Genomic DNA, 57,131 nt, shown 5'->3' with positions numbered 1-57,131 from the left:
CAGTTGCGAAGCGCCGGCGAGGCTGCGCGCGGCGCGGTTGGGCGCATAGTTGAGCGTGCGGATCGCCGCCTCGACGGCAAGCCGGGTCTCCTCGCGCACGCCGGCGCCGCCATTGATCACGCGGCTGACCGTCATCGGCGAGCACTCGGCAAGGCGGGCGACGTCGCTCACGGTGGGGCGACCGGACTGTCGGCGACGCGATCGGGCTTCGGACATAAGGCAGGGGCTCCCGTTCCGCGTTCCTGACCGCACCGCGAGTGCTTGGCAACGCTGTTTGTAAATAAGCGGCGGCGCGGCGCAATTGAGGCTTGCGCGAAATCCGCGCGGCGATACAAAGGTAGCGCTATCATAAACGGCGCCGGCTTGTGCTTCACCGGCAAGTCGGCAGCATTCGGGCCAGGCCGCAAGACGGCAGGCCGACGATGGGGGAGAGGACAGGATGGCTGCAGCGCAGCAGGATAGGGTCAACATGGCGCTGGTCGCCGCGATCGTGGCGGTGGCGACGATCGGCGGGCTGCTGTTCGGATACGACAGCGGCGCGGTGAACGGGACGCAGGCCGGGCTCAAGGCAGCCTTCGCGCTCGACGACAATGGCCTCGGCTTCACCGTGGGTTCGCTGCTGATGGGATGCGCCGCGGGCGCCTTCCTTGCCGGGCGCATGGCCGACCGCTTCGGCCGCAAGCGGATCATGGTGCTCGCCGCCGTGCTGTTCCTGGTCGGCGCGCTGGTGCAGGGCACGACCGGCAACCACGCGCTGTTCGTGGTGTTCCGCTTCCTCGGCGGCATGGCGGTGGGCGCGGCGAGCGTCCTTTCGCCCGCCTACATCTCCGAAGTCGCGCCCGCCGAGGTGCGCGGGCGGCTGACGAGCGTGCAGCAGGTGATGATCATCACCGGCCTGACGCTCGCCTTCGTGGTCAACTACGTGCTGGCGCAGGAAGCCGGGGATTCGCTCGGCCTGCTCGCCGGAACGCCGGCCTGGCGCTGGATGTACCTTGCGCAGGCGGTGCCGGCGGTGGTGTTCCTCGTCGCGCTGCAGTTCATTCCCGAAAGCCCGCGCTACCTCGTCTCGAGCGGGCGCGAGGAGCAGGCGCGCGCCGTGCTTGCCCGCCTGTTCGGCGAGGCGGCCGCCGCGCGCAAGGTCGACGAGATCCGCGCCTCGTTCGCGAGCGACCACCGGCCGCGCCTTGCCGACGTGCTGGCGCCGGGCACCGTGCTGCGCCCGGTGGTCTGGGCGGGCCTGATCATCGCGGTGTTCCAGCAGTTCGTCGGGATCAACGTGATCTTCTACTACGGCGAGACGCTGTGGAAGCTGGCCGGCGTGTCGGAAAAGGCGGCGCTAGAGCGCAACATCATTTCCGGGCTCGTCTCGATCGCGGCGATCTTCGTGACGATGGCGCTGGTCGACCGGATCGGCCGCAAGCCGCTGCTGCTGATCGGCTCGGCGGGCATGGCGCTCTCGCTCGGCGCGATGAGCTGGGCCTTCTCGCAAGGGACGCTCGATGCGGCGGGCGCGCTGCAGATGGACCAGCAGCTCGGCCTGATCGCGGTGATCGCGGCGAACATCTACGTGGTGTTCTTCAACATGAGCTGGGGCCCGATCATGTGGATCATGCTGGGCGAGATGTTCCCCAACCAGCTGCGCGGCTCGGCGCTGGCGGTCTGTGGCCTCGCCCAGTGGGGCGCGAACTACGCCGTTGTGCAGAGCTTCCCGGCGATGGCGAGCGGCCTCGGCTTGGCCGAGACCTACGTCCTCTACACTGTGAGCGCCTTCGTCAGCTTCTGGCTGGTGCGCTCGTTCCTGCCCGAGACCAGGGGCAAGGAGCTCGAGCAGATGGAAGGCTGGGGCGGGCATTGAGCACGCGCGGGAGAGCACTCGACATGAAGACCCTCAAGCATGCGCTGCTCGCCACCCTGGCGGTCCTCGCGACCCCGGCGGCGGCGCAGCAGCCCGCCGTCACCGTCGCGATCGACACCGCGCGCCCCGGACCGGTGATCGACCGCAACGTGTTCGGCCAGTTCGCCGAGCACCTCGGCACCGGGATCTACGGCGGGGTCTGGGTCGGCAAGGATTCGCCCATCCCCAACGTGCGCGGCATCCGCAGCGACGTGGTGACCGCGCTCAAGGCGCTCAAGGTGCCCAACGTGCGCTGGCCGGGCGGGTGCTTTGCCGACGAGTACCACTGGCGCGACGGCATCGGCCCGGTCGAGAAGCGGCGGGTGCAGGTCAACAGCAACTGGGGCGGCGTGCCCGAATCCAATGCCTTCGGCACGCACGAATTCATGGACTTCGCCGAGCAGATCGGCGCGGACGCCTATGTCTCGGTCAACATCGGTTCGGGCACGGCGGCCGAAGCGGCGCAGTGGATCGAATACATCACCGCCGAGAAGGACACCTCGCTGGCGAAAGAGCGCGCGGCCAACGGCCACCCGGCGCCATGGAAGGTGCCGATCCTCGGCCTCGGCAACGAGAACTGGGGTTGCGGCGGGGCGATGAGCGCCGACCACTACGTCGAGGAGATGAAGCGCTTTTCGAACTTCACCCGCAACTTCAATCCGGCGCAGCGCGAAAAGGACAAGATGAAGCGCATCGCGGTCGGCTGGGACGGCGACAAGCTCGACTATACCGAGCAGGTGATGAAGGCGTGGAGCACCCACGTCTATTCGTGGGACATCGAAGGCGTCTCGCTGCACAACTACACCACCGGCGGCTGGCCGCCGCACCTGCCCGCGACGGGCTTCGGCAACGACGAATACGCGATCGTGATCGGCGAGACGCTGAAGATGGACAGCCTGCTCGCCAGGCAGAGCGCGATCATGGACAAGTACGACCCCGAGAAGAAGCTGCTGATCGCGGTGGACGAATGGGGCGCGTGGCTTTCGCCCACGCCGGGAAGCAATCCGGGCTTCCTGCAGCAGCAGAACTCGATGCGCGACGGCATTCTTGCAGCGCTCAACCTCAACATCTTCGCGCGCCATGCCGACCGGGTGAAGATCGCCAACATCGCGCAGATGATCAACGTTTTGCAGGCAATGATCCTGACCGATGGCGGCAAGATGGTGCTGACGCCGACCTACCACGTGTTCAGGATGTACGTGCCGTTCCAGGACGCGCAGGTTGCGCCGGTGCGTTTCGACGCCGGCGAGCTGGCGGTGGGCGAGCGCAAGCTGCCGCGCGTCGATGCCATCGCGGCGAAGGACAAGAGCGGACAGGTCTGGGTCTCGCTGGTCAACGTCGATCCCGACGCGGGCACGAGCGTGACGATCCCCGGCTTCCGCAGCGCGAGCGGCGATGTCCTGACCGCGCCCAGGGTCGACAGCGTGAACACCTTTGACGCGCCTTCGCTCGTCGCGCCCAGGGCGATCAGCGGCAAGGCGTCCGCGAGCGGCGTGACGATCGCCCTGCCGCCGCGATCGGTGACGGTGGTGAAAGTATCGAAGTGATCTGACGATGTGCCCTGCGGCGGCCTTCCCTCCTCCTCCTTCGTGAGGCCGCCGCAACTCAACTGAAAGGCCCGGAAGGCGTCGCGCTTTCCGGGCCGATTTTTTTGCGGGGGTGAGGCGGCGGGAGGGAACCGGGGCATTGGGGCAGGTATGAGGTGATGGGGGTTTTGGTGGGAAGCGGACTTTGCCATTTGCAGGCTTCCTTACGCGCCTCCGTCATCCCGGGCTTGACCCGGGATCCCGCTTCTGGCGGCCAGCGGGGTGCTCGGAAAATTAGCGGGACCCCGGGTCAAGCCCGGGGTGACGGATATCTCGTTTGTCGGGGTAAGTCTGGTTCGGGCGGAAGCTGTCGTTCCTCTTCCGGGTTTCCGACTAAATCCTTACCCCTGAGGGGGAGAAAGCGCCGGTCCTGTGCTTTTCATGCCGCCTACCGATCGAGCGCGGCTTCGGCCCAGTCGACGGCCACGGTCTGCATCTCCGGGCGGTTGCCTTGCGCGACGAGTTCGATGATCCTGGCGCCCTTTACCGGTGCGGCGATGGGGACCGGGGCGTCGCCGGGTTTGCGCCAGTCGGTCTGTTGCAGGAGCTTGCCGTCGGCATAGACGGCGAAGCGGACGCGGGCGGTGGAATCCGCAGCCGAATCGTCGATGCCGGCGAGCGCGGTGAACGTGGCGAAGCCGGCGTTGCGCACTTCGAGGCGGGAATTGGCGAGGGTGCCGATGGCGCTGACGTAGGGCTTGCCGGCGAGTTTCGGGGTCTGCGCGAAGGGCGTTGCGTCGGCGCGGGCGCCGCCCCAGCCGCCGTAGATCGGGTGCTCGCCATCGGCCCTGGTCGAGCGCCACGGGAGCAGGCCGCGGTGGATCATCGGATCGGGCATCGGGTGGACGACGCCGTCGACCGCCGGGTTCACGTTGGCGGGCTGTTCGGAAAGGTAGAGCCCACCCGGGTGCGTGCGCGCGCCGCTCGCCTTGAACAGCAGGGTCTGGTGGCGCTCGAGGTGGACGGGCATCTCGTCGGTGAAGGACCTGGTGCCGCCGTCCCACAGGTCGGTGAGGGTGACCGGCTGGTCGGCGCGGACCTTGAGATGCGCCGCGATGAGCTTGACGTCGACCGGGCTGCCGCTGCGGTTGAACAGCGCGACCGCCTTGGTCCCGTCGGCCAGCGTCTTGACGAAGATCTGCACGGTGTCGCCATCGTAGGCGAGCACCGCCTGGTTGGCCGCAGCATCCTGGTTGAGCGCGATGACCTGCGCGTTGCCGAGCACGCCCATCATCGCGGGCGAGGCCTTGCGCAAGTCGAAGCCGATGATCAGCGGCGCGTTGAGCATGGCCCAGAGCGTCATGTGCGAGCGCGCTTCGACGAGGTGCGCATCGTCGAATTCGCCGCTGCCGACGAACAGCATGTCGGGATCGTTCCAGCTGTTCGGCTTGGCATAGAGCTCGCGCCGCGAGGCGGAATCGAGGTTGTGCAGCATGCGCTCCCAGTTGGGCGAGATATCCTCGCTGGTGCGCGAGAGGTTGCCGATCGTGCGCGCCCACGAGCGGACGTCGGCCGAGCCCCACAGGCAGATCGACAGGACGAATTCGTTGGCAGGCTTGCTGCGCGACAGCGCGCGGCCGACCTCGTCGAACAGGGCCTTGACCGCTGGGATGTTCGTGCGCGGGATCGTATCGTAGTCGATCAGCGGGGCGAGCGCGCGCAGGCGGCCGGAGGTGACCTGCTGGCTGTCGGGCGCGAGTGCGCGGATGCCGCAGCCATCGACCTTGATGTAGTCGAAGTTCCATTCGCCGAAGTAGAGCGCGATGTCCTGGTCGATGTGGCCGTAGAGTCCGATCTCGCGTTCGGCCTGGCTGCCCGACGGCTGGCCGGGACCGGCGGGATCGCCGTAGATCTGCCCGCAGCTGTTGCGGCCGATCTCGCTGTAGATCCCGGCCTTGAGCCCCATCGCGTGGAGGCGGTCGGTGAAGGGGCGGAAGCTGGTGGCGCCGTCGGCGGTGCGGGCCGAGGGGAAATTGTCGGTGCGGATGAGCACGCGGCCGTCGCTCTGGCGGCGCCTCGCCCACCAGCCATCGTCGATGTTGACGTAGCGGTAGCCCTTGGCGGCGAGGCCCGAATCGACGATCAGCTGCGCCGAGGCGAGCACCTTGGCCTCGTCGACGTCGGTGCCGAAGGCGTTCCAGCTGTTCCAGCCCATCGGCGGCAGCGGCGCGGACCCGCGGGTGGTGACGCTCCACCGGCCGCGCGCGGCGAGGGGATCGTCGGCGGCGAGCGCGGGCGCGGCGAGCGCCGACGTGGCGAGCCATGCTGCAGCGGCAAGGCGCAGCATCAGCGGGCCGCTCCGAACGCGAGATGCTGGCTGAAGAAGGGCACGACCTGCTCCTCGAAGCGGAACGCGACGCGGCTGGTGTGGTCGCCGTCGTAGACGGTGAAGCGGTTGGCGATGCGGTAGCGGTCGAGCGCCTCGTGGAGGCGGCCGGCGTCGTCCTTCAGCCCGTCCTTGTCGCCCACGTCCATCGCGATTCCGGCATAGCGGCGCAAGTTGCCGACATACTGGTCGACGAAGGCGAGCGGCGCGTTGGCCGCCCACCTGGCGAGCACGTCGTCGCGCGGCTTGCCGTCGGCGGTCAATGGCAGATCGAGGTAGAGCGGCGGGTTCGCAGGATTCGGCGACCAGGCCGCGGCGGCGGCGAGCGCGCCGCGCTGCGCCCAGGGCAGGCTCGCCGAATCGGCCGGGCTCTTCATCGCGGCATAGGCCTGCATCGCTTCGGGCGTGACGCCGAACAGCCCGCGCGCCGACAGGCAGCACGGGCTCATCAGGTAGAGCGCGCCGAACACGTCGGCGTGCTTCATGCCGATCCGCGTCGCGCCGTAGCCGCCCATCGAATGGCCGACGAGGCCGCGGCTCTCGCGCCGGGCGAGCGTGCGGTAGTGACTGTCGACATAGGCGACGAGATCGCGGGCGATGAAGGTCTCGTAGTCGCCGGTGGTGACCGAGGAGGAATACATCGCGCCGTTGTGCACCGTCTTGCTGTCGGGGAAGACGAAGATCATCTCGCGCGCGCCGCGGGCATAGGCGTCCTCGATCACCTGGGGCACGTGGATCTCGCTCGTCCACTGCTGCGCGCCGATCGAGTAGCCATGGAGGGCGTAGACCACCGGATAGCGGCGGCCGGGCGCCTTGCCGTAGCTCGGCGGCAGCGCGACGAGCACCTCGCGATCGGCGCTGTCGCCTTCGAGAGCGCCCTCGAGCGCGGGCGAATGGACGGTGATCCGCTCGATCCTGACCGCGGCGGCGCCGGGCACCCGCGGCGGCGCGGCGGTCGCGACCTGCGCTTCGGCGGCGGCCGGGCCGAAGAGGGCGAACGTGGCGAACAGGGCGAGCGGCGCGGCGGCGCGCGCGAGCGAACGGAACAGGGCGCGGGTCTGGCGCATGGGCATCTCTCTCCGACGGGGTTGGCCGTCACGCGCCGCCCGCCGGCGGCGAAGCGCCGCGACAGGGATGCGCGATGGGCAGGGCCGGACCGGCTCGGTCATGCAGTGCCCATGCCGCCGGTCTCTATTACTCGGAGTAGATTGCGTTTTCGCTTCGCTGTCAAGCGGCTCACCCGCCGCGCAGCGCGCGCAGCACCATGGCCCGGATCTGGCCGTAGCCTGCGCCGGACAGATCGCCGAGCACGCCGCGCCGGTCTTCGGGCAGGTGCGCCAGCGGATGGCCATCGGGGCGGAACACGTAGTGGTCGAAGAAGGCGCGGAAGGCGGCGCGCTCGGCCTCGGGCCGCTCGGCGATCGTGATCATCGCCAGCAGCAGCGCGAGCAGCGGGGCGTCGGGGCCGGTCGCGGTCGCATCCCACCAGTAGTTGAGCATGAGGTTGAACGGCGCGCGCGCGGCAACTTCGTGCCACCACAGCTTGGGCAGGAACAGCGCATCGCCTGCGGCAAGCTCGACGGTGATCGCCCTTGCGCGCGCCGCGGCAAAGCGCGGGTAGGCGGAAGGATCGGCGGCGGCGGCGGCGAGGCTCACCGGCTGGCCCGCCATCGTGCGATCGATCGGCCCGACGTAGAGATCGCCGATCGCATCGGGCGGATAGAGCGTGAAGCGGCGCTCGCCGGCGAGCACGCAGGCAAGGTTCTCGTAGGCGTCGTAGTGACAGGCCGCGGTCGAGCCATTGCCGATCCACAGCCGCGGTTCGGTCCCCGCCGGCACCGCCGGCAGCGTGTTGGCCTCGGCAAATCCGGGCAGGTAGGCGGGGGCGACGAGCGAGCCGATGTAGCTTGTCGGTTGCGCGGGATCGTCGATGTGCCGCTCGATCAGCGCGAAGGCCTCGGCCAGCGAACGCTCGCTGCGGGTGAAGTTGAAGCCCGCGAGGTCGTCGGAATAGTAGTAGCGGCCGCCGATCTCGGGCGCGGCGGTGAAGACCTGCGGGCGACGGCCGACGTCGAACCCCAGCAGGTAATCGAGCGCGGCGCGGGGCGACCGGCGCGCGGCGCCTGTCGCGGGCAGATCGGCGCACAGGCCGCGGATCACCGCCGGGCGCCCGGCCGCGACCACCGTGCCGCGGAACGCCGCGGGATCGCGCAGCGCGGGATCGTCCGCCGCCAGTTCGACAAGCCCGGCGGCTTCGGCGGCCCGGCCGCCTGCTTCGGGCAAGGCCGCCACGTCAGCCCCAGGCGCCGGCAAGCCGTTCGTTGCGGCGCCGCGCGAGCACGCCGATCTGCGCCAGCGAACCGCGGATCGCGAGCGCCGCCTGGAGCCAGCCCGCTCGGAACATGCGCACCACGCCGGCATCGTCGAGCGCGGCCAGCGCATCGCCGCTGACCGTGTAGAGCCCGCCGAGCGACAGGGTCTGGCCGTCGTCGAACGACAGCGAGACGTCGACCGGCTCGATCAGCCGCTGCTCGACCAGCGCGGCGATGAACTGCTCGGTCTGTGCCGCGCTGCCCATGATCCGGCCGATCGCGCGCTGGACCGCGCGCATCTCGTCGGTCGGCCCGCCCAGACCGTCGAACAGCGCGATGCTGCCGCCCGGCGCGAAGCGCGGGTGGGCGAGGTCGACGGCGATGTTGTCGTCGGCGGCGAAGAAGCCCTGGCGCTGCACGTCGAGCGGCAGGAACGCGGCAGTGCCCTCGGCAGCGCCTTCGACGAGGACTTCGCCCGGCTGGAACCCGAACATCGCGACCAGCGCGAATCGCCCCGTTTCGGGCGACTTGGTCAGGACTACCGGGCAGCAGGCCGCGGCCTGCTCGATCTCGCCCGCGACGATCTGCACGACATGCGGATGCGGCGCCGCGATCGGGTGCATCGCCAGCATGCGATGCACCTCGCTGTTCAGGATCTCGAGTTGCTCGGCCACTTGTCCTCTCCCTGTTTCCCGCGCCTTTCGCTGGGCCTGCGCCGGCGCATGTGCACGCTACCATCGCCAGTCGCAACCGGCCTGCGTGGTTTGTGCAACAGTAACCGGTTTCCGCGAAATTAGACAGACAATTTGCTGTTGATAGCGCTACCGTCATCGGTTAGACAGGCACGGCAAGGTGACCGACAGAGCACCGGCGTGGAGAGCGATTGCCCGCAGCATGGCTGCCGGGCTGTTCCTTGCGCATATCGGTGCTTTTCATCCGCTTCCGGCTCTGCGGCCCGGGCGGATCGACGGTCCATCGCATTCCCGGACGGGGGGGTCCGTCAGAGAAAGAGGTGGAGAGGGTATGAGGACTTCATTCAATTCGCGGCTGGCGCTGGGGGCGGCAGCGAGCACCTTGGCGCTGGCGATCGCCGCGCCTGCCCTTGCGCAAGGGCCCGCCACGACCGCGAGCGCGTCGGAAGAGATCATCGTCACCGGCATCCGCGGCTCGCTCCAGCGGAACATGGACATCAAGCGCACCGCCTCGGGCGTGGTCGACGCGATCTCCGCCGAAGACATCGGCAAGTTCCCCGACGCCAACGTCGCCGACGCGATCCAGCGCCTGCCCGGCATCTCGATCCAGCGGTCGGGGGCGCGCGGCGAAGCGACCGGCGTGACCGTGCGCGGCTTCGGCGGCGACTTCAACGACACCCAGTTCGACGGCCGTCACCTGTCGACCGCATCGGGTGGCCGCGCGGTCGACTTCACCACGATCGGCTCGGACTTCGTCTCGACCATCGCGGTCTACAAGACTCCGGACGTCGAGCTTGGCAACAGCGCGATCGGTGCGACGATCAACGTCGCGCTGCCCAAGCCCTTCGACAGCAACGGCACCAAGATCGCGCTCAAGGCCTCGGGCTCGGTCCAGGATCGCAACGGCAAGGTCACGCCCTCGGGCGCAGGGCTGTTCAGCACCACCTTCGCCGACGACACGATGGGCTTCCTCGCCTATGCCGCCTATCGCCGGGTCGATACCGACGCCAACCAGGTGTTCATCCCGGGCTGGATCGGCAACTACTTCTATGCCTGCCAGGCGAACCCCGCGTGCGCGACGAGCGACTTCACGCCGGCCAACAAGAACAAGCTCGGCTGGTTCCCCCAGCAGGTCGGCGCCAACCAGATCACCACGCGTGACGAGCGCCTCGACGGCCGTCTTGCCTACCAGTGGCGTCCGAGCGACCGCGTGCTGCTGACGATCGACGGCAACTTCACCCGCCAGACGCTGCACACCGACACCTTCGGCTACGGCGCCTGGTTCAACGGCGACGACCTGCGCAACGTCAAGCAGGACGAGAACGGCACCGTCGTCGACTTCAACCAGTTCGGCACGCCGATGGACTTCAACGCGAGCCTCGCGCGGACCATCAACCAGACCTACATGGTCGGCGGCAACCTCAAGTGGAACGCCACCGACGCGCTGAGCTTCGACGTCGACGCCTCGCTGTCGCGCTCGATCCTGAACCCGGGCAACAACGGCTACGACAATGCCATGGACATCGGCTACGGCGGCACCAACGCCGATCCGAACGGTCCGTTCGTCTCGACCGGCTGCGCCTATCCCGCAGGTGCGACGGCGACCACGCCGCCGACCTCGTGCTCGACCTACTCGACGGTGCTGGGCGCCAACACCGGGGTCAAGATCGGCGGTTCGAGCGCCGACTACCTGCCCTCGATCCACGATGTCGGCCCTGCCGGCAACGTCTCGAAGTTCACCGACCGCTCGCTGATCGGCAGCCACGTGATCGCGGGCTTCCCCAACTACTACACCGACCTCGTCAAGCAGCTGAAGATCGGCGGCAAGTACGACGGCGGCGACGTGAAGGTGCGCTTCGGCGGCAGCTACCAGGAAAACAAGTTCCACCAGGAAGGGCAGAACCCCTTCGTCAACGGGACCTTCTTCCGCTACGGCGGCTACGGCGCGCCGTCGGGCCGCACCGGCGCGGTCGCGCCGCTGCCCGACAGCGTCTACCTCGGCACGATCAACACCAACGGCTTCATCCCCGGCTACAAGGGCAGCCTCGCGCCCGCGATCATCGTCTACGACCCGGTCGCGGTCTACAAGGTGCTCGAAGCCACCGGCCGCGGCACGACCGCTCCGGCGTTCGATCCCTCGAGCGTGCTCAACGTGCGCGAGCGGACGTTCTCGGGCTACCTCAGCGTGAGCTTCGACACCCAGCTCGGCGACATGCCGTTCCACGTCAACGCCGGGGTGCGCGACGAATACACCAAGCTCACCTCCGGGGCGATCGGGCGCAATCCGGTGGTGCTCGAGACGGTGCCGACCGACCCGACGCTGATCAACGTCAAGACCTATACGCCCCAGCAGATCATCACGCGGGAATCGAGCTACAACTACCTGCTGCCCTCGATCGACGTGAAGCTGGAAGTCACGCCCAAGCTGGTGCTGCGCTTCGATGCCTCGCGCACGCTGACCCGTCCGGCGCTGGGCGACCTGCGCCCGACGATCAACCTCGGCACGCTGCGCAAGGGCAGCCTCGCGGCGTCGGGCGGCAATGCCGACCTCAAGCCGTACCTCGCCGACAACCTCGATCTCGGCGCCGAATACTACTACGCGCCGAACTCGTACTTCGCGGTCAACGGCTTCATGAAGTTCATCTCGAACTTCATCGTCGGCGGCGTGAGCACCCAGACGATCAACGGCGTGCTCGATCCGTTTACCGGCCAGCCCGCGCAGTTCCAGGTGAACGGCAAGGTCAACGGTCCGGACGGCGTGGTGCGCGGCGTGGAAATCGCCTGGCAGCAGGTCTTCGGCGAAAGCGGCTTCGGCTTCACCGCCAACGCCACGCTGGTTTCCACCAACCGCAAGTTCGATCCCAAGGACATCTCGGGTTCGGCCTTCGCGATCACCGGGCTTGCCAACTCGGCCAACTTCGTCGGGTTCTACGACAAGCACGGCCTCGAAGTCCGCGTCGCCGCCAACTGGCGCGACAGCTACCTGCTCCAGCTGGGGCAGCGCCAGGGCGGCACCTTCGGCGCCGAGCCGGTCAACGTGAACAAGCAGTTCCAGATCGACGCGAGCGCCAGCTACAAGGTGACGCCGCAGTTCTCGGTGTTCGGCGAGGCGACCAACCTCAACAACTCGACCTACAGCACCTACGGACGCTGGTCGAACATGGCGCTCGACACGTATTCGTACGGTCGCCGCTTTGTCTTCGGCGCGCGGTTCAACTACTGATGTGACGTGAAGGGGAGGGTCGGCCTCGACAGGGCCGGCCCCCTCCCGCTGGTTTTTCCCGGGACGGAGCAGGACGCGGATGGTTCGGCAGGTGCGCGATGTGGTGATCGTCGGCGGGGGCACGGCGGGCTGGTTGACCGCCGCCATCATCGCCGCCCGGCACAAGGCGCGGATCCCGCACGAATTCACCGTCACGCTGGTCGAAAGCCCCAACGTGCCGATCATCGGCGTGGGCGAGGGGACCTGGCCGACCTTGCGCTCGACGCTCAAGAGCGTCGGCATCTCCGAGACCGATTTCTTCCGTGAATGCGACGCCGCGTTCAAGCAGGGCGCGCTGTTCGCCAAGTGGACCACCGGCGCCGAGGACGACGCCTATTACCATCCGCTGGTCCTGCCGCAGCGCTTCGCCCAGCTCAACCTCGCGCCGCACTGGCTTGCCGGCACGATGGCCGAGGGCGGCGACAACGGCGAGACGTTCTGCGACGCGGTCTGCCCGCAGGGACGGATCTGCGATGAAAACCTCGCCCCCAAGACGATGGCGAACGCCGAGTTCGAGGGGCAGGCGAACTACGCCTACCATCTCGACGCGGGCAAGTTCGCGCCGTTCATGCAGCGCCACTGCACCGGGAAGCTGGGGGTGCGGCACGTGCTCGCCGACATGCGCGAGGTGCGCCAGGACGAGTACGGCGACATCCGCGCGATCGTGACCGAGCAGGCGGGCGAGATCACCGGCGACCTGTTCGTCGACTGCACCGGCATGCGCAGCCTGCTGCTCGGGCAGACGCTGGGCGTGCCGTTCCGCGACTGCAACGACGTGCTGTTCTGCGACACCGCGCTGGCGATGCAGGTGCCCTATCCCGCGCCCGACGCGCCGATCGCCACGCACACCATCTCGACCGCGCAGTCGGCGGGGTGGATCTGGGACATCGGGCTGCCGACCCGGCGCGGGGTGGGCCACGTCTATTCGAGCCGGCATATCGGCCGCGAACAGGCCGAGGCGGAACTGCGCGCCTATGTCGGGCCGGCCGCCGACGGGCTGTCGGTGCGCCAGATCGACATCCGTTCGGGCCACCGCGAACTGTTCTGGAAGAACAACTGCGTCGCGGTGGGCCTTGCCGCCGGTTTCCTCGAGCCGCTCGAGGCCTCGGCGATCGTGCTGATCGAGCTGTCGGCCAAGATGATCGCCGACCAGATGCCGCCCGCGCGCGAGGTGATGGACACGATCGCGCGGCGCTTCAACGACAAGACGCTGTACCGCTGGGGCCGGATCATCGACTTCCTCAAGCTGCACTATGTGCTCAGCCAGCGTCGCGACACCGCGTTCTGGCGCGACAACATGGACCCGGCGAGCATCCCCGAGCGGCTGCAGGAGCTGATGGCGCTGTGGCGCTTCCAGCCGCCGCACCTGCACGAGGAGTTCGACCGGGTCGACGAGGTGTTCCCCTCGGCCTCCTACCAGTACGTGCTCTACGGCATGGGCTTCCGCTCGGACGTGTCGCGGCGCGCGCTCGAACCCGAGGTGCGGGAGGCGCAGCGGGCGCGGCGCGAGAACGCCGAGATTACACAGCGTATGCTGAGCGGCCTGCCGCGGCATCGCGACCTCATCAACCGCATCAGGGAATTCGGGCTCCAGCCCGTCTGACCGGGCGCGAGCCCACCGGGTCGCAACCGGAACCACATCACGAGAGGACCTGCCAGTGACCGAGACTTCGTTGCCACTGCGCGCCTTTGCGCGCCTGCTGCTCGCGTCGACCGGCGCCTTCGCGCTCGCCGCCGCGCCGGCTTTTGCACAGGAGGCCTCGCCCGCCGTGCAGGAAGCCGAAGGGCTGGCCTCGGCGCTGGTGGCGAAGATGACGACCGAGGAGAAGGTCGAGCAACTGGTCAACGTCGCGCCGGCGATCCCGCGGCTCGGCGTGCCGGCCTACAACTGGTGGACCGAGAGCCTCCACGGCGCGGGCGGGGCGGTGCCGACCACGAACTTTCCGCAATCGATCGGGCTTGCCGCGACGTTCGATCCGGCGCTGGTCCACGATGTTGCGCGGGTGATCAGCACCGAGCTGCAGGGGCTGCACACGCTGGCGCGCCAGACCGGGCACCTCGGCAAGATCGGCACCGGGCTCGATACCTGGGCGCCCAACATCAACATCTTCCGCGATCCGCGCTGGGGGCGGGGGCAGGAGACCTACGGCGAGGACCCGTTCCTGACGGCAAAGCTCGGCGTCGCCTATGTCACCGGCATCCAGGGGCCGAACCCCGACCTGCCCGACGTGATCGCCACGCCCAAGCACTTCGCGGTCCATTCGGGGCCGGAGCCGAGCCGCCACACCGACAACATCATGGTCTCGCGCCATGACCTCGAAGACACGTACCTGCCTGCGTTCCGCGCCGCGATCGTCGAGGGCAAGGCCGGCTCGATCATGTGCGCCTACAACCGCGTCGACGGCCAGCCCGCCTGCGCCAGCGACCTGCTGCTCAAGGACCGCTTGCGCGGAGCCTGGGGCTTCAAGGGCTATGTCGTGTCGGACTGCGACGCCGTGGTCGACATCTACGATCGCCACAAGTACGCGCCCGACGCCGCCTCGGGGGTTGCCGCGGGATTGCTCGCCGGCGTCGACAACGAGTGCCACACCGGCACCATCGGCGAGGCCAAGGGGCTGTCGGATCGCTACAAGGCGGCGCTCAAGGCGGGGTACCTGACCGAGGGCGACATCGACCGCGTGCTGGTGCGGCTGTTCTCGGCGCGCTACCGCAACGGCGACCTTTCCGGCATGAGCGCGCGCGCGCCCAATGCCACGCCGGTCAGCGCGGTCGGCGCGGCGGCGGGCTGGGACCTGTCGCTCAAGGCTGCGGAAAAGAGCCTTGTCCTGCTCAAGAACCAGGGCGTGCTGCCGCTCAAGCCGGGCGCGCGGATCGCGGTGATCGGTCCGCTGGGCGATGCGACGCGGGTGCTGCGCGGCAACTATTCCTCGCCCAATTCGGCGCCGCCGATCTCGGTGGTCGAGGGCTTGCGCCGCGCGATGCCCGAGGCCCGTGTGACGCTGGTGCCGTTTGCGCCCTCGATCACCGACGGCGATCTCGTCACCGACGGCAATTTCCTGACGCCCGACGGCAAGCCGGGCTTGCGCGCCGCCTATTTCAACGCGCTCGATCCCGACAAGCCGCGCGAGGAGCGGCACTATGCGGCAAAGCCGGTGGTGACGCGGATCGAGCGCAACCTCGCCAGCAGCGCGATGCAGCTCAAGGAGGTGACCGACGCGCACAAGGTGGTGTGGGACGGCTTCTTCGTCGCGCCCGACAGCGGGCTCTACAAGCTGGGCGTGACCGGCGTGAAAGGCGCGATCACGATCGGCGGCAAGCCGGTGGTGACCTCGGACCACTATTCGCTGTGGGGCGAGCCGCCCAGGTACGTCGAGGTCGAGCTGAAGAAGGGCGAGCGCTATCCGCTCCACTTCGACATCGCCGGGGGCGGCGCGGCGGGTCCGGGGCTGTTCTGGAAGCGGATCAGCCACGATCCCTGGGGCGACCTTACGCGCGGGGCGGCCGAGGCGGACGTGCTGGTCGCGGTGGTGGGCCTCACCTCGGATCTCGAGGGCGAGGAGATGCCGCTCAGGATCGAGGGGTTCGATGGCGGCGACAAGACCGGGCTCGAACTGCCGATGGACCAGCGCGAGCTGCTGATCCGCGCGCGCACGCTGGGCAAGCCGCTGGTGGTGGTGACGATGAACGGCAGCCCGATCAACCTGTCGTGGGCGAAGGACAACGCCGATGCCCTGCTCGAAGCCTGGTATCCGGGTCAGGCGGGCGGCCTTGCCGTTGCCAACGTGCTGTCGGGCAAGGTCAACCCTTCTGGGCGCCTGCCGCTGACGTTCGTCAAGGACACCTCCGAACTGCCGCCGTTCACCGACTATGCGATGGCGGGGCGGACCTATCGCTACTTCGCCGGCAAGCCGGTCTACGGCTTCGGCTATGGCCTCAGCTACACGACCTTCGGCTATGGCCCGGCGCAGGTGGAACCGATCGCGGGCAGCGCGGCCAACGGCATCCGCGTGACCACTGCGGTGACCAATACCGGGCCGATCGAGGGCGAGGAGGTGGTCCAGGCCTACCTGCGCTTCCCCGACCAGCCCGGCGCGCCGCGCATCGCGCTGCGCGGGTTGCAGCGGGTCGCGCTCAAGCCGGGGGAGACCCGTGCGGTGACGCTCGAGCTCGGCCCGCGCGACATCTCGGCGGTGCGCCCGGACGGCCGCCGCGAAGTCTTCGCCGGCGCGTACCGCCTTCATGTCGGGGGCGGACAGCCCGACAGCGGGTTGCCGGGGGTGGAGACCGGCTTCACCGTCGATCGCATCGTGGCCCTGCCCAAGTGAGCGCGCGGGCCACCGGCACCGCCCGCGCCGCAGCGGCCCTGCTCGTCTGGCTCGTGGCGCCGGGCGCACCGGCCCTTGCCGCGCCGCCGCCGGCGCAGGTGACCGAGGCTTCGGCGCCGCCGCCCGCGGTCGCCTTCGAGCGCCATGTCGAGGCGCCGCTGTGGCGCGTGACGCGGCGCCCCGGCGACGGGCGCGGGGCCTATGCCACGGGCCATTACCGCAATCTGTTCACCGAGCTGCTTGGCGTGCCGCAGGAGCAGGTCCGCGCGCGGATCGAGGAGACCTGGCGGGCCTACTTCCACGGCGACGGGCAGGAACAGCGGCTCTATTTCGAGACCGGCGCGAATGCCGACGGCCCGCTGGCCTACGTCACCGACTGGGCCAACAACGACGCCCGCTCGGAGGGCATGAGCTATGGCATGATGATCGCCGTCCAGCTCGGCCACAAGCGCGAGTTCGACGCGCTGTGGAACTGGGCCAAGACCTACATGCAGGTGACTGACCCGGCGAACCCGTCGTATGGCTATTTCGCCTGGTCGATGGGCACCGACGGCAGCCCGCGCAGCACCGGCGCCGCGCCCGACGGCGAGGAGTACTTCGCGATGGCGCTCTACTTCGCCGCGAACCGCTGGGGCAACGGCAAGGGGATCTACGACTACCGCGCCGAGGCCGACCGCATCCTCGTCGCGATGCGCCACCGCGCGGTCATGACCGGCACGCCGCCGTTCCGCATCCATCCGGGCGATGCGCCCTTCGTGCCGCCCGACCGGCCCTGGCCGAGCATCAACAATCGCGCCGAAGCCGCCGCGCTCGCGGCGCAAGGCAAGGCGCCGGCGCCGCCGTGGCGCGACCCGGCGCCAAGGCCCCATTCGGTCGGGCCGATGATGGAGGAGAGCCATGCGATGGTCCGCTTCGTTGCGGACGTCGGCTATCCGGGCTCGGACGCCTCGTACCACCTGCCCGCGTTCTACGAGCTGTGGGCGCGCTGGGGCCCGGAGGCCGACCGTCCGTTCTGGGCGCTCGCCGCCGACGTCAGCCGCGACTACTTCGTGCGCGTGACGAACCCGCGCACCGGGCTCGCCCCCGACCACAGCTATTTCGACGGCAGCGCGATGACCACCCAGGACGGCGCGCCCTATCCGTTCGGCTATGACAGCTGGCGCACCGCGAGCAACTGGTCGGTCGACGCCAGCTGGTGGGGGAAGGACCCGCGCCAGCCGAGCCTGAGCACCGCGATCCAGCGCTTCCTTGCGAGCGAGGGCATCGATCGCTTCGCCGATCGCTACACGCTCGAGGGCAAGCCGCTTTCGACCCGCCATTCGCCGGGCATGGTCGCGGCGACGGCGGTGGCAGGGCTCGCCGGCACTCCCGAGCCGCTGGCGCGCGACTTCGTCAAGGCGCTGTGGGACACGCCCCGCCCCGAAGGCGAGCAGCGCTATTTCGACGGCCTGCTCACCCTGATGAGCATGATGCACCTGGCGGGCGAGTTCCGGGTGATCGCGCCGCCGTCGCGCTAGGCCGGGTCGAGCCCGGGGCCGCGCAGCACCGCCGCGCGGCCCGGTTCGAGCGCAAGCCTGCGCATGGCCTGGCCGAGGCGGACGTCGCAGGCCTGCGCCCGCATCGGCACGAGCCGCGCCTCGGCCAGCGCGCCGTGGCGCCAGGCGAGATCGACGACGATGCCGCCGCGCGCGACGAGGCCGCGGGCGCGTCCTTGCGTCCAGGCCGCGGGAAGCGCGGGCAGCAGGTGGAGCGCGCCGCCCCCGCTTTGCAACAGCATCTCGGCGATCGCGCTGGCGCCACCGAAGTTCCCGTCGATCTGGAACGGCGGGTGCGCGTCGAACATGTTCGGGTACGTCCGCGCCGGGGCGAGCAGCGCGCGCAGGATGCGATGGGCGCGCTCGCCATCGCGCAGCCGCGCCCAAAGCGCGATGCGCCAGGCGGTGGCCCAGCCGGTCGACTGATCGCCCCGCCGCTCGAGCGAGACGCGCGCCGCGGCGGCAAGGTCGGGGGTGCGGTCGGGATCGATCTGCCGGCCGGGATAGAGCGCGTACAGGTGCGATACGTGGCGATGGTCCGGCTCGGGCGCGGCCTCGTCCCAGTCCTCGAGCCATTCCTGCAACTGCCCCGCCTTGCCGATGCGATCGGGAGCGAGCCTGCTCCGCAGGTCGCGCAGCTGCCGCGCGAACGAGGCGTCGGCCTGCAGCCGGTCGGCGGCATCGGCGGTGCGCTCGAACAGGTCACGCAGGATCTGGCGGTCGATCGCCGGCCCTGCGCAGACCGAGGCGCCGAACGGGTGGCGGTTCTCGGGCGAGATCGACGGCGAGGTGACGAGGCCCGCCGGCGATGGCTGCAGCGTATCGACGAAGAACTCGGCCGCGCCGCGCAGCAGCGGGTAGATTGCGGCGAGCCATGCGTCGTCGCGGCCATGGTCCCAGCGGTCCCACAGCGCGTTGCACAGCCAGGCGCCGCCCATCGGCCACAGTCCCCACGCCGGTCCGTCGATCGGGTGCGAGGCGCGCCACAGGTCGGTGTTGTGGTGCGCGACCCAGCCGCGCGCGCCGTAGACCTCGCGTGCGGTCTTCGCCCCGCTCAGCGCCAGCTCGCGCACCAGGCGCAACAGCGGCTCGGCGCATTCGCCGAGATTGCCCGGATCGGCGAGCCAGTAGTTCATCTCGGTGTTGATGTTGATCGTGTACTTCGAACCCCACGGCGGCGCGGTGCTCTCGTTCCAGATCCCCTGCAGGTTTGCCGGCTGGGTGCCGGGCCGCGACGAACAGATCAGCAGGTAGCGCGCATAGGCGAAATAGAGCGCGGCGAGCGCGGGCTCGTCGGCCTGCGCCGCGGCGGCGATGCGCGCGTCGGTGGGGAGCAGGCTCGGCGGTCCGAGATCGAGGCCGCAGCGGCGGTAGAGGCGGCGATGCGCGGCGACATGATCGCGGCGCAAGGCGGCCCAAGACCGGTTGCGGGCTGCGGCGAGACGGTGGGCGGCTTCGCCTTCGGCATCGCCCGAGGTATCCGAGGGGCCGCGATGGCTGGTCGCCAGCGCGACCAGGACCGTCGCCGCGCGCGCGTCTTCGACGACGAGGCGCACGCCCTCGGTGCGGACCACGCCGCCCTCGCTCGTCACCGCGATCCGCGCGGCGATGCGCAGGGCGGGGGCAATGCCTTCGCCGGGCAGGTTGCGGCCGTCGACGTGGAGTTCGTCGCCGTGCGCCGCGATGGTCGCGTCCTGCGGCGTCTCGAAGCGGAGCGTGACGTCGAGCCGTGCCGTTCCGGTCGCGGTCAGGCGCAGCGCGATGACCTGGTCGACCGGGCTTGCCAGCGCCTCGCGCACGATCGCACCGCCCGGCACGGAAAAGCGCGTGGTGGCGATCGCGCGGTCGAGATCGAGCGCGCGGCGATAGTCGCTCGCCCCGCCGCCAAGCCGCATGTCGAGATGGAGGTCGCCGAAGGTCTGGTAGGCCATCTGGCCCCGCGGCCGGGCGATCAGCGTCTCGTCGGCGAGCGCCTCGGCCTGGGCGAAGCGGCCCGCGGCGATCAGGCGGCGGACCTGCTCGACCGCCTGCGGGGTGGCCGCAGGGTTGTGCGGATCGTAGGGGCCGCCGCTCCACAGCGTGTCCTCGTTGAGCTGGAGGCGTTCGGAAGCGATGCCGCCGAACACCATTGCGCCGATCCGCCCGTTGCCGATCGGCAGCGCCTCGGTCCACGCGCGCGCGGGGGCGCGGTACCACAGCAGGTCGCGCTCTCCCCCGGGCACAGCCGCCTGCACGGCGGGCGCGCCGGCGAGCACGCGGGCACCGGCAAGCGCCGCACCGGCCTCCAGAGCCCGCCGTCGCGAAAGCCGCACGGCGCGCGCTAGGGGAGGCGGAAGGTCCACTTGCCCGCTTCGGACTGCGGGTCGAAGCGGACGAGGCGCGGGGTGCTGGCGCCGACCGCGGCCAGCGCGAGCGGCCTGAACGGATCGGGCGTGGTGCGCGGCACGATGCGGAAGGTGCCGTCGGTCAGCTGGTCGATCCGCCAGAGCTGCTCGGGCGCGCCGGTGAACTGCGGCACGGCGACGACATCGCCCGACGGCGTTGCAGCGAGCGCGCGGGTGGTGCCGGCGATCACGATCCGCACATAGGGCGCGCCGAACCAGCCGCCCGCGCCGGCGATCGGCTCGATCGTCCAGAGCTGGTGCGGGCGGACCATGTAGTCGCCCATGTCGACCGCGATCGTGCCTTCGGGCCAGGTCGCCCGGTTCTGCGCGAGCGTTTGCGCCGCCACCGGCTTGACCGGCGCCTTCGGCGGGCCGAACCCGGTCCAGGCGAAGGGCATGCGCACTTCGTCGACCGCGAGCTGGAGCGCGCCGCCGCGCTCGGACTGGATCTCGTAGGTGCCCGGGCGCAGGTTCTCGTTGCCCCGGGGCCAGCCGTCCTTCCACGTCAGCGGCAGGATCGCGAGCACGCTGCGCCCGTCGCGGTCGAGGTCGGCCTCGTAGTGGAACGAGAACTTCTCCACGCCGTCGCCGAGGTCGACGAGGCCGAAGTGCCCCGCGCCCATGCCGCGCCCGTTCGAGCCCCAGACGAGCTTGCCCCCGCCCTTGAGCAGCGGCACGCCGAAGGCGTCCAGGTAAGGCCCGGTGGGATTGCGCGAGCGGCCGACGCGGATGTTGTAGGTGGAGTTGGGCCCGTCGCAGCAGGTGCCGTGGGTGCCGAGCAGGTAGTACCAGCCGTCGCGATGCAGCAGCGCGGTCGCTTCCATGTCGATCGCGACCTCGACCGGCTGGTTGCCGGGAAGGCGCTCGGCGGTCCGGGGATCGAGCTCGATCATGCGGATCGTGCCGAAGTAGGTGCCGTAGCTGAGCCACAGCCGCCCCTCGGCGAGCAGGAACGCGGGGTCGATCGCGTCGTGGTTCTCGATCCCGTCGCTCGACGCGACGGTGCCGACATCGTGGAAGCCGAAGTCCCTGGAGGCAGGATCGAGCGACTTCGTCCACATGATCCTGATGTCGCTCTTGTGGCCGCCGTTCATGCCCCCGCCGCCGACCGCCCAGGCGACAAAGTAGCGGTCGCCGAGCTTGATCACGTCGGGCGCGACGCCGCCGCCGGGGCGGACCGGGCCCGAGGTCCAGGTCCAGCCGTCGGGCGAGACAAGGCCGCCCGCGCCGGTGCCGAAGGTATAGTACCGGCCATCGGATTCGATGATCGTCGAGGGGTCGTGGATGTAAGGCTCGCCCTCCATCTGGGCGACCGGGTTGCCGCGCGATTCCTCCGCGGCCGGGCCTTGCGCAAGAAGCGCGGCGGGCGCGAGGGCGAGCGCCGTTGCGGCAAGGAATGCCCTGGTGTTCATGCCTGTCCCTTTCACCGCAGGACGACCTTGAGGTCGCGGATCGGTTGGCCCGCGTCGTCGACGAAGCGGACCGCGAAATCGCTGAGTCCGGGGCCGTTGATCACCGCGCCGGTCAGCACGTTGCGTCCCTTCCTGAGGCCGATCGCGGGCGAGACGACGTCGTCCATGACCATGCGCCGATCGCCGTACAGCGCGGCGGCCTCGGCGCCGTTGAGCCACCACATCGACGCCGCGTTCGAGCCGATAGCGAGGCGGGCGCCAGGGATGGCGCGCGGCGCTTCGACCACCGTCGTCGCCCAGAAGATCACGCCGTAGGTCGGTCGGCCGGTGGCGGCGGCGAAGTTGAACAGCTTGACGTCCCACGGCGTTGCGTCGAGCGCGTGCCAGGCGAGCGTCGTGCCCTTGTGGACCAGCGTCTGCCCGTCGCGGGGAAGCGTGGCGCCGTCGAGGCCGGACGGACGGTCCTCGGCGAAAGCCTTGCGGACATAGACGCTGGTGAAGAGCTGGTTGGTGCGGTTGGGCCTGGCGATCGGCTCGAGCAGCATCCAGCGGCGGATGAAGCCGTCCTCGTCGGGGGAGGCGCTCTGCGCGGTCGCGGCGGTGAACCACGGCGCGAACGAAGCGGCGGGAGCGGCAGGAGCGGCCTGGGCCGGCGGCGGAGCAAGGTTCAGCAGCGCGGCAGCCGCTGCGGCGAGATACGACGGTCGGGCCATGGCTTCTCTCACGGGTTGCTGGGGAGCAAGGCAGGCCTGGGGCGGGCGGAGTGACGGAGAAGGTTCCGGGGGGTGCTCCGATTTTCCCCCTTCGCCTTCTCCGTCCGCCGGGACGCGCGGATCAGAAGCGGTTGAGCATGTTCTCGAGCCATTCCTGGCGACCGGAAACGGGCGCGGGCCTCAGATCCTGCGCCACGGCGAGGTCGGCGATCTCGGCGAGGCTGGCGCGGCGGATGGCCTGGCCGAGCTCCCCGTTCCAGCCGGCGTAGCGTTCGGCGCGGAACGCATCGATGCGGCCATCGGCGATGATCGCCTCGGCGCGCAGCAGCGCGCGGGCGATCACGTCGACCCCGCCGATGTGCCCGTGGAACAGGTCGGCGGCGTCGATCGACTGGCGGCGGACCTTGGCGTCGAAGTTGAAGCCGCCGTCGGTGAAGCCGCCGGCGCGCTCGATCTCGATGCATGCGAGGGTCAGTTCCTCGACCGAGTTGGGAAACTGGTCGGTGTCCCAGCCGTTCTGCGGATCGCCGCGGTTGGCGTCGATCGATCCGAACAGGCCGAGCGCGCCGGCCATCGCGATCTCGTGCTCGAAGGTGTGGCCCGAAAGGGTGGCGTGGTTGGCTTCGATGTTGACCCGGACCTCGTCCTCGAGCCCGTAGCGCTTGAGGAAGCCGTAGACGGTCTGGGTGTCGAAATCGTACTGGTGCTTGGTCGGTTCGTGCGGCTTGGGCTCGATCAGGATCGTGCCGGCAAAGCCGATCTTGTGCTTGTGCTCGACCACCAGCGAAAGGAACCGGCCGAAATTGTCCTGTTCGGTGCGCAAGTCGGTGTTGAGGATCGTGTCGTAGCCCTCGCGGCCGCCCCACAGCACATAGTTCGCACCGCCCAGGCGATGCGTCGCCTCGAGCGCATCGCGCACCTGGCTCGCGCCCCAGGCATAGACTTCGGGGCGCGGCGAGGTGGCGGCGCCGGCAAGGTAGCGCGGATGGCCGAACAGGTTGGCGGTGCCCCACAGCAGCTTGCGGCCGTGGCGGGCCTGCAGTTCCTCGAGGTGGTCGACGGCGCGGGCGAAGCTTGCGCGGAAGTCGCCGATGCTCTCGGCCGGCGCCATCACGTCGACGTCGTGGAAGCAGTAGAACGGCAGGTCGAGCTTCTCGACGAAGGCGAGCGCGGCTTCGCGCTTGGCGCGCGCGGCGGATTCGTCCTGCGGTCCGTTCAGCCAGGGGCGGTCGAAGGTGCCGGCGCCGAACACGTCGCTGCCCGGCCAGCAGAAGGTGTGCCACATGCACACGGCGAAGCGCAGGTAGTCCTCCATGCGCTTGCCGAAGACCACCCGGTCCTTGTCGTACCAGCGGTAGGCGAGGTCGTTGGTGCTGTCGGGACCTTCGTAGCGGATGGTCTCGAAAGCGTCGAAATAGGCTGCGGACATGAGCGAGGTTACTCCTTGATCGATGCGAGCGCGCGGTAGGCGGCGCGGAAGCGGTCGCGCTTGGGCGCGAGGCGGGCGGCGAGCTCGGGATCGGGCTCGATCACCGCGCGCACCGGCGGGCGGGTGCAGACCGCCTCGGCGCTCGCCGCGGTGGCGGCCATCTGCGCGAGCCGGGCGGCGCCCAGCGCCGGGCCGACCTCGCCGCCGTGGAGATAGACGAGGCGGACGCCGAGCACGCTGGCGAGGATGCGGCCCCAGTGCGCCGAGCGCGAGCCGCCGCCGATGACGCAGAGCTCCTCGATCCGCGTGCCCGCCGCGCGCAGGGCGTCGATGCCGTCTGCATGGGCGAAGGCGACGCCTTCGAGCACCGCCGCGGCAAGGCGCGGCGTGGTGCTCTCGTTGCCGAGCCCGAGGAACGCGGCGCGGATGTGCGGGTCGTTGTGCGGCGTGCGCTCGCCCGAAAGGTAGGGGAGAAACAGCTCGCCACCGCTGGCGACGCCCGCCTGTTCGGCAAGCGCGAAGAATTCGGCCGGGCCCGGCACGTTGCAGGCGCGCGCGGCCCAGTCGATGCACGAGGCGGCCGAGAGGTGGACGCTCATCTGGTGCCACAGCCCCGGCAACGCGTGGCAGAAGGCGTGGACCGCCTGCCCCGGGTTGGGGCGGAAGCGGTCGGTGGCGACGAAGATCACGCCCGAGGTGCCGAGCGAAAGCATGCCCTGGCCGTCCGCCAGCACGCCGACGCCAAGCGCGCCGGCGGCGTTGTCGCCCGCGCCGGCGACCACCGGCACGCGCGCCATGCCCCAGCTGCGCGCCACATCCTCGCGCAGGACTCCGGTGACTTCGGGACCTTCGTAAAGGCGGGGCATGTGGCTTTCGTAGAGCCCGCTCGCGGCGAGCATCGCGCCCGACCAGGCGCGCGCCTCGACATCGAGCCAGAGCGTGCCCGCGCTGTCCGACATGTCGCTCGCCTTCTCGCCGGTGAGCGCGAGGCGCACGTAGTCCTTGGGCAGCAGCACGGTGCGCGTCGCGGCAAAGACGTCGGGCTCGTGGGCGCGCACCCAGGCGAGCTTGGGCGCGGTGAAGCCGGGCATCGCGATGTTGCCGGTGATCTCGCGCGATCGCGGCTCCAGCGCCTCGAGCTCGGCGCATTGCGCGAAGCTGCGGCCGTCGTTCCACAGGATAGCGGGGCGCAGCGGGCGGTCGTCGGAGCCGAGCAGCGTCGCGCCGTGCATCTGGCCGGCAAGCCCGATGGCGCTGACCGCGCCGCGCATCGCGGGATCGAGCGCCAGCACGGCCTTGTTGGCGGCGGAGACCCAGTCCGCTGGGGCCTGTTCGGACCACAGCGGATGGGGACGCGAAACGGTCAGGTCGGAGCTGGCCTGCGCGAGGACCGCGCCGTCATCGCCGGTAACGACCGCCTTGACGCAGCTCGTGCCGACATCGATGCCGAGGAACATCGCCCGGTCACTTCGGCTCGAACGGGTCGATCGTCCGGATCGTGCCGTCGGGATTGAAGGTCAGCTCGGTGACCTTGACGTTGCGCAGGTGGTTCTTCCCCGAAAGCTGGTTGTCGGCATAGAACAGCCACCATTTGCCATCGTGCTCGATGATCGAATGGTGCGTGGTCCAGCCCTGCACGGGCTTGAGGATATGGCCGGTGTACCTGAACGGGCCATAAGGACTGTCGCCGATCGCGTAGTTGAGGAAGTGCGTGTCGCCAGTCGAGTAGGTGTAGTAGTACTTGCCGTCCTTGCGGAACATCCACGAGGCTTCGAAGAAGCGCCGTTCGTGGTCGCCGCCGAGCACCGGCTTGCCGTTCTCGTCGAGGATCACCGCATCGCGCGGCGGCTCGGCGAACGTCTTCATGTCGGGATTGAGCCGCGCGACCTTGCCCGAGATGGCCGGCTTGTCATCCTGCAGCAGGTCGGTGTCCGAGCCGTTGGGATCGTAGTTGCCGCTCGCCCAGCGCTGGAGCTGCCCGCCCCAGATTCCGCCGAAGTACATGTATGCGGCGCCATCGTGGTCGACGAACACCGCGGGGTCCATCGAGTAGGAGCCGGGGATCCATTCCTTTTCGGCGACGAACGGGCCGACCGGGCTCTTCGACGTCGCCACGCCGATGCGGAAGGCGCCGAGGCCGTTCTTGTCCTTCGATTTGTCGCGCGCCGGGAAATAGAGGTAGTACGTGCCGTCCTTGTACGCGGCGTCGGGCGCCCACATCTGCTGCGAGGCCCAGGGCACGTCCTTCACGTCGAGCGCGACCGGGTGGACGGTGACCTTGCCCCCGATCCGGTCCATGCTGAGCACCCGGTAGTCGCGCATCGCGTACTGGTTGCCGAGGTCGTCGTCGGGCGTCGGGGTCTCGATGTCGTGCGAGGGATAGACGTAGATCCTGCCGCCGAAGACGTGGGCGGAAGGGTCGGCGGTGTAGATCTCGCTGACCAGCGGCTGGTCGCGGAACGCGCTCGCGGGGCGCGCGGCGGCTTCGGCAGCTGCGGGCGGGGAAGCCGACGCCTGAGGGGAAGGCGACGCCTGCGGGGAAGGCGTTTGCGCCAGGGCGCACCCGCCCGTCGTCATCGCCCCCGGCAGACACAGCGCTGCCGCAAGTATCGTCGTCGCCTTCATCGCACGCCATCCCCTTGCAGGCCGATCGGGCGGCCTCGCCGATTGTTGATGGCCCGATGATAGCGCTACCTTCCGGACGGAGCAATCGAAAAAGGCAGCGCGCCGCTGCAGCGCCCGTCGCGACAGGACGGGAGGCAGCGCCACTCGACAGACCATGCCGAACCGTCGCGGGTCCGCCTTCGTAAGGAGCCGGGACCAGGAAATGGGCGGCGTATCCGGCGAAGGTGCGCCTCGCCGGAGCAGCCGGCTCTTGCGGAAATCCTGGCGCGCGGCCCGGGTCGTGACGGCCCCGGCGCGATGCGAAGCCAGCCGCGCGGATGCGGAAGTGGTGGGCCCGGCAGGATTCGAACCCGCGACCTAGCCGTTATGAGCGGCCAGCTCTAACCGCTGAGCTACAGGCCCACTGGGCGGTGCGTTAGTGGGGGTGGGCGCGCTTGGCAAGCGCGGGGGTCAGACCTGCGCCGCGGCCATCAGTTCGCGCACGCTGACCGGGCGCACGCCGCGGCGCTCGAGGCAGGCGAAGACCTGGCGCCACCAGTCGTAGAGCCGGTCGAGATCGTCCTCGTCGCGCACGTAGGGGGTGTTGCCCGGACGCAGCGAAGGGCTGTGGAACGAGAACACCAGCACCGGCAGCCCGTCGTCGAGCGCGATGTCGATGCCGCGCAGCGCTTCTTCGGCGTTTATCCCCTCGGGGGTCAGCGGAATGCGTTCGAGCAGCCCGGTCCGCGCGAGCAGGCCGCGCAGCCGCGGCGTGCGCCACAGCGCCGGGTAGAGCCAGCGCCCCTGGCCGCGCAACGGGCCCCAGAACACCGTCGTCAGCGGCAGCTCCATCAGCCCGCCGGCGCGATCGACCCACCACGGGCGCAGCGGATGGTCGCGGAAATCGGGGCCGCCATGGCCCGAATAGTCGAAGCAGGGGCGGACCGAGCTGTCGATCGCGATCGAACATTCGGACAGGATCCCCGCCGTTGCCGGGCCGACGCCGTAGCGTCCGGCGCGGTAGACCAGCGGGGGGGCGCCGAAGGTCTGCTCGACGAGGTTGCGCAAGCCCTTGAGCTTGGCCCGCTCGAGCTCGGGCGGCAGGTTGCCGGCGAAGCTGTTGTGGACGCCGAGCTCCTCGACGTGCGGCGGGGTGACCCAGGGGTGAAGCTGGATGCCGACTTCGGCGCGGCCCTCGCGCACCGCCGCGCCGAGCACGTCGGCGGCGCGCGGGTCGCAGGCCACCGGGTGATCGACCAGCCACAGCGGGGCGACGCCGAAGCCTTCGCAGAACTGCTGGAACTTGGCGAGGCGCGGAACGTGGGCGAGGCGGTGGCCGGTGCGTTCGAACGGCTTGCTCCAGTCGAATTCCTCCTCGGCATCGATGGTGACGAGGAAGCGCTGGCCGAACCCCGGGGCGAAGCGGACGAAGTCCTCCGGGCGGGGCAGGTCGAGGATCGCAGGCAGGGGCACGCGGACGCCGGCGGGATCGTCAGGCCGCGCCGCGCGGGCGCTCGGGCGAGGCAGCGGGGCGTGCGCCGCCCAGCGGCAGGTCGACCATCAGCCGCGCCCCACTGCGCGCGAGATGCCCGCCGACCGAGCGCACCTCGGCCGCGGCGAGGCGCAGCGCAAAGCCGTTGCCCAGCATGGCCTGGGTCGGCGAGGCGGCGCCGGCACGGCTGTCGGGCGCGAACAGCGCGGCATCGTCGCGCATGGCCAGCGCCGCGGGCAGCGGCAGCACGAGATGGGCATAGCCCGCGCCTTCGCCGAGCGAGAGCGCGAGCCGCTCGCCCGGCGCGGCCGAGGCGGCGATCACCGAAAGCATGCGCCAGAGCATCCGCTCGAGCTCGAGCGCCTCGACCGCGATGATCACCGGCGCTTCGGGCAGGGCGAGCCGCAGCCGCACCTCGCGCGGGCCGATCGCGGGATCGAGCTGGGCGACGAGCCGGGTGAGCGCGCCGCACAGGTCGGTCTCGCCGGATTCGTGCTCGACCTGCCCGGTCTCGAGCCGGGCGAGCCGTTCGACTTCCTCGAAGCCCGCAAGCATCCGCGCGGCATCCGAGGCGATGCTTGCGGCAAGGCTGCGGTACTGGTGCGGGGTCGGACCGAAGATCTGCTGCTGGATCAGCTCGGCAAAGCCCTGGATCGCATTGATCGGGGTGCGCAGTTCGTGCAGCAGCTGGCGCAGGCGGTCGGTGCTGCTGTCGCCCTCGTCGTCGTTCGCGGCCGAGGCGCCGCGCGCGGGTTCGGGCCGCCGCAGCCGGGCGTGGTAGCCGGTGTAGTGCCCGCCCTCGCGCGCGAACGAGGGCATCGCATCGACCCGCCACGATCCCGCGACCGGGGCGGTGCCTTCGAAGGTCATCAGCCCGGCCTGGACCGGCAGGCGGGCGCGGAACGCGCGCAGCGTCTCGGCATCGCAGGTGGCGGGCGCGTCGACTTCGCCGGTGAACGGGCGGTGGCCGACCAGCATCGGGGCGTGGACCGCGTCGGCGGCGACGATCATGCCTTCGGCGTCGATGCGGATGTCGATCGCGGTGACCACGCGGGGCGCATGGGGTTCGGGCGCGGCCGGTTCGGCCTCGCTCTCGTGCGGCCAGGATGCGGCCTCGCTCTCGCTGCGCGGCGGCGGGTGGCCTTCGCGGTGGCGGCGGAAGGCCTCGATCCGCCGGACGATCGCGCCGATGCCTTCGCGCGCCGCGGCAGGTTCCGCGCGCGCCGGCTCGGCCAGGACGAGATCGGCCACGGCCGGTTCTGGCGCGCCCGGCCGCGCGACCAGAGCGGGAGTCTCGCCCGCGGGGGCGGCAAGCGGGATCGCGCGCGCGGGCGAAGCGGAGATCGCCTCGGGCACGTAGCCGTCGGGCTCGGGCAGCGCGAAATCGCCGACGCCGAGGCGAGCGAGGAGATCGCGCGCGCGCGCGCCGAGGTCGCGGCGGTGGCGCAGCGCGCCGCGCGCCTCGATCGGCAGCTCGGGGATCAGCGCCAGCCACGCCGCCTCGTCGAGCCGGGCGCCCGCGACCGCCGCCATGGCGAGCGCCGGGCCCTTGGCGACGAAGCGCCAGACGAGCGCTCTCGAGCGCAGCGCGCCCGAGCGCAGCAGCGCGGCGCAGTCGGCCTCGCCCAGCGCCGTGGCGATCGCATCGAGCCTTTCGAGCGCGGCGGCGCGGACCGGCGAGGCGGGCATGGACCCGGCAGCGTCGATGGAGGGCGCGCCCTCGCCGCGGCCAAGCAGGTCGGCGAGCTGGCGGAACTGGATGCGCATCGGCAGCCGTCCTGTCGCGGTGGTGCGCAGCACGGTTTCGAGACGGTCATCCACGATCATTGCGGCCTTGCACTCCTGACCTAGAGGCCATTGCGGGCCGGCAGCGGTAGCTTACGACCCCCTAACAAATTGTGGAATCGCACAAAAGGTCCACGTTGATTGCGTTGCAATGTGGCACGATTGCGATATGAAACAACATTATTATCGCCATCGCGCCGATCAGGTGTGGAAAGTTGCCGGGTTGCCCGTCGACAGCCATCGTGCCACGGTCGTAGGCGAGAGTTTCCGGACGGAATGCAGCAGGAAACAATGGCCACACTGGACTCGATCGACCGGCGACTGCTTGCCGAATTGCAGGACGAAGGGCGGGTCACCAATGTCGAACTGGCGCAGCGCGTCGGCCTGACCGCGCCGCCGTGCCTGCGCCGGGTGCGCGCGCTCGAGGAAGCGGGCGTAATCCGCGGCTATCACGCCGACCTCGATTCCTCGAAGCTGGGCTTTGCCATCACCGTCTTCGCGCTGGTCAGCCTGAAGAGCCAGGCCGAGGAATCGCTCCGCCAGTTCGAGGAGCACATGCGCACGCTGGCCGAAGTGCGCGAGTGCCACATGCTCAACGGCGAGATCGACTTCATCCTCAAGATCGTCAGCCGCGACCTGCAGAGCTTCCAGGAATTCCTGACCAGCAAGCTGACGCCCGCGCCCAACGTGGCGAGCGTCAAGACCAGCCTGACCATCCGCACCGCCAAGCAGCTGCCCGGCGTCCCGCTCGAGGACTGAGGGCGGCCCCGAACTGCGCGCTATTGCGCCGGGGTCGAGGCGGCGCGTTCGTGGTGGCGGATCACTTCCTGGATGATGAAGCGCAGGAACTTTTCGGAGAATTCGGGATCGAGCCGCGCGTCTTCGGCGAGCGCGCGCAGGCGGGCGATCTGGCGCTCCTCGCGGCCCGGATCGGAGGCGGGGAGCCTGTTCGCGGCCTTGTAGGCGCCGACTGCCTGGGTGATGCGGAAGCGTTCGGCGAGGATGTGGATCATCGCCGCGTCGATGTTGTCGATGCTCTGGCGATAGCCTGCCAGAACCGGATCTTCGCTCATCGTCATGCCCCTATGCCATCGGGTGCGTCGCCGCTCGCCTGCCCCACGGGGACCCCTACGGTGCAACTTGCGACTTGCCAAGCGCCGGGCCAAACGCCAATCGGGCAGGCGATGACCGCCACCGTCCATTCGCTTCCCCGCAAGGCCGCGCCGTCGCTCCAGCCGCTGATGGCGCTGGTCGCCGACGGCATGAACAGCGTCAACGCGGTGATCCTCGACCGCATGCAATCGCGCATCCCGCTGATCCCCGCGCTCGCCGGGCACCTGATCGCGGGCGGCGGCAAGCGGATGCGCCCGATGCTCACCCTCGCCAGCGCGAGCTTGCTCGGCTACGGCGGCAGCCGGCACTACAAGCTCGCCGCGACGGTCGAATTCATCCACACCGCGACCCTGCTGCACGACGACGTGGTCGACGGCTCGGACATGCGGCGCGGCAAGAAGACCGCCAACATCGTCTACGGCAACCCGGCGACGGTGCTGGTGGGCGACTTCCTGTTCAGCCGCAGCTTCGAGCTGATGGTCGAGGACGGCAGCCTGAAGGTGCTGCGCATCCTGTCCAATGCCAGCGCGGTGATCGCCGAGGGCGAAGTCGACCAGCTGGTCGCGCAGCGCCAGATCGAGACCAGCGAGGAGCGCTACCTCGCGATCATCAACGCCAAGACCGCCGCGCTGTTCGCCGCCGCCTGCCGCATCGCCGCGGTCGTGGCCGAGCGGTCGGACGAGGACGAGATGGCGCTCGATGCCTATGGCCGCAACCTCGGCATCGCGTTCCAGCTGGCCGACGATGCGATCGACTACGATTCGGACGCTTCGGAAATGGGCAAGGACCAGGGCGACGACTTCCGCGAGGGCAAGATGACCCTGCCGGTGATCCTCGCCTATGCCCGCGGCACCGAGGAGGAGCGCGCGTTCTGGCGCGCGGCGATCGCCGGCGACCGCAATGGCGACGAAGACCTGGCCCACGCGGTGGCGCTGATCCGCCGCCACGACGCGGTCAACGCGACGCGCGAGCGGGCGCGGCACTATGCGGCAAGGGCCATCGACGCCATCGCCCGCTTCCCCGACGGAGCGGCCAAGGCGGCGATGACCGAGGCGGCCGAGTTCGCGGTGGCGCGCCGCTTCTGAGCCGAATCGCGCCCCGCGATTCGCGGCGCCGACCGGCCCCGCGGCAGGCCAGGTTGACACAGTTGACACTGTCCTGAGGAAAAATTGAAATCGATCAATAAGGCGCGATTGATCGATGGGGTCGATAAGACTCGAAAATCGCGGGGTGTGGGCGACCATGGCACGCACCCTGCCACAAGCGCCCGGCTGTAGGAAAATCCGGACAGCGCGGACGCGCTCAGGACCGCGGCCGGCGCCAGCGGCGCCAGAGCCAGAAGCATCCGCCCGCCGAGACCGCGCCGAGCCCGAGAATGCCCGCACCCACCGCCGCGCCGGTGAACAGGATGCTGGTCGCGAGCGCGATGACGATCTCGAACGTGGTCTTCACCCTCGCGCCCTAGCACGCGCGCAGCCAACCGCACATGAATGTGCGACGGGAAGGTCGCTGCCCGGGCGGCGACCTTCGCGTGCAGAACGCGATCAGCCCATCGGGTACATGATCTCGCGGCTGACCTGGTCGACTGCCTTCATCGCCTCGTCGGGCAGGACGAGGTCGGCGGCGGCGAGGATCGGGGCGACCTGGGCCTGCGACGAGACGCCGACGATGGTCGAGGCGACGAAATCGTGCTGCTTGGACCAGGCGACGGCGAACGTCACCGGATCGAGCCCGTGCTCGGCGGCGATGGCGGCGAAGCGCTCGGTCGAGGCGAGGGACTTCTCGTTGACGAAGCGGCGGCCCATCGCGGCCTGGCGACCCTCCATCGCGAGGTAGCGCGAGAAGCGCGCGCCTTCGGGGCGGGCGCCGCCGTTGTACTTGCCCGCGAGCACGCCGCCGGCGATCGGCGAATAGGGGATCAGGCTGACGCCTTCCTTGCGGCAGACCTGGGCCAGCTCGTCCTCGAAGCGGCGGTTGTTGAGGCTGAAGTTGTTCTGGATGGTCTGGTAGCGCGCGCCGCCGATGCGCTCGCTGGCGGCGATCGACTTCATCAGCCCCCAGCTGGTCTCGTTCGAGCAGCCGAGCACGCGCACCTTGCCCGCGCGCACCAGCTCGTCGAGCACTTCCATGGTCTCCTCGTAAGGGGTGTCATGGTCGGGCCAGTGGGTCTGGTAGAGATCGATGTAGTCGGTCTGCAGCTTCTTGAGGCTGCCTTCGATCGCGGTGACGATGTTGCGGCGATCGAGCGCGGTCATGCCCGAGCGCAAGGGGCTGCGGAACCAGACGTGGCTGGGGCCGGAGACCTTGGTTGCAAGGATGATGGCGTCGCGCGGCTTGGTCTTCATCCAGCGGCCGACGATCTCCTCGGTACGGCCGACCCACTTGGCATCGGGCGGCACGGGATAGCCTTCGGCGGTGTCGTAGAAATTGATGCCGGCATCGAAGCATTCGTCGAGCACGCGGAAGGCTTCGGCCTCGTCGGTCTGGCTGCCGAAGGTCATCGTGCCCATGCAGATGTCCGAGACGACGATGGCGGATGTGCCGAGGCGGCGGTGTTGCATGCGGTGGTCTTCCCCCAGAGGCCGGTGCGGCCGGTTGCATTTGGCAACCTGAGTGCCGAGACTGCGTGACGCGGTCAAGACGCGCGCCGCCTTGCCCTGTCGCTTTGGCGAGGGCTAAGGCGGCCGGCGTGAGCGAGCTTCCGATCCACGCCGTGCTGCCCGACCTGCTTGGCGCCCTGCGCGAGCGGACCAGCGCGGTGCTGATCGCGCCGCCGGGGGCGGGCAAGACCACCGCGGTGGCGCCCGCGCTGATCGGCGAGCCCTGGTGCACGGGGCAGGTCATCGTGCTTTCGCCCCGCCGCGTGGCGGCGCGCGCGGCGGCCGAGCGCATGGCCGAACTGCTGGGCGAGGAAGCCGGCGGCACGATCGGCTATGTCACCCGGCTCGACGCGAAGCGATCGGCGCAAACGCGCGTGCTGGTGATGACCGAGGCGATCTTCGTCGCGACGATCCTCAATGATCCGGAGCTTGCCGGCATCTCCGCGGTGCTGTTCGACGAAGCGCACGAGCGGCATCTCGACAGCGACCTGGGCCTCGCACTGGCGATCGAGGCGCAGGGCGTGCTGCGCGAGGACCTGCGCTTGCTGGTGATGTCGGCGACGCTCGACGGGGCGCGCTTTGCAAGCCTTCTGGGTGACGCGCCGGTGATCGAGAGCGAGGGGCGGGCGTTCCCGCTCGAGCTTCGCTGGCTTGGCGCGCGTGCGGACCTGAAGGTGGAGCAGCAGGTCGCCTCGGCGGTGATCCAGGCGTGGCGCGAGGAGGAGGGCGACATCCTCGCCTTCCTGCCCGGCGTGGCGCAGATCGAGCGCTGCGCCGACCTTCTGCGCGAGAAGCTGCCGCAAGCGCTGGTGCTGCCGCTTCACGGCCAGGTCGAGCCGGCCGGCCAGCGCGCGGCGATCCGGCGCGATGCGCAGGGGCGCCGGCGCGTGGTGCTGGCGACGAGCATTGCCGAAACCTCGCTGACGCTGGACGGCGTGTCGGTGGTGGTCGATGCGGGGCTGGCGCGCCGCGCGGAGTTCGACAAGGTGGCGGGCGTGACGCGCCTCGTCACGCATCGCGCCTCGCAGGCGGCGGCGACCCAGCGGGCCGGGCGCGCGGCGCGGCAGGGGCCGGGCGTCGCCTATCGGCTGTGGGAAGAAGCCGGGCACGCCGGGCGGCCGGCGTTCGAGCCGCCCGAGATCCTGACCAGCGACCTCGGTCCCCTGGCGCTGACGCTGGCGCAATGGGGCGCGGCCGATGCGGGCGCGCTGGCCTGGCTCGATCCGCCGCCCGCCCCGGCGATGGCGGCGGCGCAGGCGCAGTTGCGGGGGCTGGGCGCGCTCGATGGCGAAGGGCGGATCACCGGGCACGGCCGGGCATGCGCGCGGCTGCCGATGGAACCGGCGCTGGCGCACATGCTGCTGTTTGCGGCGGAGCGGGGCTGCGAGACGCAGGCGGCGCGGCTGGCGCTGCTGTTGCAGGAGCGCGGGCTTGGCGGGCGTTCGGACGACCTGGCGCTGCGGCTCGACCGCTGGAACGGCGAGCGGGGGGCGAGGGCCGAGGCATCGCGCAAGCTGGCGGGGCGCTGGGCCGAGATGGCGCGCAAGCTGGTGGGCAAGGGCGGGGCAGCGGACGTGCCGCCGGGCGTGCTGCTGGCCGAAGCCTTTCCCGACCGGATCGCGCGGGCGCGCTCGGCCAGCGGGGAGGAATGGCTCGCGTCGGGCGGGCGCGGCTACCGGCTCGATCCGGCATCGCCGCTGGTGACGGCGAAATGGCTGGTGATCGGCGATGCGCAGGGCGAGGCCAGGGGCGCGCGGATCATGGGCGGGATCGCGCTCGACGAAGCCGACATCGCGCGCTGGCTGGGGCACCGGCTGGACGAGCGGCACACGCTGTCGTGGAACGGCGAGGCGGGGCGGGTCGAGGCGCGGCTGGAGCGGCGGCTGGGGCAGGTGGTGCTGGCGCGGGTGCCCGATCCGAAGCCGGACCCGGAGGCGGTGGCCGCGCTGCTGCTGGAACGGGTGCGGGCAGAGGGCCTTGGCATGCTGCCGCTGGGGGCAGGCGCGCGGGCGCTGATCGTGCGGGCGACCTATGCCGGGCTGGAAGCGCTTTCGGAAGGCGCGCTGCTCGCCGATCTGGACAACTGGCTGGCGCCGGTGCTCACCGGGCGGCGCGATCTCGACGTTAGCCCGAGCAAACTCCACGATGCGCTGCTGAACCGGCTCGACTGGACCGAGCGGCAGACCCTGGACAAGCTGGCGCCGGCGGAGTTCCGTTCGCCTGCCGGCACGAGCCATGCGATCGATTATGGCCATGAAGGCGGGCCGATGGTGGAACTGCGGGTGCAGGCGCTGTTCGGGCTGGACAGGCACCCTTGCGTCGGGCAGCCGCCGCGGCCGCTGCTGCTGTCGCTGACCTCGCCCGGGGGCAAGCCGATCCAGACGACGGCGGACCTGCCGGGGTTCTGGCGCGGATCGTGGAAGGACGTGGTCAAGGACATGAAGGGCCGCTACCCCAAGCACCGCTGGCCCGAGACGCCGTGGACCGAGGACCCCAGCCTCAAGACCCGCAACGCCTTCGAGGCTTCGCGAAAGTAAGCACGGGCTTGCCTCTAATGCGGACTTGATTTGCGGCGCGATTCGCAAGAAAGCCTCGCGCCATGACCGCACGCATCTACCAGCGCCCGAAGAACGCCATGCAGTCCGGCAAGGCCCGGACCAGCGAGTGGCTGCTCGAATTCGAACGGTCGGAGGCGCAGCGCCCCGATCCGCTGATGGGCTGGGCGGGCTCGGGCGACACCCAGGCGCAGGTGACGCTGAGCTTCGGCTCGCTCGACGAGGCGAAGGCCTATGCCGACCGGTACGGCATCGCCGTCCACGTGATCCCGACACCGCCCAAGCGGCTCAAGCTGCAGAGCTACGCCGACAACTTCCGCTGAGGGGGGCGGCAAGCAGGCTGGACAAACGGCCCGCGTCGCACCATATGGCGAGCCGGGAGTCGGGTGGACGTTAGCGTTCGCCAACCTGGTCAGGTCCGGAAGGAAGCAGCCACAACGAGTTGCGGCGGGTCGCCCGGCTCCTTTTGAAAAAGGCGGTCTTGATGGCCGCCTTTTTCGTTTCAGCCGTCCGCGGCTCCGCCGGCCTGCTTCATCCGCTCGCGCGCGTCGCGGCGGCTGCCTTCGGCGCCGACCAGCTTGCCGACGCGGCCGAGGCCGAAGGGCGGCATGTTGACGTAGACCGTCTCGTGCCCGCCGGGCGCGACGACGTAGGTTTCGTGGAAGATGCCGACGCTGCCGTCCGTGCCGATCGCCTTGTTGAACGCGGCCCAGGCCGGCCAGTGCTGCTTGTCGCGGGCGCGCGAATAGGTCTCGAGGCTGTCGAAATCGCGCCAGTACTGGACCAGCAGGACCGTGCGCAGGCCGGCGAGCATCGGCTGCCAGCCGAGGAAGCCGCTCCTCGGATCGCGTTCGAGTTCGGCGATCATCGGCCCCATCGCGCGCACCACCGGCAGCCACTTGGCCACCTTGAACAGGCGGTTGATGCGCATGCCGATGATGAAGACCACCAGCGGGCCGTCGTAGTCGGCGGTCATGCGCGCGGCGAGGAGCTTGCTCATGAGTCGGCAGCCTATCACAGATAGGAAAGCAATCCACGACGAAGTCGTCCGAACCGGTTCGACAAGCCGGGGGCGAGGTCCTACCTATGTGGCAATGGGCGAATCCACCGACATGTTTGGCGATCTTCCCGAGCAGGAAGAGTCAGGACCGAGCGCCGAGGAACTCGAGGCAGCGGGACAGGCGTCGATGTTCGGCGATCCCGCGCCTGCGCCCGCTGCGCCGGTCAACAAGCCCGCGCCGACCGCCGAGCCCGCGCCAGTGGCCGCACCGGCAACGCCCTACCGCGTGCTGGCGCGCAAGTACCGGTCGCAGACCTTTTCCGAACTGATCGGGCAGGACGCGATGGTCCAGACGCTGGCCAACGCGATCAAGCGCGAGCGGCTGGCGCACGCCTTCCTGATGACCGGCATCCGCGGGGTCGGCAAGACCAGCACCGCGCGGCTGATCGCCAAGGCATTGAACTGCGTGGGGCCTGACGGGCAGGGCGGGCCGACGATCGACCCGTGCGGCGTGTGCGAGCCTTGCGTCGCCATCGCCGAGGGGCGGCACATCGACGTGATCGAGATGGACGCGGCGAGCCACACCGGTGTCGACGACGTGCGCGAGATCATCGAGGCGGTGCGCTATGCCGCGGTCAGCGCGCGCTACAAGATCTACATCATCGACGAAGTCCACATGCTCAGCCGCAATGCGTTCAACGCGTTGCTCAAGACGCTCGAAGAGCCGCCGGCGCATGTGAAGTTCCTGTTCGCGACGACCGAGGTCGACAAGCTGCCGGTGACGGTGCTGAGCCGCTGCCAGCGCTTCGATCTCAAGCGCATTCCGCCCGCGCTGCTCGCCAGCCATTTCGCGATGGTCTGCTCCAAGGAGGGGGTCGAGGCCGACGAGGAGGCGCTGGCGATGGTCGCCGCCGCCGCCGAGGGATCGGTGCGCGATGGCCTCTCGATCCTCGACCAGGCGATCAGCCATGCCGACCTTGCGACCGGCGGCGAAGGCCCGACCCGCGTCACCGCCGAGGCGGTGCGCGAGATGCTGGGCCTCGCCGACAAGACGATGCAGCGCCGCCTGTTCGCGGCGATCCTGAGTGGCGATGGCAATGCGCTGCTGGCCGAAGTCGCGCACCAGTACGCGCTGGGGATCGAGCCGGTGGCGCTGATGCGCGCGCAGATGGACCTGGTCCACAAGGTGACCGTGGCGCAAGTCTCGGGCACGGTCGAGGCGCGCTCGGCCGAGGAGCGGCAGGCGCTAGAGGACTGGGGCAAGGCATTGAGCGCGGGGCAGTTGCACCGCCTGTGGCAGCTGATGCTCAAGGGCCACGACGAAGTGCGCAGCGCGCCCGACCCGCTGGCGGCGGCGCAGATGGCGCTGCTGCGCGTGTTGCACGCGGCCGACATGCCCGACCCTTCGGGGCTGGTGAAGAAGCTGGAGGAACTGGCGGCGCGACCGGTGGTCGTGCAGGGACCGGCCGGCGATCCTGCCAGCGCGGCGGCAGGGGCGGCGGCGGGGGCCGCAGCAGGGGCGGCAGGCGGATCGACCGGCTTCATGACCGCGCCCGCGTCGGTGCCGGTCGCGCTCGACTGGGAGGCGCTGGTCGAGCAGGTCGAGCAGATGTCGCCGTTGACCGGTTCGTCGATGCGTCTGTCGGTGCGGGTGATCGAACTGCGGCAGGGCTTCCTGCGCTACGAGCAGGCGCCGGGGCTGCCGGGCGATCCGACGCAGGACATCCGCAAGGCGCTGCAGACCGCAACCGGCGCGCCCTGGATCGTCGAGCGCGGGCAGGCCGGCGACGGCGTGGTGGCGCTGCCGAGCCTTGTCGAGGCGAAGGAACTGCGCGAAAGGCAGGCCGAGTCCGAAATGATGGACGATCCGCTGGTGAAGGCGGCCTTTGCCGCGTTTCCGCAAGCGAAGATCGTCGACGAGGAAAGCTCGCTCGAGCATTCCCGAAAAGCCTGGAGCAGACGCGCATGAAGTCGATGGAAGAAATGATCCAGGCCGCCCAGAAGGCGGCCGAGACGATCCAGAAGCAGATGGAGGACGCGCAAGGCCGCCTCGATGCGATCGAGGTCGAAGGCGCGGCGGGCGGCGGGCTCGTCAAGGTTCGCGCCTCGGCCAAGGGCCGGGTGATCGGCGTGAGCGTCGACGACAGCCTGCTCGTGGCTTCCGAAAAGGGCATCCTCGAAGACCTGATCGCGGCGGCGTTCAACGACTGCCGCGCCAAGGCCGACGCCGCGGCGGGCGAGGAAATGCAGAAGGTGCAGATGGCGGCGGGCATCCCGCCGGGGTTCAAGCTGCCGTTCTGAGCAGCGACGGCGCGCCGTCGGCAACGATCACAGCAGGGGGGTAAGGCATGTTCGGATTGATTGCGGCGCTGGCTCTGGCGGCGGCAACTTCGGAACCCGAGGTTCCGGCGACGACCAGTGTCGTTTCGGTAGGGCCGGCGGCAAAGATGACGCCGCGGCTGCGCGCGATCATGGACAAGAGCGACGGCGAGACGCGCGAGACGGCCTACCGCATCACCCGGCTGCGCGACGAATACGCGATCGTCAACTTTCGCGGCGCCACTCCGATCTCGCAGGAGTCGGTGACCGAAGGCGGCAAGTTCGACGTGCTGACGGTGCGGGTGGTGGCGACCGGCGAGATCCGCAAGATGTGGTTCGACCTTTCGCTGTTGGGGAAGGGTTCGGGGAAGGCTTCGGGGAAGACTTCGGGGAAGGCGGCCCGCGGGCACCGCTAGCCGCCTCGTCCGGGCGCGCCCGCAAGACGCTCCGGCGACGGCCCGTCATACTGCCGTTACAGCTATGTCGACACTGTGACAGTTTTCTGTAAGGCGTGACCCTCGATGGCGCCGGGACCGACACCGCCCGGCGCCGTCGTCGCACGAGGAGCAGAACTGCCTTGAGCCTGACCATACTGGCTGCAGCCGCAGCCCTGGCCGCTGCGCCAGCGCCTGCCGGGCCGACCCCTGCGCCCGGAACCCAGTCGCCCAGCGCCGCCCAGCCTCCGATCGTGGTGCCTCCGATCGCGCTGCCCGGGCCGACCGGCGCAAACGACACCTCTTCCGCCGACACCCCTTCCGCCGCGAACGCACGGCCTGCCGGCGCGGAAGGAGCAATTGGCGGCGCAGCAGGGGCGCAGGGCGGCGCCGGCGCGGGCGCGCCCGACGCGGCCCCCGCGACCACGCCCGCGGGCGATGCGCAAGGCGGCGAGATCGTCGTCGCCGGGCACGGCAAGCCGCCGCCGCAGGACCCGATGCAGGCGGTCAACCTCAAGTCCTACGAAGTGGTGCAGAAGGTCGACGACAAGTTCGTCGCGCCGATGGCGATGGGCTACCGCAAGGCGCTGCCGAGCCCGGTGCGCGCGGGCCTGCGCAATTTCCTGTCGAACCTGACCGAGCCGGCGATCGCGCTCAACTTCCTGCTGCAGCTGAAGCCGGGCAAGGCGGCGGAGACCGTCGGGCGCTTCGCCATCAATTCGACCGTGGGCGCGGCGGGGCTCGTCGACGTGGCGCGGCGCAAGCCGTTCAACCTGCCCTATCGCCGCAACGGCCTTGCCTGGACGCTGGGCTACTACGGCGTGGGACCGGGCCCCTACCTGTTCCTGCCGCTGGTCGGGCCGACCACGGTGCGCGACCTGTTCGGGCTGACCATCGACCGGGCGCTGCTGCCGCTGGCGGTGGGCAAGCCGCTGACCGACCCGACCTACGTGGTCAGCTCGAACGTGATCAAGTCGCTCGACGACCGGGTGCAGACCGATGCCGAGCTGCGCCGGATGCGCGATGCCGACGATCCCTACGGCTCCTACCGCAAGGCCTACCTCGCGCAGCGCCAGGCCGAGATCGACCACTTGCGCGGCCGTGACCGCAAGCCTGCGCCTGCGCCCGCGGCGGCGGTGCAGCCCGCGCCCGCCGCGATGGCCCCGGTTGCGCCTGCCCCGGCGGCTGTTGCGATCCCGGCGCCTGCTTCCGCCCCGGCGCCGACGTTCGTGGCCAATCCGGTGGTCCAGCCGCTGCCGGACCCGCGCTGACCGTCAGAACGTCGCGGCAAGGCCCACGGTCCAGCGCCGCGGCGCGCCGGGGCCGGCGAACCGGCTGCTGGTGGCGTCTGGCGCTTCGGGAAGCGGGACCTTGTCGATCTCGCCGAACGTGCCGAAGGTCGCATAGCGCCGGTCGAACAGGTTCTGGACCTCGCCGGTCAGGGCAAGCCCGCGCGAGAGCGCGACATGGGCGCGCAGGTTGGCGATCAGGTAGCCCGGAACCGGCGGCACGAGGTTGGCCGCATCGCCCCGCAGGACCTGGCTCGACCGCGCGACGAGGTCGCCGCCCAGGCCGAAGGTGCTTGCGGTAAAGTCGACCGAAAGCGTGGCGCTGTGGCGCGGGATCCCCGGCAGGCGATCGCCCCGCCGCACGGGAATCGTGCCGGTGACCGGATCCGCCCCGGGGTTCTGCGGGCTCGACAGGGTCAGCGCGGAGAGGCTGGTCGCATCGGCGAAGGCGTAGCTCGCGGCGATGCGCCAGCCGTCGCGGGCCAGCTTGAGCGAAGCGTCGAGACCCTGACGCCGGGTGCGGCCGATGTTGGTGAACCACGACCGGCCCGGCACGCGCGAGGCGACGTGCTGGATGTCGTTCTGGTTGACCGTGCGGTAGAGCGAAAGCAGCCCGTCGACCGTCCAGCCGCCGAGCGAGGCGGAGACCGCCGCGCCGGCTTCGAGGCTGCGCGCCACGACTTGTTCGAGGTGCGGGTCGGCGACGAAGAAGTTGGCGAGGCTGCACGGCGCCTCCTCGTCGGCGCACGACAGCTCGGCCGGGGTGGGCATGCGGTTGGTTTCGGCATAGCCGGCGCGCAAGGTCAGCGCCCGGCCGACCTTCCAGTCGAACTCGATGCCGGGGTTCAGCCGCCGGTAGCGGTGGCTGCCGTCGAGATCGTCGCCGAGGTGGTCCTCGAGCCGGATCGTGCCGCTGTTCCAGCGAAGGCCCAGCTCGACCGCGAGCCCCGGCAGCAACGGCAGCGTGTCCGACAGGAAAAGGCCCCAGGCGCCATTGTCGGCGGACAGTGCGACCGGCCCGATCGGACCGCCGGGCGCGACATCGAGGCCGGTGCCGGTCACCTGGCGGTCCTCGCCGATCAGGCCGACCTCGACCGCGGTGGAAAAGCGCGTCGTGCCGGCATCGCGGCTCATTCCCACGGCGAGGCGGTTGGTGCCGGCGAGCAGCGGGCGCTGGTCGATCAGCTGCACCAGCACCCCGCCGCTGCGGGTGCGCAGCGCGGCGCGATTGAGCACGCCGTAGATCGGCGCGCGCGCCGGGCGGATCTTCGCCGCGCTGATCCCGATGCCCGGGAGCAGGGCTTCCTCGTCGTTGAGGTCCTCGGCGCACAGTTCGCTCGAGTCCTCGAGGCAGGGGTCGATTTCGGCGGTATCGCCGTTGAGGCCGCGCAGGCGCACGATCTGGCCGTAGAGCGTCGCCTCGATGCGGCTGTGCCGGCCGAGCACGAGCGTGGGATGAAGGCTGGCGCGGGCGTAGCGGCTGCGCGACCGGTCGGGCCAGGTATAGACCGCGGAACGCCGGGCGGCGAGCAGCTCGACCGGCGCGGCGCCGTTGCCGGTGAGGTCGCTCTCGGCGAGGAGCAGCTTGGCGTGGAGGCCGCCGACGCCGGGCGCGTCGAGGCCGAGATCGGCGAAGAGGTTGGCGAGCTGCGAAGGGCTGTGGTCGCGCCAGCCGTCCTCGCGGCGGTTCTGGCCGGCGAGGAACCAGCTGAAGCGGTCGCCCGCGCCGCCGGCCGAGACGCTCGCTTCGCGTCGTCCGTAGTTGCCGCCCGACAGCGTCATGGCAAAGCCCGGGTCGCTGCGCCCGGTGGCGGTCTCGATCACCAGCGCGCCGCCGAGCGCGTTGAAGCCGAACACCGGGCTCGAATCGAGCAGGGTCACCTTGGCGATCGCCGCGTCGGGCAGGAGGTCGAAGCCGACCGTGTCGCCGAACGGCTGGTTGAAGCGTCCGCCATCGAGATAGACCGCCAGGCCCTGCGCCTCGCCCTGCAACGGCGAGGCGAGGTAGCCGCGGTAGGCGAGCGTCGGTTGCCACGGATTGCCCTGGACGTCCTGCAGGGTGATCCCGGCGATGTCGCGGCTCAGCGCGCCGAGCAGGTCGGGACGGCCGGCGCGGGCGATGGCGGCGCGATCGAGGGTGAGCGCATCGTCGCGGTCGACGTCGCCGCCGGGCGCCGAGACGACGATCTGTTCGGGAGGGGGACTCCGGTCGGGCAGGGACGCTGCGCCGCGCTCGCCCGTTTCCGCCTGCGCGGCGAGCGGCGCGCCGGCGGCGACCGCGAGCGCCGTCACGAGCGCCGCCAGGCGCGCGCGCGCGGGTCGCGAACCCCGATCGCCCGGTCCTTTATTCCTCCCCCGCATCCGGAGACGCCTAGAATCGGGCGCGACGCGGTGCAAACGGGAAAGAATTAATTCCGTTAATTAAGGAGTTACGCCCTGATCGGCAGGGCAGCGGGCCAGTGACTGCGCGAAGGGCAGGAGGTGCGCGAGCGGGCGGTCGCCAAGGCGCGGGACGAAGGTGACGTCGCGGATCGCGGCGTCGAGCTGCGAGTGCGGCAGGCCTGCGGTAAACAATTGCCCTGGCGAGAAAAGAGGTGGCGCGCGAGCCGCACGCTTTCGCGCGACCGGGCGTCGTCGCCGAGCCGGTCGAAGTCTCAGGCCTGGACCGGCCGGGCATCCCCTCGGCCCCCGAGGCATCGACAAGCGGCAGCTCGCGCCGGCGCCGCCGATGATGACTGTACGGGAGCGGATCATTGCGCCCTGCGGAGCCGATCCGGAAGCGGGCGCGAAGGCGGGCGGCCCGCAAATGCGCATTCATACCTAATATCACATTACCAATGCAGCGGTATGGGTGCTCTTGCGGATGGTAAGGGGCCATCCACAACCCTTGTGGCACATCCCATTGCAGGGTGCGCCGCCGCCTCCCATATCCGGGACAAGCGCCGCCGGGGCATTCGTGGCCCGTTTGCGCGGCTGGACGGAAGAAAACAGATGAATCTCTATCCCCTGCTCCCCTTGCGCGACATCGTGGTGTTCCCCGGCATGGTCGTGCCGCTGTTCGTCGGGCGAGAGAAGTCGGTCGCCGCGCTCGAGGCGGCGATGGCCGGCGACAAGGACATCTTCCTGCTCGCCCAGCTCGACCCCGGCTGCGACGATCCCGATCGCGACGATCTTTACGACACCGGCGTGATCGCCTCGGTGCTGCAGCTGCTCAAGCTGCCCGACGGCACCGTGCGCGTGCTGGTCGAGGGCCACCGCCGCGCGGGCATCGAGGCGCTGCGCGAGGAGACCGGGGCCAACGGGCCGATGCTGGTCGCCCAGGTCGAGGCGATCGAGGCCGACGAGGTCGAAGGCCCCGAGGTCGAGGGCATGATGCGCCAGGTGGTCGAGCAGTTCGGCGAATACGCCAAGCTTTCGAAGAAGCTGCCGCAGGACGCCGGCGCGCAGCTGGGCGACATCGAGGAGCCGGGCAAGCTGGCCGACGCGGTCGCCGCCAACCTTGCCGCCAAGGTCGCCGACAAGCAGGCGGTGCTGTCCGAGAGCGATCCGCTCAAGCGGCTCGAGATGGTGCTCTCGTTCATGGAGGGCGAGCTCGGCGTGCTGCAGGTCGAGCGAAAGATCCGCGGGCGCGTGAAGCGCCAGATGGAGAAGACCCAGCGTGAATACTACCTCAACGAGCAGCTGAAGGCGATCCAGAGCGAACTGGGCGGCGGCGACGGCGAGGAAGCCAACGAGCTGCAGGAGCTGCAGGACAAGATCGACAGCCTCAAGCTGTCGAAGGAAGCGCGCGCCAAGGCGCAGGCCGAGCTCAAGAAGCTCAAGACGATGCAGCCGATGAGCGCCGAGGCGACCGTCATCCGCAACTATCTCGACGTGCTGCTGGGCCTGCCGTGGGGCAAGCGCAGCAAGCTCAAGAAGGACATCGCCGCCGCGCAGGGCATCCTCGATGCCGACCACTACGCGCTCGACAAGGTCAAGGACCGCATCGTCGAGTACCTCGCGGTGCAGGCGCGCACCAACAAGCTCAAGGGGCCGATCCTGTGCCTCGTCGGCCCGCCGGGCGTGGGCAAGACCAGCCTCGGCAAGTCGATCGCCAAGGCGACGGGCCGCCAGTTCGTGCGCCAGTCGCTGGGCGGCGTGCGCGACGAGGCCGAGATCCGCGGCCACCGGCGCACCTACATCGGCTCGCTGCCGGGCAAGATCGTCACCAACCTGCGCAAGGCCGGCACCAGCAACCCGCTGTTCCTGCTCGACGAGATCGACAAGCTCGGCCAGGACTTCCGCGGCGATCCGGCCTCGGCGCTGCTCGAGGTGCTCGACCCCGAACAGAACGCCAAGTTCCAGGACCACTACCTCGAAGTCGACATCGACCTGTCGGACGTGATGTTCGTGTGCACCGCGAACAGCCTGAACCTGCCGCAGCCGCTGCTCGACCGCATGGAGATCATCCGGCTCGAGGGCTATACCGAGGACGAGAAGGTCGAGATCGCCGAGCGTCACCTGATCGCCAAGCAGATCGAGGCGCACGGCCTCAAGGCCGGGGAGTTCGAGCTGACCGAGCCGGCTCTGCGCGACCTGATCCGCTACTACACCCGCGAGGCCGGCGTGCGCACGCTCGAGCGCGAGGTCGCGCGGCTGGCCCGCAAGGCGCTGCGCCAGATCCTCGAGAAGAAGGCCGAGACCGTCGTGGTCACGCCGGAGAACCTCGCCGACTACGCCGGGGTGCGCAAGTTCCGCCACGGCGTGTCCGACGAGGAGAACCAGGTCGGCGCGGTCACCGGCCTTGCCTGGACCGAGGTCGGCGGCGAATTGCTGACGATCGAAAGCGTGACCGTCCCCGGCAAGGGCGCGGTGCGCACCACCGGCAAGCTCGGCGAAGTGATGAGCGAAAGCGTCCAGATGGCGTTCAGCTTCGTCAAGGCGCGCAGCCCCGCCTATGGCATCAAGCCCTCGATCTTCCAGCGCAAGGACCTGCACATCCACCTGCCCGAGGGCGCGGTGCCCAAGGACGGGCCGAGCGCGGGGATCGGCATGGTCACCGCGATGGTCTCGACGCTGACCGGGATTCCGGTGCGCGCCGACGTCGCGATGACCGGCGAGGTCACGCTGCGCGGCCGCGTGCTGGCGATCGGCGGCCTGAAGGAAAAGCTGCTCGCCGCGCTGCGCGGCGGCATCAAGACGGTGCTGATCCCGGAGGAGAACCGCAAGGACCTGGCCGACATTCCGGCCAACATCCTCGCCGGGCTGGAGATCGTGCCCGTGGCCCACGTCGACGAGGTGCTGGCGCGCGCGCTGGTCGCCCGGCCCGAAGCGATCGAATGGACCGAGGCCGACGACCTCGCCAGCCAGCCGGCGCCGGCAATCGGCGGGCCGACCGCGGCGCAAACCGCGCACTGAGCGCGCGCCCGAGGCGTTTGCGGGCAAATGCAGGGGTGGCCCCGCGCGCAAGGAAATTGCGCGCGGGGCGCCTGCTGCCGGGATTCGACGGGATTCCGGGGATAAACGGCGGTTTTTCGTCGCATTATCCTTTGACAGCCGATTCTTTCTCGTCTCTCTTCCCGCGCACCCGAAAGGCGATTCCAAACCGCAGTTTTCCCAAGAAAAGGTAGGGGGTTCCGCAATGAACAAGAACGATCTGATCAGCGCTGTTGCCGACGCGAGCGGCCTTTCGAAGGCGGATGCCACGAAGGCGGTCGAAGCCGTGTTCGATTCCGTCTCGGCCGCGCTCGCCAAGGGCGACGAAGTGCGCCTGGTCGGTTTCGGCACCTTCTCGGTCGCCAAGCGCAAGGCCTCGACCGGCCGCAACCCGCGCACCGGCGAACCGATGTCGATCAAGGCTTCGGCCCAGCCGAAGTTCAAGGCCGGCAAGGGCCTCAAGGACGCCGTCAACTAAGACGCGCGTTCTGCTTCCGCGGGTCCGGCTTCGGGTCGCCGGCACGGGAAGCGAAACCACATCGAAAGGGCCGCGCCGGCATCCGGCGCGGCCCTTTTTTCATGGCCGTGGGTCGGCGCGCGTCGGCCGGCGGGGAAGCTGGCGCAACGGGCCTGCCATCCCCCGGGCGCGTCAGCGCGCCAGCCGGACGAGCGCGGTCGGCGCCGCGGCGGTGCGCGCATCGACCTTCCACGACAGGCGCTGGGCGCCGGCCGGGTCGGGGTGCGGGCCCTCGTCGGTGTTGTTGGCGAGCACCTCGCCGTCGGTGCGGATGGCGAAGCGCCCGTCGAGCACGACCGGCGCGTCCTTGCCCGCGGCGGCATCGACCAGTCCGGGCAGGTGCGGGTTGGTCGCGGCGGGCGAAAAGGCCGGCGCATCGATGCGCACCGTGCCGTCCTTGCGGCGCAGCACGGTGACGAAGGGCACGACCATCGGCAGGCGCTCGATCACCGGGAAGCTGAAGTCGTGGTCGAGCCGGCCGGTGGTCTCGTACACCACGTCGAAGCGGCCGTTCCCCCGGGAGACGACCGAGGTCCAGCCCTGCTGGCGCGACAGGCGCGCGGCGAATTCCTGCGCGGCGCGCGGATCGGTGGGATCGAGCCCGCCCATCAGCGCCGCCATCGCCTTGGCGTTGCGCGCCTCCTCGGCCTGCCGCGCCGCCTTGTCGCGGCCGCGCCCGGCCTGCCAGCGGGCGCGCTGGTCGGCGATCTCGCGGGCGGTGCAGGCGCGGGATTCGCCCGCCGGGGTGGTGCAGGTGTCCTCGACGAACTGCTCGACGGTATCCTCGCTGCCGGTGCGGCTGCCGTCGGTGCTGCTGCTGCCGTTGCGCGCGGCCGAGGGCGGCAGGGCGAGCGGCAGCAGCACGATCTCCCCGGCATAGCGGAAGGCGAAGGTGCCGTCGCGGTTGAGCGTGAGGTCGCTGGTGAAGCGCCCCGGCTGGAGCATGCACGAAGCGAGCGCGAGCGCGGCGACGATCGCCGCGGCGGCATTGCGGATGGTGGTCAAGGTCATGGCGCTCGGGTCCCCTTTGCGAGCAGCGGCGTGGCGGGCGCACCATGCCGCACGGCGCCGGCCGGCGCGAGAGCGAAGGCGGGGGCAGGGGGGCGGGGGGGGGTGGCAGAAGGGGGGCCCGGAAGCGGGCGCGAGGAGGATGCGGCCGGCGCGCTCAGTCCTCGTCGTCGAGCGCGGCGCGCGTCGCCACCGCGTAGAGCGCGATCGCCGCCGCGTTCGACACGTTGAGGCTCTCGATCGCCGAGCTGATCGGCAGGCGCGCGATCGAATCGCAGTGCTGCGCGACGTTGTGGCGCAGGCCTTCGCCCTCGGCGCCGAGCACCAGCGCGACCGGCCCGGCCGGGACGGCCTGGGGGAAGGTCGCGGTGCCGTCGCCGTCGAGGCCGATGCGCCAGTAGCCCGCCTCCGAGATCGATTCGAGCGCGCGCGAGAGGTTGACCACGCGCACCCACGGCACGGTCTCGAGCGCGCCCGAGGCGGCCTTGGCGAGCGTGCCCGATTCGGGCGGGGCGTGGCGATCCTGGGTGATCATCGCGGCGACCTCGAACGCGGCGCAGCTGCGCAGGATGGCGCCGACGTTGTGCGGATCGGTGACCTGGTCGAGCACGACGAGGGTGCGGCCCTCGGCTTCGTCGAGCACGTCGTCGAGCGCGACGTCGTCGAGCGGCGAGCAATCGAGCACCAGCCCCTGGTGCGGCGCATCGCGCGCGACGAGGCGGGCGAGGTCGGCGGCCTGCGCATATTCGACGGGGAGCGACGAGGGCAGCTCGGCGTCGTGGTCGTCGAGCATCGCCTGGATCGCCTCGCGCGTGCCCCACAGCTTCTTGGCGGTGCGATTCGGGTTGGTCAGCGCGGCTTCGACCGCGTGGCGGCCCCACAGGCGGACCGCGCCGGCGCTGCCGCGGCCCGAGCCACGCCCGCCCTGCATCCGCCCGGCGCGGCCGCGCAGCGCGCGGTTGGGCCTTGCGGCGGGGTCACGGTCGCGATTGTGCGGGGGCATGGCGATTACCTTCCTGCTGGGGACTTGCCGAAAATATCGCGCGGCCCATGCCAGCCGACCCATTGACAGGCAAGCGATGCTTCGCCAAAGGGGCGCCTCTCTCGGCCGGACGGCGCCCCTGCGGCGCTCGAAAAATGGGGCCAACCTCTTACGGGGAAACGCCTCGCACCGGCAATCTGGTGTGGACAGGTGGCCGAGTGGTTAAAGGCAGCAGACTGTAAATCTGCCCGCGCAAGCGTACGCTAGTTCGAATCTAGCCCTGTCCACCACCAGCCTTACACCGCCAGCGTAATTCGCCATCGGTCTTGTCCATCAGCGACCGCGCCGATGACCGTCGGCGTCCGGCGGTTTCGCCGCGCTTAATCGAGCGATTAATTGGTCTTGCGCCGGTGGGACGGCTGCGTCACCTTGGCGGCCATGAACACGATAAGAATCCCGGTCACGGGGGGGATCGCGATTACCGCGGACGAGCTGGGCCCGAAGGGCGCGCCGACGGTGATCCTGGGGCACGGCGGCGGGCAGACCCGGCATAGCTGGGATCGCGCGGGTCAGGATCTCGCCGCGGCGGGATACCATGTGCTCAACTACGACCTGCTCGGCCACGGCGAAAGCGACTGGGAGCCCGCGGGCGACTATTCGCTGCTGCGCCGGGTCGAGGACCTGCGCTGCATCATCGCGGCGGCGGGCAGGCCCTATGCCTTCGTCGGCGCCTCGCTCGGCGGACTCTCGGCGATGGCGGCGGCGAGCCACGGGCTGGAGCCGGCTGCGATCGTGCTGGTCGACGTCGTCGCCAAGCTCGCGCCGGCCGGCGTCGAGCGGATCGTCGGCTTCATGACCGCCAATCCCGACGGCTTCGCCAGCATCGAGGAGGCGGCGGACGCGATCTCGGCCTATTATCCCGACCGGCCGCGCCCGACGAGGCTCGACGGCTTGCGCAAGAACCTGCGCGAAGGCGCGGACGGGCGGTTCCGCTGGCACTGGGACCCGCGCTTCATCCAGGGCGACCGCGACCACCAGACGATCCCCGACATGCTCGCGGCGTCGGACTGGGGCAGGCGCATCCCGACGCTGCTGGTGCGCGGCATGAAGTCGGACATCGTCACCGACGAAGGCGTCGAGGACTTGCGCCGGCGGGTGCCGACGCTCGAGGTCGCCGACATCGGCGGCGCCGGGCACATGGTCGCGGGCGATCGCAACGACCTGTTCAATGCCGCCACGATCGGTTTCCTCACCCGCGTGATGCCGCCCTTGCCCGCGTGATGCCGCCCTTGCCCGCGTAAGGTCGAACCGGCTTCAGCTGGGGCAGGGGCGCGCGCAGTCGATTGGCTGGTGGTGGTGATAGACCACCGGCATGCTGCGTTCGAGCGCGTCGAGCGCCTCGTCCTGGGCATAGCCTGCGTAATCGCGCAGGAAGCGCAAGGCGACTCCGCGCGCGACCATGATCGCATCGCATTCGGACACCGGAAGCCGGCAATCGGGGCAGATTTCCAGCGAACGATGAGGCAACCCGGTGCTCCGCAACCTGGGGGACCGCGCCCCCGAAATGTTACATATCCCGGCTAAAACATTGATAAATGTATTTTTCCGACAGTTTTGCGGCGCCCTGCGACGCGAACTGCGCGGATTTCGCGCCGCGCTTGTCGCCGCCGCCCGCAGCGCCTAGATGGGTGCGATGCCCGGAGACATACTCGATAACCGGGGTCGCGGCAGCGCAGGCTGGTCCTGGCCCTCGATCCATCCCGAAGGGCGCAAGTTCGCGCTGATCGCCGCAGCGGTCTGCGCGCTTTGCGCCTTCATGGCGTGGGAAACGCTGGCTTGGCCGCTCGGCGGCCTGACGCTCGGCATCCTCGCCTTCTTCCGCGATCCGGTGCGCGTCACCCCGCGCGACGACAGCCTGGTGATCTCGCCCGCCGACGGCCTGATCACGCTGATCCAGAAGGTGCCGCCCCCGCGCGAGCTGTCCGCCGACGACGGCAGCGGCATTGCCGGCATGGGCGAGGCGCCGGTCACGCGCGTGTCGATCTTCATGTCGGTGTTCGACGTCCACATCAACCGCACCCCGATCGGCGGCACGATTCGTCGCGTCGTCTACATTCCCGGCAAGTTCCTCAACGCCGACCTCGACAAGGCGAGCGAGGAGAACGAGCGCCAGCACTTCCTGGTCGAGCGCAGCGACGGGGTGAAGATCGGCTTCACCCAGATCGCCGGGCTGATCGCGCGGCGCATCGTGCCCTTCGTCAAGGGCGGCGACATCGTCGCGGCCGGCCAGCGCGTGGGCCTGATCCGCTTCGGCAGCCGGGTCGACGTCTACCTGCCCGAAGGCACCGAGCCGCAAGTGCTGATGGGCCAGAAGGTGGTCGCGGGCGAGACCGTGCTGGCGCGGATCGGCGAAGCGCCGGCGATCGAGGGCGTCGGCCAGTGACGCCGGCGCCGGGCGGCGACCGGCTCGACGGCGACGACTTCGGCCGCCAGCGCCTGCCGCGTGGGCTGACCTTGCGTGCGCTGGTGCCCAACGCGATCACTTCGGCGGCGCTGTGCTGCGGGTTGACCGGCATCCGCTTCGCCATCGGCGGCGATTTCCGCAGCGCGGTGCTGGCGGTGATCCTTGCCGGCGTGCTCGACGGCATCGACGGGCGCGTCGCCCGGTTGATGAAGGCGCAGTCGCGCTTCGGCGCCGAGCTCGACAGCCTGTCCGACGCGATCTCGTTCGGCGTCGCGCCCGCGCTGATCCTCTATCTCTGGTCGCTGCAGGAAGTGCCGCGCTTCGGCTGGTTCGCCGCGCTCGCGCTGGCGGTGTGCTGCGCGCTGCGGCTGGCGCGCTTCAACGCGCGGATCGACATGGCCGAGCAGCCGCACAAGAGCGCCGGGTTCCTGACCGGCGTGCCCGCGCCAGTAGGGGCGGGGCTTTCGTTCCTGCCGCTTTACCTTTGGATGGCGAGCGGGCGCGAGGAGTTCCGCGAGCCGGTGGCGGTCGCCGCCTGGGCCGCGCTGATCGCGTTCATGATGATCTCGAACATGGCGACGCTCGGCTGGGGGGCGATGCGGCCGCGCCGCTCGATCCGGCTCGAGGTGATCGCGCTGTTTGGGCTGGTGATCGCCGCGCTCCTGACCGAGCCGTGGCTGACGCTGTCGGCGATCTGCGTGGTCTATCTCGCGCTCGTGCCGCTCGGGCTTGCGCGCTATGCCAGGGTCAGGCGGCAGCGCGCTGCGGCAGCGGGGCAGTAGCGCGACGCACCGCGCGCTGCGGCGTGCGGCGCAGGCGGGCGAACGACAGCGGCGAGGCCGGACGCGCTTCGCCGGTCATGTGAACCAGGAACACGCGATCCTGCTCGAGCGAGCGCATCTCGCCGACGAGGCGCGCCAGCGCGCCCTTCTGGCTGCGGACGGTGAGGAGCATCGATGCGACCGCCGCGAAACCGGCGCCTGCGATCACGAGCGAAGCGAGAACTGCGAGCATTCCATCGGCCTTTCAAACCCGGGCAAGTCCTCTCGTCGCAAACGCTTGACAACAGGGGGATTGCCTGTGGATAACTCCGGCTTCGAGCGGGCGTTCCCGTTCGCTGCGCCGTTGGAACGATTTGTTCCCCTTTTGTTCTTGCTCGTCAAGGACATTCCGCGACCGGACGCCGCTTTTTCGCGATGATCGTTGGAAACATTCGTTTTTTCGTCGCAAATCGGTCGGCGATCACGCCCTGTCCGGCGCCGCCGCGGGTGCTCACCAGTCCGAATCGGTGCAGGCTATTGCCCCGGCGCCGGTGCAGGCGCTGATCGGGCCGGGCGGGAGGCCGACAATTTCGGTGGATTTCGGGGTGACGATCGGCTAGGCGCCGCGCTCGCCCGGGACGGGAATCGGCGCAAGTCCGCGTCCGTTTCCGCCAGCCCCGGGCAAATCCACACGGGAAACGCACATACCGGTGCCGTCCAGCGGGTTCCTCCGCGGCAGGTTCCAGTTTCCCGGAGGCACAACCGGAAAGGAAAAGACTATGGCGGCTCCCGTCGTCACCATGAATCAGCTCGTCGAGGCCGGCGCCCACTTCGGCCACCAGACCCACCGCTGGAACCCGCGCATGAAGCCGTACATCTTCGGCGCGCGCAACGGCATCCACATCCTCGACCTGTCGCAGACCGTGCCGCTGATGGCGCGCGCGCTCGAATTCATCCAGGCGACCGTCCAGGCGGGCGGCAAGGTTCTGTTCGTCGGCACCAAGCGCCAGGCGCAGGAGCCGATCGCCCAGGCCGCGCGCGCTTCGGGCCAGCACTACGTCAACCACCGCTGGCTGGGCGGCATGCTCACCAACTGGAAGACGATCTCGGGCTCGATCAAGCGCTACAAGGCGCTGGAAGAGCAGCTCTCGGGCGACACCACCGGCCTCACCAAGAAGGAAGTGCTCCAGCTCACCCGCGAGCGTGACAAGTTCGAGCTCTCGCTCGGCGGCATCCGCGACATGGGCGGCATTCCCGACGTGATGTTCGTGATCGACGCCAACAAGGAAGAGCTGGCGATCAAGGAAGCCAACGTGCTCGGCATCCCGGTCGTCGCGATCCTCGATTCGAACGTCTCGCCCGACGGCATCGCCTTCCCGATCCCGGCCAACGACGACGCCAGCCGCGCGATCCGCCTGTACTGCGAAGCCGTTGCCGCCGCCGCCACCAAGGGTGGCCGCGACGCGATGATCGCTTCGGGTGCGGACCTCGGCGCGATGGACGAACCGGCGGCCGAAGAGGCTGTCGAAGCCTGATCGCCGGATCTCGCATGACGGCGCTCCAAGCGGGAGCGCCGTCATCGAACTGACCCGGACACGACCTACGGGCCGCGGCAAGTGCTGCGGCCTCACCCGTTTTCAAGAACAAAGGACCACTGCGATGGCTTACACCGCCGCTGACGTGAAGAACCTGCGCGAGCGCACCGGCGCCGGCATGATGGACTGCAAGAAGGCGCTCGACGAGAGCAACGGCGATTTCGAGGCCGCGGTCGACGCGCTGCGCGCCAAGGGCCTTGCCGCCGCCGCCAAGAAATCGAGCCGCACCGCGGCCGAAGGTCTCGTCGGCGTGGCCGTCTCGGGCACCAAGGGCGTCGCCGTCGAGGTCAACTCGGAAACCGACTTCGTCGCCAAGAACGACCAGTTCCAGGACTTCGTGCGCAAGGCGACCGAAGTCGCGCTCGCGACCGGCGCTGCCGAAGTCGAGGCGCTCAAGGACGCGGCCTACCCGGACGGCGGCACCGTCGCCGAGAAGCTGACCAACAACGTCGCCACCATCGGCGAGAACCAGCAGCTGCGCCGGATCAAGCACGTCTCGGTCAGCAACGGCATCGTCGTGCCCTACATGCACAACGCCGCCGCGACCAACCTCGGCAAGATCGGCGTGCTCGTCGCGCTTGAATCCGAAGCCGGCGCCGACGTGCTCGAGCCGCTCGGCAAGCAGATCGCGATGCACATCGCCGCCGCCTTCCCGCTGGCGCTGAACGCCGACGACCTCGATCCCGAACTGATCGCCCGCGAGCGCAAGATCGCGGCCGAGAAGGCGGCCGAGAGCGGCAAGCCCGCCGAAGTCCAGGCCAAGATGGTCGACGGCGCGGTCGCCAAGTACGCCAAGGAAAACGCGCTGCTCAGCCAGCTGTTCGTGATGGACAACAAGACCCCGATCAGCCAGGTCGTCGATGCCGCGGGCAAGGCCGCCGGCACCAAGATCGCGCTGGTCGACTACGTCCGCTTCCAGCTCGGCGAAGGCATCGAGAAGGAAGAGACCGACTTCGCCGCCGAAGTCGCCGCGGCCGCCGGTCTCAAGTAAGCGCAAGCGCTTCGCTGGTCCCCGCGCGGGGCGGTCCGGGGCGACCCGGGCCTGCCCCGCGCGGGGATCGTCGCATCTGGCCCGCGCGCGCTTTGCCGCGGGTGTAGCGGGGTGGCGCAAAACCTTTGCGCCATGCCCTTGGCACGCGCCCCCTTGGGCGTATAAGGGCGCCCGAACGCGCCTCTTCAGCTAGCATCGGTCCTGTTCATGAGCCTCCCCCCGTTCAAGCGCATCCTGCTCAAGCTGTCGGGCGAGGTGCTGATGGGCAACCAGCAGTTCGGCATCGACACCGACTTCGTCGCCGCGCTCGCGGCCGAGGTGAAGGCGGCGCGCGACAGCGGGCTCGAAATCTGCCTGGTGATCGGCGGCGGCAACATCTTCCGCGGCATGGCCGGCGCCGCCAAGGGCATGGACCGCGCCCAGGCCGACTACATGGGCATGCTGGCGACGGTGATGAACGCGCTCGCGATGCAGAGCGCGCTCGAGCAGCTGGGCGTGCCCACCCGCGTGCAGTCGGCGATCGAGATGGACAAGGTGTGCGAGCCGGTGATCCGCCGCCGCGCCGAGCGCCACCTCGAGAAGGGCCGCATCGTGATCTTCGCCGCCGGCGTCGGCGCGCCCTATTTCACCACCGATTCCGGCGCGGCGCTGCGCGCTGCGGAGATGAAGTGCGATGCATTGCTCAAGGGCACCAGCGTCGACGGCGTCTACAACGCCGATCCCAAGAAGGACCCGGCGGCCAAGCGCTACGAGACCGTCGATTACGACACCGTGCTCGCCGACAACCTGCAGGTGATGGACGCGAGCGCGGTTGCGCTGTGCCGCGACAACCGCATTCCCATCGTGGTGTTCTCGATCCGCGAACAGGGCAACCTCGCCCGCGTTCTGGCGGGCCAGGGCACCCAGACCATCGTTCAGAAGGAAGCCTGATTCATGGCGAAGTACGACAAGGCCGATCTCGAGCGGCGCATGAAGGGCGCGGTCGAGGCGCTCAAGCACGACCTGACCGGCCTGCGCACGGGCCGCGCCAACACCGCGCTGCTCGATCCGATCACCGTCGAGGTCTATGGCTCGCGCATGCCGCTCAACCAGCTCGCCACGGTCTCGGCGCCCGAGCCGCGGCTGCTGTCGGTGCAGGTGTGGGACAAGTCGAACATTGGCCCGGTCGAGAAAGCGATCCGTTCGGCCGGTCTCGGGCTCAACCCGATCAACGACGGCAACAACCTGCGCCTGCCGATCCCCGACCTCACCGAGGAGCGCCGCAAGGAGCTGGCCAAGCTCGCCAGCCAGTATGCCGAAAAGGCCCGCGTCGCGATCCGCAACGTGCGCCGCGACGGCATGGACGCGCTCAAGACCGACGAGAACAAGAAGGAAATCTCGGAGGACGACCGCAAGCGCGCCGAGACCGAGCTGCAGAAGCTGACCGACGACCAGATCAAGGCGGCGGACGAAGCGGCGGCCGAGAAGGAAAAGGAAATCCTCGGCAAGTGAAGCTGAAGCCGGCCCAGAGCGAGGTTGCGCCGGGCCATGGGGGCGTTGCGGCGCACGGCGCCCGCCACGTCGCGATCATCATGGACGGCAATGGCCGCTGGGCCAAGAAGCGGCACATGCCGCGCGTGTTCGGCCACCAGCGCGGGGTCGAGGCGGTCCGCCGCACCGTCCGCGCCGCGCGCGAGATGGGGCTCGAGGCGCTGACGCTCTACGCCTTTTCGACCGAGAACTGGCGCCGGCCGGAAGACGAGATCGGCGCGCTGATGAGCCTGCTCAAGCGCTTCATCGTCGACGACCTCGACGAGTTCGCCGCCAACAACGTGCGGCTCAAGATCATCGGCGACCATTCGGCCTTCGCGCCCGACGTGGTCGAACTGATCGACAAGGCGCTGGCGCGCACCCGTGACAACGACGGCACCACGCTCGCCATCGCGCTCAACTACGGCGCGCAGGACGAGATCGCGCGCGCCGCGGCCAAGGCGGCGGCGAGGGGGCCGGTCACCGTCGAATCGATCGCGGCCGAGCTCGACACCGCCGACATGCCGCCGCTCGACCTGCTGATCCGCACCTCGGGCGAAGTGCGGCTGTCGAACTTCCTGCTGTGGCAGGCCGCCTATGCCGAGATGTGCTTCCTCGACGTGCTGTGGCCCGACTTCACCCCCGATCACCTCGCGCAGGCCCTCGCCGATTTCGCGCAGCGGGAGCGTCGCTTTGGCGGGCGCTGAGCCGAGCCTGGCGCCGGCGGCGAAGCGCAGCGACCTGCCGGTGCGGGTGGCCTCGGCGCTCGTCATGCTCGTGGTCGCAGGGCTGGCGCTGTGGCGCGGCGGGCTCGTGCTCGACGCCTTC

At 70.0% G+C, this 57,131-nt stretch carries 47 protein-coding genes, 2 tRNA genes and 1 other RNA gene (2 of these 50 only partly in view); 27 read left to right on the top strand and 23 right to left on the bottom strand.

Features of this window, described 5'->3' with window-relative positions; genetic code table 11:
- Positions 1-216, bottom strand: partial view of a LacI family DNA-binding transcriptional regulator gene (locus K3A85_RS02980; protein ID WP_225205010.1) — the 5' portion only. It extends 855 nt beyond the left edge of the window; only the first 216 of its 1,071 coding nucleotides appear in the window; it begins with the start codon at positions 214-216; its stop codon lies beyond the left edge, outside the window.
- 223 nt (positions 217-439) lie between these two features.
- On the opposite strand from K3A85_RS02980, the gene K3A85_RS02975 reads away from it, so the two are divergent.
- Positions 440-1,855, top strand: coding sequence for a sugar porter family MFS transporter (locus K3A85_RS02975; protein WP_225205009.1), 1,416 nt, complete (start codon positions 440-442; stop codon positions 1,853-1,855).
- A gap of 23 nt (positions 1,856-1,878) precedes the next feature.
- The gene (locus tag K3A85_RS02970) at positions 1,879-3,441 is read left to right on the top strand and encodes an alpha-N-arabinofuranosidase (RefSeq protein ID WP_225205008.1); all 1,563 of its coding nucleotides are present in this window, start codon (positions 1,879-1,881) and stop codon (positions 3,439-3,441) included.
- A gap of 427 nt (positions 3,442-3,868) precedes the next feature.
- On the opposite strand, the gene K3A85_RS02965 is transcribed toward K3A85_RS02970, so the two are convergent.
- The 4 genes from K3A85_RS02965 to K3A85_RS02950 form a co-directional block, all read right to left on the bottom strand.
- Entirely contained in the window at positions 3,869-5,767 is a 1,899-nt protein-coding gene (locus K3A85_RS02965; protein WP_225205007.1) for an NPCBM/NEW2 domain-containing protein, read from the bottom strand.
- On the bottom strand, positions 5,767-6,873 hold the full coding sequence (locus tag K3A85_RS02960; protein ID WP_225205006.1) for an alpha/beta hydrolase: 1,107 nt from the start codon (positions 6,871-6,873) through the stop codon (positions 5,767-5,769). Before K3A85_RS02960 ends, K3A85_RS02965 begins: the two co-directional genes overlap by 1 nt.
- Positions 6,874-7,042: 169 nt before the next feature.
- Entirely contained in the window at positions 7,043-8,098 is a 1,056-nt protein-coding gene (locus K3A85_RS02955; protein ID WP_225205005.1) for a cupin-like domain-containing protein, read from the bottom strand.
- Position 8,099: 1 nt separating this feature from the next.
- A complete protein-coding gene (locus K3A85_RS02950) occupies positions 8,100-8,792 on the bottom strand; it encodes a SapC family protein (protein ID WP_225205004.1) in 693 nt (230 codons plus the stop codon).
- A gap of 349 nt (positions 8,793-9,141) precedes the next feature.
- On the opposite strand from K3A85_RS02950, the gene K3A85_RS02945 reads away from it, so the two are divergent.
- From K3A85_RS02945 to K3A85_RS02930, 4 genes are all read left to right on the top strand, one after another.
- On the top strand, positions 9,142-12,033 hold the full coding sequence (locus K3A85_RS02945) for a TonB-dependent receptor (protein ID WP_225205002.1): 2,892 nt from the start codon (positions 9,142-9,144) through the stop codon (positions 12,031-12,033).
- A gap of 79 nt (positions 12,034-12,112) precedes the next feature.
- On the top strand, positions 12,113-13,675 hold the full coding sequence (locus K3A85_RS02940; RefSeq protein ID WP_225205001.1) for a tryptophan halogenase family protein: 1,563 nt from the start codon (positions 12,113-12,115) through the stop codon (positions 13,673-13,675).
- A gap of 55 nt (positions 13,676-13,730) precedes the next feature.
- Positions 13,731-16,397, top strand: a complete 2,667-nt coding sequence (locus K3A85_RS02935; protein WP_225205000.1) for a glycoside hydrolase family 3 C-terminal domain-containing protein — start codon at positions 13,731-13,733, stop codon at positions 16,395-16,397.
- Entirely contained in the window at positions 16,394-17,914 is a 1,521-nt protein-coding gene (locus K3A85_RS02930; protein WP_225204999.1) for a glycosyl hydrolase family 8, read from the top strand. The genes K3A85_RS02935 and K3A85_RS02930 overlap by 4 nt, the downstream gene beginning before the upstream one ends.
- Here the strand turns inward: K3A85_RS02930 and K3A85_RS02925 are convergent.
- From K3A85_RS02925 to K3A85_RS02885, 9 genes are all read right to left on the bottom strand, one after another.
- The gene (locus K3A85_RS02925) at positions 17,911-20,166 is read right to left on the bottom strand and encodes a glycoside hydrolase family 95 protein (protein WP_225204998.1); all 2,256 of its coding nucleotides are present in this window, start codon (positions 20,164-20,166) and stop codon (positions 17,911-17,913) included. The genes K3A85_RS02930 and K3A85_RS02925 overlap by 4 nt on opposite strands.
- 86 nt (positions 20,167-20,252) lie before the next feature.
- The gene (locus K3A85_RS02920) at positions 20,253-21,728 is read right to left on the bottom strand and encodes a family 43 glycosylhydrolase (protein WP_225204997.1); all 1,476 of its coding nucleotides are present in this window, start codon (positions 21,726-21,728) and stop codon (positions 20,253-20,255) included.
- A gap of 11 nt (positions 21,729-21,739) precedes the next feature.
- Complete coding sequence (locus K3A85_RS02915; RefSeq protein WP_225204996.1) at positions 21,740-22,441, bottom strand: acetylxylan esterase; 702 nt, start codon at positions 22,439-22,441, stop codon at positions 21,740-21,742.
- A gap of 121 nt (positions 22,442-22,562) precedes the next feature.
- Complete coding sequence (gene xylA / locus K3A85_RS02910; RefSeq protein WP_225204995.1) at positions 22,563-23,870, bottom strand: xylose isomerase; 1,308 nt, start codon at positions 23,868-23,870, stop codon at positions 22,563-22,565.
- A gap of 8 nt (positions 23,871-23,878) precedes the next feature.
- Positions 23,879-25,327 carry a xylulokinase gene (gene xylB / locus K3A85_RS02905; RefSeq protein WP_225204994.1) on the bottom strand — a complete coding sequence of 483 codons (1,449 nt, stop codon included), beginning with the start codon at positions 25,325-25,327 and terminating at the stop codon, positions 23,879-23,881.
- 7 nt (positions 25,328-25,334) lie between these two features.
- Entirely contained in the window at positions 25,335-26,495 is a 1,161-nt protein-coding gene (locus K3A85_RS02900; protein WP_225204993.1) for a glycoside hydrolase family 43 protein, read from the bottom strand.
- A gap of 326 nt (positions 26,496-26,821) precedes the next feature.
- Positions 26,822-26,897, bottom strand: a tRNA-Ile gene (locus K3A85_RS02895).
- A 48-nt stretch (positions 26,898-26,945) separates the two neighbouring features.
- Complete coding sequence (locus K3A85_RS02890) at positions 26,946-27,947, bottom strand: polysaccharide deacetylase family protein (RefSeq protein WP_225204992.1); 1,002 nt, start codon at positions 27,945-27,947, stop codon at positions 26,946-26,948.
- A gap of 19 nt (positions 27,948-27,966) precedes the next feature.
- Positions 27,967-29,793, bottom strand: coding sequence for a sensor histidine kinase (locus K3A85_RS02885; RefSeq protein WP_225204991.1), 1,827 nt, complete (start codon positions 29,791-29,793; stop codon positions 27,967-27,969).
- A gap of 249 nt (positions 29,794-30,042) precedes the next feature.
- Between K3A85_RS02885 and K3A85_RS02880 the strand changes: the two genes are divergently transcribed.
- Complete coding sequence (locus K3A85_RS02880; protein ID WP_225204990.1) at positions 30,043-30,510, top strand: Lrp/AsnC family transcriptional regulator; 468 nt, start codon at positions 30,043-30,045, stop codon at positions 30,508-30,510.
- Positions 30,511-30,530: 20 nt separating this feature from the next.
- Here K3A85_RS02880 and K3A85_RS02875 read toward each other — a convergent pair whose 3' ends face one another.
- Entirely contained in the window at positions 30,531-30,824 is a 294-nt protein-coding gene (locus K3A85_RS02875) for a chorismate mutase (protein ID WP_225204989.1), read from the bottom strand.
- 111 nt (positions 30,825-30,935) lie between these two features.
- Here K3A85_RS02875 and K3A85_RS02870 point away from each other — a divergent pair, with 111 nt between their 5' ends.
- On the top strand, positions 30,936-31,949 hold the full coding sequence (locus K3A85_RS02870) for a polyprenyl synthetase family protein (protein ID WP_225204988.1): 1,014 nt from the start codon (positions 30,936-30,938) through the stop codon (positions 31,947-31,949).
- 217 nt (positions 31,950-32,166) lie between these two features.
- Here K3A85_RS02870 and K3A85_RS02865 read toward each other — a convergent pair whose 3' ends face one another.
- Positions 32,167-32,316: a hypothetical protein gene (locus K3A85_RS02865; protein WP_225204987.1), complete on the bottom strand. Its 150-nt coding sequence runs from the start codon at positions 32,314-32,316 to the stop codon at positions 32,167-32,169.
- A 92-nt stretch (positions 32,317-32,408) separates the two neighbouring features.
- The gene (locus K3A85_RS02860; RefSeq protein WP_225204986.1) at positions 32,409-33,425 is read right to left on the bottom strand and encodes an aldo/keto reductase; all 1,017 of its coding nucleotides are present in this window, start codon (positions 33,423-33,425) and stop codon (positions 32,409-32,411) included.
- 128 nt (positions 33,426-33,553) lie between these two features.
- Between K3A85_RS02860 and hrpB the strand changes: the two genes are divergently transcribed.
- From hrpB to ffs, 3 genes are all read left to right on the top strand, one after another.
- Positions 33,554-36,001, top strand: a complete 2,448-nt coding sequence (gene hrpB, locus K3A85_RS02855) for an ATP-dependent helicase HrpB (RefSeq protein WP_225204985.1) — start codon at positions 33,554-33,556, stop codon at positions 35,999-36,001.
- Positions 36,002-36,063: 62 nt separating this feature from the next.
- On the top strand, positions 36,064-36,342 hold the full coding sequence (locus tag K3A85_RS02850) for an ETC complex I subunit (protein WP_225204984.1): 279 nt from the start codon (positions 36,064-36,066) through the stop codon (positions 36,340-36,342).
- Between the two features lie 52 nt (positions 36,343-36,394).
- An RNA gene (ffs, locus tag K3A85_RS02845) (signal recognition particle sRNA small type) lies at positions 36,395-36,489 on the top strand.
- A gap of 32 nt (positions 36,490-36,521) precedes the next feature.
- On the opposite strand, the gene K3A85_RS02840 is transcribed toward ffs, so the two are convergent.
- On the bottom strand, positions 36,522-37,019 hold the full coding sequence (locus K3A85_RS02840) for a DUF4188 domain-containing protein (protein ID WP_225204983.1): 498 nt from the start codon (positions 37,017-37,019) through the stop codon (positions 36,522-36,524).
- 94 nt (positions 37,020-37,113) lie between these two features.
- Between K3A85_RS02840 and K3A85_RS02835 the strand changes: the two genes are divergently transcribed.
- From K3A85_RS02835 to K3A85_RS02820, 4 genes are all read left to right on the top strand, one after another.
- Complete coding sequence (locus K3A85_RS02835; protein ID WP_225204982.1) at positions 37,114-38,988, top strand: DNA polymerase III subunit gamma/tau; 1,875 nt, start codon at positions 37,114-37,116, stop codon at positions 38,986-38,988.
- On the top strand, positions 38,985-39,320 hold the full coding sequence (locus K3A85_RS02830; RefSeq protein WP_225204981.1) for a YbaB/EbfC family nucleoid-associated protein: 336 nt from the start codon (positions 38,985-38,987) through the stop codon (positions 39,318-39,320). The genes K3A85_RS02835 and K3A85_RS02830 overlap by 4 nt, the downstream gene beginning before the upstream one ends.
- Before the next feature lie 47 nt (positions 39,321-39,367).
- Positions 39,368-39,754, top strand: a complete 387-nt coding sequence (locus K3A85_RS02825; RefSeq protein ID WP_225204980.1) for a DUF4919 domain-containing protein — start codon at positions 39,368-39,370, stop codon at positions 39,752-39,754.
- A 161-nt stretch (positions 39,755-39,915) separates the two neighbouring features.
- Complete coding sequence (locus K3A85_RS02820) at positions 39,916-41,043, top strand: MlaA family lipoprotein (RefSeq protein WP_225204979.1); 1,128 nt, start codon at positions 39,916-39,918, stop codon at positions 41,041-41,043.
- A 3-nt stretch (positions 41,044-41,046) separates the two neighbouring features.
- On the opposite strand, the gene K3A85_RS02815 is transcribed toward K3A85_RS02820, so the two are convergent.
- The gene (locus tag K3A85_RS02815; protein ID WP_263624617.1) at positions 41,047-43,422 is read right to left on the bottom strand and encodes a TonB-dependent receptor; all 2,376 of its coding nucleotides are present in this window, start codon (positions 43,420-43,422) and stop codon (positions 41,047-41,049) included.
- 630 nt (positions 43,423-44,052) lie between these two features.
- Between K3A85_RS02815 and lon the strand changes: the two genes are divergently transcribed.
- On the top strand, positions 44,053-46,458 hold the full coding sequence (gene lon / locus K3A85_RS02810; protein WP_225204977.1) for an endopeptidase La: 2,406 nt from the start codon (positions 44,053-44,055) through the stop codon (positions 46,456-46,458).
- Positions 46,459-46,513: 55 nt separating this feature from the next.
- Complete coding sequence (locus tag K3A85_RS02805; RefSeq protein WP_318248076.1) at positions 46,514-46,954, top strand: HU family DNA-binding protein; 441 nt, start codon at positions 46,514-46,516, stop codon at positions 46,952-46,954.
- 171 nt (positions 46,955-47,125) lie between these two features.
- On the opposite strand, the gene K3A85_RS02800 is transcribed toward K3A85_RS02805, so the two are convergent.
- Both K3A85_RS02800 and rlmB read right to left on the bottom strand, forming a co-directional pair.
- Positions 47,126-48,004, bottom strand: a complete 879-nt coding sequence (locus tag K3A85_RS02800) for a hypothetical protein (RefSeq protein ID WP_225204976.1) — start codon at positions 48,002-48,004, stop codon at positions 47,126-47,128.
- A 154-nt stretch (positions 48,005-48,158) separates the two neighbouring features.
- The gene (gene rlmB, locus K3A85_RS02795; RefSeq protein WP_225204975.1) at positions 48,159-49,004 is read right to left on the bottom strand and encodes a 23S rRNA (guanosine(2251)-2'-O)-methyltransferase RlmB; all 846 of its coding nucleotides are present in this window, start codon (positions 49,002-49,004) and stop codon (positions 48,159-48,161) included.
- Between the two features lie 183 nt (positions 49,005-49,187).
- Here rlmB and K3A85_RS02790 point away from each other — a divergent pair.
- A tRNA-Tyr gene (locus tag K3A85_RS02790) sits at positions 49,188-49,273 on the top strand.
- 148 nt (positions 49,274-49,421) lie between these two features.
- On the top strand, positions 49,422-50,264 hold the full coding sequence (locus K3A85_RS02785) for an alpha/beta fold hydrolase (protein ID WP_225204974.1): 843 nt from the start codon (positions 49,422-49,424) through the stop codon (positions 50,262-50,264).
- 33 nt (positions 50,265-50,297) lie between these two features.
- Here K3A85_RS02785 and K3A85_RS02780 read toward each other — a convergent pair whose 3' ends face one another.
- Positions 50,298-50,510, bottom strand: coding sequence for a hypothetical protein (locus K3A85_RS02780; protein WP_225204973.1), 213 nt, complete (start codon positions 50,508-50,510; stop codon positions 50,298-50,300).
- A 166-nt stretch (positions 50,511-50,676) separates the two neighbouring features.
- On the opposite strand from K3A85_RS02780, the gene K3A85_RS02775 reads away from it, so the two are divergent.
- Positions 50,677-51,426: a phosphatidylserine decarboxylase gene (locus K3A85_RS02775; RefSeq protein WP_225204972.1), complete on the top strand. Its 750-nt coding sequence runs from the start codon at positions 50,677-50,679 to the stop codon at positions 51,424-51,426.
- Positions 51,423-52,229, top strand: a complete 807-nt coding sequence (locus K3A85_RS02770) for a CDP-alcohol phosphatidyltransferase family protein (protein WP_225204971.1) — start codon at positions 51,423-51,425, stop codon at positions 52,227-52,229. Before K3A85_RS02775 ends, K3A85_RS02770 begins: the two co-directional genes overlap by 4 nt.
- Here K3A85_RS02770 and K3A85_RS02765 read toward each other — a convergent pair.
- Positions 52,195-52,461 (bottom strand): hypothetical protein, encoded by a 267-nt coding sequence (locus K3A85_RS02765; RefSeq protein WP_225204970.1) that lies wholly within the window; start codon positions 52,459-52,461, stop codon positions 52,195-52,197. The genes K3A85_RS02770 and K3A85_RS02765 overlap by 35 nt on opposite strands.
- 526 nt (positions 52,462-52,987) lie before the next feature.
- On the opposite strand from K3A85_RS02765, the gene rpsB reads away from it, so the two are divergent.
- From rpsB to K3A85_RS02735, 6 genes are all read left to right on the top strand, one after another.
- On the top strand, positions 52,988-53,743 hold the full coding sequence (gene rpsB, locus K3A85_RS02760; protein WP_225204969.1) for a 30S ribosomal protein S2: 756 nt from the start codon (positions 52,988-52,990) through the stop codon (positions 53,741-53,743).
- 124 nt (positions 53,744-53,867) lie between these two features.
- Positions 53,868-54,794: a translation elongation factor Ts gene (tsf, locus tag K3A85_RS02755; protein WP_225204968.1), complete on the top strand. Its 927-nt coding sequence runs from the start codon at positions 53,868-53,870 to the stop codon at positions 54,792-54,794.
- A 207-nt stretch (positions 54,795-55,001) separates the two neighbouring features.
- Positions 55,002-55,724, top strand: coding sequence for a UMP kinase (pyrH, locus tag K3A85_RS02750; protein ID WP_225204967.1), 723 nt, complete (start codon positions 55,002-55,004; stop codon positions 55,722-55,724).
- Between the two features lie 3 nt (positions 55,725-55,727).
- A complete protein-coding gene (gene frr, locus K3A85_RS02745) occupies positions 55,728-56,285 on the top strand; it encodes a ribosome recycling factor (protein ID WP_225204966.1) in 558 nt (185 codons plus the stop codon).
- An 80-nt stretch (positions 56,286-56,365) separates the two neighbouring features.
- Complete coding sequence (gene uppS / locus K3A85_RS02740; RefSeq protein ID WP_263624682.1) at positions 56,366-57,010, top strand: polyprenyl diphosphate synthase; 645 nt, start codon at positions 56,366-56,368, stop codon at positions 57,008-57,010.
- Positions 56,997-57,131, top strand: the 5' portion of a protein-coding gene (locus K3A85_RS02735; protein WP_225204964.1) for a phosphatidate cytidylyltransferase. Its footprint extends 600 nt past the window's final position; the window shows 135 of its 735 coding nt (coding positions 1-135); the start codon lies at positions 56,997-56,999; its stop codon lies off the right edge, out of view. Before uppS ends, K3A85_RS02735 begins: the two co-directional genes overlap by 14 nt.

The sequence above is a fragment of the Novosphingobium huizhouense genome (genome assembly GCF_020179475.1).
GTDB classification, from domain to species: domain Bacteria; phylum Pseudomonadota; class Alphaproteobacteria; order Sphingomonadales; family Sphingomonadaceae; genus Novosphingobium; species Novosphingobium huizhouense.
Note: the sequence above shows the minus strand (reverse complement) of the source record. Positions and strands in the feature narration are given on the sequence as shown.

What these genes read in the sequence shown, in the direction of transcription:
- K3A85_RS02975 (WP_225205009.1), top strand. Translation starts at nt 440, where the DNA reads ATGGCTGCAGCGCAGCAGGATAGGGTCAACATGGCGCTGGTCGCCGCG.
- K3A85_RS02970 (WP_225205008.1), top strand. Translation starts at nt 1,879, where the DNA reads ATGAAGACCCTCAAGCATGCGCTGCTCGCCACCCTGGCGGTCCTCGCG.
- K3A85_RS02965 (WP_225205007.1), bottom strand. Translation starts at nt 5,767, where the DNA reads ATGCTGCGCCTTGCCGCTGCAGCATGGCTCGCCACGTCGGCGCTCGCC.
- K3A85_RS02960 (WP_225205006.1), bottom strand. Translation starts at nt 6,873, where the DNA reads ATGCGCCAGACCCGCGCCCTGTTCCGTTCGCTCGCGCGCGCCGCCGCG.
- K3A85_RS02945 (WP_225205002.1), top strand. Translation starts at nt 9,142, where the DNA reads ATGAGGACTTCATTCAATTCGCGGCTGGCGCTGGGGGCGGCAGCGAGC.
- K3A85_RS02940 (WP_225205001.1), top strand. Translation starts at nt 12,113, where the DNA reads ATGGTTCGGCAGGTGCGCGATGTGGTGATCGTCGGCGGGGGCACGGCG.
- K3A85_RS02920 (WP_225204997.1), bottom strand. Translation starts at nt 21,728, where the DNA reads ATGAACACCAGGGCATTCCTTGCCGCAACGGCGCTCGCCCTCGCGCCC.
- K3A85_RS02915 (WP_225204996.1), bottom strand. Translation starts at nt 22,441, where the DNA reads ATGGCCCGACCGTCGTATCTCGCCGCAGCGGCTGCCGCGCTGCTGAAC.
- xylA (WP_225204995.1), bottom strand. Translation starts at nt 23,870, where the DNA reads ATGTCCGCAGCCTATTTCGACGCTTTCGAGACCATCCGCTACGAAGGT.
- xylB (WP_225204994.1), bottom strand. Translation starts at nt 25,327, where the DNA reads ATGTTCCTCGGCATCGATGTCGGCACGAGCTGCGTCAAGGCGGTCGTT.
- K3A85_RS02900 (WP_225204993.1), bottom strand. Translation starts at nt 26,495, where the DNA reads ATGAAGGCGACGACGATACTTGCGGCAGCGCTGTGTCTGCCGGGGGCG.
- K3A85_RS02885 (WP_225204991.1), bottom strand. Translation starts at nt 29,793, where the DNA reads ATGATCGTGGATGACCGTCTCGAAACCGTGCTGCGCACCACCGCGACA.
- K3A85_RS02880 (WP_225204990.1), top strand. Translation starts at nt 30,043, where the DNA reads ATGGCCACACTGGACTCGATCGACCGGCGACTGCTTGCCGAATTGCAG.
- K3A85_RS02875 (WP_225204989.1), bottom strand. Translation starts at nt 30,824, where the DNA reads ATGAGCGAAGATCCGGTTCTGGCAGGCTATCGCCAGAGCATCGACAAC.
- K3A85_RS02870 (WP_225204988.1), top strand. Translation starts at nt 30,936, where the DNA reads ATGACCGCCACCGTCCATTCGCTTCCCCGCAAGGCCGCGCCGTCGCTC.
- K3A85_RS02860 (WP_225204986.1), bottom strand. Translation starts at nt 33,425, where the DNA reads ATGCAACACCGCCGCCTCGGCACATCCGCCATCGTCGTCTCGGACATC.
- K3A85_RS02850 (WP_225204984.1), top strand. Translation starts at nt 36,064, where the DNA reads ATGACCGCACGCATCTACCAGCGCCCGAAGAACGCCATGCAGTCCGGC.
- K3A85_RS02840 (WP_225204983.1), bottom strand. Translation starts at nt 37,019, where the DNA reads ATGAGCAAGCTCCTCGCCGCGCGCATGACCGCCGACTACGACGGCCCG.
- K3A85_RS02835 (WP_225204982.1), top strand. Translation starts at nt 37,114, where the DNA reads ATGGGCGAATCCACCGACATGTTTGGCGATCTTCCCGAGCAGGAAGAG.
- K3A85_RS02830 (WP_225204981.1), top strand. Translation starts at nt 38,985, where the DNA reads ATGAAGTCGATGGAAGAAATGATCCAGGCCGCCCAGAAGGCGGCCGAG.
- K3A85_RS02825 (WP_225204980.1), top strand. Translation starts at nt 39,368, where the DNA reads ATGTTCGGATTGATTGCGGCGCTGGCTCTGGCGGCGGCAACTTCGGAA.
- K3A85_RS02815 (WP_263624617.1), bottom strand. Translation starts at nt 43,422, where the DNA reads ATGCGGGGGAGGAATAAAGGACCGGGCGATCGGGGTTCGCGACCCGCG.
- lon (WP_225204977.1), top strand. Translation starts at nt 44,053, where the DNA reads ATGAATCTCTATCCCCTGCTCCCCTTGCGCGACATCGTGGTGTTCCCC.
- K3A85_RS02800 (WP_225204976.1), bottom strand. Translation starts at nt 48,004, where the DNA reads ATGACCTTGACCACCATCCGCAATGCCGCCGCGGCGATCGTCGCCGCG.
- rlmB (WP_225204975.1), bottom strand. Translation starts at nt 49,004, where the DNA reads ATGCCCCCGCACAATCGCGACCGTGACCCCGCCGCAAGGCCCAACCGC.
- K3A85_RS02785 (WP_225204974.1), top strand. Translation starts at nt 49,422, where the DNA reads ATGAACACGATAAGAATCCCGGTCACGGGGGGGATCGCGATTACCGCG.
- K3A85_RS02775 (WP_225204972.1), top strand. Translation starts at nt 50,677, where the DNA reads ATGCCCGGAGACATACTCGATAACCGGGGTCGCGGCAGCGCAGGCTGG.
- K3A85_RS02765 (WP_225204970.1), bottom strand. Translation starts at nt 52,461, where the DNA reads ATGCTCGCAGTTCTCGCTTCGCTCGTGATCGCAGGCGCCGGTTTCGCG.
- rpsB (WP_225204969.1), top strand. Translation starts at nt 52,988, where the DNA reads ATGGCGGCTCCCGTCGTCACCATGAATCAGCTCGTCGAGGCCGGCGCC.
- tsf (WP_225204968.1), top strand. Translation starts at nt 53,868, where the DNA reads ATGGCTTACACCGCCGCTGACGTGAAGAACCTGCGCGAGCGCACCGGC.
- pyrH (WP_225204967.1), top strand. Translation starts at nt 55,002, where the DNA reads ATGAGCCTCCCCCCGTTCAAGCGCATCCTGCTCAAGCTGTCGGGCGAG.
- frr (WP_225204966.1), top strand. Translation starts at nt 55,728, where the DNA reads ATGGCGAAGTACGACAAGGCCGATCTCGAGCGGCGCATGAAGGGCGCG.
- uppS (WP_263624682.1), top strand. Translation starts at nt 56,366, where the DNA reads ATGGACGGCAATGGCCGCTGGGCCAAGAAGCGGCACATGCCGCGCGTG.